Origin of the sequence: Vibrio sp. D417a, from assembly GCF_030248595.1 — a bacterium.
Classification (GTDB): domain Bacteria; phylum Pseudomonadota; class Gammaproteobacteria; order Enterobacterales; family Vibrionaceae; genus Vibrio; species Vibrio alginolyticus.
In genome coordinates this window covers 1-57,671 of the sequence record NZ_JAHGAM010000016.1, presented here as the reverse complement: position 1 = coordinate 57,671, position 57,671 = coordinate 1, and the positions used below count along the sequence as shown (strand labels likewise).

The window sequence follows — 57,671 nt, the reverse complement described above, 5'->3', positions numbered from 1 at the left end:
CGAGCTACAACATCAGTTGCAACTAGGATGTCAATAACACCTTGTTTGATGTGATCAACAGTACGTTCACGTAGAGACTGAGGAATGTCACCGTGCAGTGCAGCTGCTTTGAAGCCACGTGCAGATAGCCAGTCAGCCAGACGCTCAGTATCTTGACGAGTACGTACGAATACGATTGACGCGTCAGTTTCTTCAGTTTCAAGAAGACGAGACATCGCTTCATCTTTCTCTACACCTTTCACTACCCAGAACTGTTGTTGAACTTTGTCTACAGTGTGGTTTTTACCAGCAACGTCAACCGTTACAGGGTCACGAAGGAAGCGTTCAACGATCTTCTTCAGCATTGGAGGCATAGTTGCAGAAAACAGAACGCGTTGTGCTGACTCTGGAGCGTGCTCCATGATCGCAGTTACGTCATCTACGAAACCCATGTTTAGCATTTCGTCTGCTTCATCAAGAACGAAAGTACTAACTTCGTCTAGGTGTAGACGTTCGCGATTGATAAGATCTTGAACACGGCCTGGAGTACCGACAACTACATGAGCGCCACTTTTAAGAGCACGCATTTGGTCGACAATAGATGCGCCACCGTAAATCTCTAGAACTTTCAAACCTTTGATATTTTTACCAAGGTTTTTCATTTCCGCTGCAACCTGAATTGCCAGCTCACGAGTCGGAGCAAGTACAATCGCTTGCGGTTTGCGTTGGTTTAGATCGAGTTTGTTGAGAAGAGGCAGAGAGAACGCTGCTGTTTTACCTGTACCTGTTTGAGCTTTACCCAGCGCGTCAGCACCTTCCAATAGGTGTGGGATTGCCGCAGCCTGAATTGGAGTTGGTGACACGAAACCCATTCCGTCTAGAGCAGAAAGGATAGAATCATTCAGAGATAAATCACTGAATTGAATAACAGAATCTTGCATTGGGATCCTACTTAATTAAACAAAAAAACAGTCCCATATGCTCTTCCAATTCGATACTGATCCATCCAGATACTGATTCCATTCAGACGGGAACACAGCACAGTACACAACCGCGATAAGCCATTAGGGACGACTAAGGGAGGCGGATTATTCCTTAAAAGCATAAAAAAATCCAGAAAAAATTGAATTACATCACAATTTATTCTCAACAATGGTATTTTTAGCATATTTTTCCACCAGCCCTACCATTCCCCGTAGATTCGCGTAACTCACAGATGAGAATTTCATCAATATTTAAGCCAATTTCTCGTGGTTAAATTGGCAAAATTCACGGCGAAATTACGCTCCACAGGTAGTAATAATAGCTCGCAATGATTATAGTGTGCCCAACTCCATAGGTAATTTAAGAAAAGATGTTTCAAGATAACCCACTACTCGCTCAGCTTAAGCAGCAAATCCAAGAAAACCTGCCTAAAAAAGAAGGCTCAATAAAAGCCACAGATAAAGGCTTTGGCTTTTTGGAAGTGGACAGTAAGACTAGCTTCTTCATCCCGCCTGCGTACATGAAAAAGTGCATGCACGGTGACAAAGTCGTCGCCATTATCCGCACCGAAAATGAACGCGAAGTTGCAGAGCCACAAGAGCTGCTGGAACAAGCCGTGACTCGCTTTATTGGTCGAGTAAAAATGTTCAAAGGCAAGCTCAACGTAGCACCTGATCACCCACAGCTTAAAAAGCTGTCTCTTAAAGCGAAACTAAAGAAAGGTCTTAAACCTGACGAGTTCGCCGAAGGTGATTGGGTTGTCGCACATCTTATTCGCCACCCTCTAAAAGGCGATAACTCTTTCTTCGTAGAAATTTCTGAAAAAATCACTGACGCGAATGATAAAATTGCGCCTTGGTGGGTAACGCTTGCTCAAAACGATCTACCAAACTCTGAGCCAGCAGGCATCGATAACTGGGAACTGAAAGACGACGCGGAGCTAGAACGCGTAGACATGACTCATGTTCCATTCGTCACTATCGACGGTGAATCGACTAAAGATATGGACGATGCGCTGTACGCGAAGAAAACCGTATCTGGCGATTTCGAACTCACCATCGCTATTGCGGACCCAACCGCCTACATCACACCTGAAGATGAAATGGATAAAGTAGCGCGTGAGCGTGGCTATACTATTTATCTTCCAGGCCGCAACATCCCGATGTTACCTCGTGATTTAGCGGACAACCTATGTTCTCTGATTGAAGGTGAAACCCGCCCTGCTATTTGCTGTACCGTAACGGTAAGTAAAGATGGTGTGATTGGCGACGATATTAAATTCTTCGCGGCAAACATCAAATCACATGCACGCCTAGCATACGATCACGTGTCTGATTGGTTAGAAAACGGCAGCTCTGAAGCATGGCAGCCATCTGAAGAGATCGCGACCATCGTTCGTGATCTTTATGAGTTCTCTCTTGCTCGCGCTGAATGGCGTGAGAAAAACGCAGTGGTCTTCCCTGATCGTCCTGACTACCGTTTTGAGCTCAGTGAAGATAACGATGTAATTGCTATCCACGCAGACATGCGCCGCAGTGCAAACCGCCTTGTTGAAGAATCCATGATTACCGCAAACATCTGTGCAGGTCGTACATTACGCGATAAATTTGAAACAGGTGTTTTCAATACGCATGCTGGTATCAAGAACGAGAAGATTGAAGAAGTGGTTCAACTTGTCAATCCAGAAGGCCAGTTGGAGTTCACAGCGGAGTCTATTGCTACACTAGAAGGCTTTGCTGCATTGCGCCGCTGGTTGGCTGCTCAAGAAACGTCTTACCTAGATAACCGTATTCGTAAGTTCCAAGCATACAGTGAAGTGGGTAATCAGCCTCTGCCTCATTACGCAATGGGTTTAGACATCTATGCAACTTGGACATCACCAATTCGTAAATACGGTGATATGATCAACCACCGTATGTTGAAGGCCGTCATCCTTGGTAAAGAACCCGTACAAAAACCAGATGACCAAGTAGGCGAAGAGCTAGCTCTACATCGTAAACATCATAAAATCGCTGAGCGAAATGTCTCAGATTGGCTATATGCACGCACGCTTGCTGATGAGCCGAGCAAGAAAACTTGTTTCACAGGTGAGATTTTCGATATTAATCGTGCAGGCGCACGTGTCCGACTTCTCGAAAATGGCGCAGCAGCCTTTATTCCTGGTGCACTAATTCTTGATAATAAAGAAAGAATTGAGTGCAATGGCGACAACGGTACCATCTCTATCGATAAAGAGGTCGTATACAAACTTGGGGATACATTGGAAATTGTCCTTACGGACGTAAACCAAGAAAACCGCAGTTTAGTTGCAAAGCCAACCCAGGTATTCGCTGAACAACCAGCAGCACAAACAGAACAGACTGTAAGTGAATAATACCGAATGAAGTTAAAAGGCGCTCTATTGAGCGCCTTTTTTATTTGTTATGTAAAACGATAAGAACGAGTATGCCGAACATTGAGATCATTCGCTTTAATCACTTCACTGCGCGCAAAAGTGAGCGTTACACTGCAACACATAATGGGTTATATATTGTTGAAGAAGGTGCCCTATTAGTTCATCAACCTAATGGTGAGCAATTTGAACTTAAAGCCGGAGATTTCACACTCTATAACTCCGCAGATCTGAGCAGTGCAGAGGCCGTCTCTAGTGACGGTGGCTTTAAAGCACTGGCTTTGGTCTTCAACCCAAACATATTCTGTGACTTTAAGAAAGCGCACCCGATGCTACGTTCCAAAACGGAAGAAAGGCGCTTCTATCCTTTTTCGACGCAATCCGGTAGCGAAGTAGCACAATTGAAGGACATGTTGGTTAAGTTAGCGAGTCGCAACGCTCCAGACTACACACAAAGCCATATCGCAATGGCATTGCTGTCGTTGATGGTTGAGGTAGAGCCAAACATCCTATCTATCATAGATGATGCAAGTAGCCTGAGCGACTCTCAAAAAGCCATTAAGTACATTGAGGGTAATATTGAAAAAGACATCACGCTAGAAGGCTTAGCGGCTCATATGAGCATGTCCATCGCGACCTTGAAACGTCGCCTCGCCGCAGATGATCTTTCGTTTTCTCAGATATTAAAGGTGAAACGGATAAACTTCGCAGCAACCCAACTGCGCAAGTCAGAAAAATCAATAACAGAAATAGCGTTTGAGTCTGGTTTTAAAAGTGCAGCGCATTTCAGTACAGCATTTAAATCCGTTTACAACATGACCCCCAAAGACTTTAGAAACCAAGTCGTTAAGCCTAAAGTATAAATCATGTCGGCATTCGCATCCGTTGGGCTCGCCCTATTCCCAAAAACACGCTTGAGGATCACGCTCCAATTCGTTGAGTAAGTCCTCAAGCATTCGGCTAAATGGAAGTGGCTTATAAGGCACCCACCTTAACAGCTCGTTGTGATATGTGGGAACATAGAAATACCAAAGTTGGTTGTCCTCATCAAACATGATCTTCGCGACGGGAGAAGTATACTCGCTATGCTGGGAGTCGAGGAGAAAATGCGCCCGATGAAGCTCAACACCATTTTCTACTAGCTCATAGAGGCACTTGCCCTGTTCGACAGGCAAGTTAGCATTACGCACAGAGCAGAGCGATTGAACTGATTTGTATAAACGACTTGTCGCCATTTGGGACACTGACATCAACGTTCTCCCGATGGATGATAGTTAGAGCTGTCGATCCTAGTATATAACCTTTACATCATCACCGATGGTAGTTATCTACCTAACTCAAGTATAAGATAGCTATATTATCATTTGCCCAGATTATCATCTCAATCCACTTGGAAACGCTAGCTCCATCACCTCTTGACTAGAAACAATTCCCCTGTTTAGCGCTAACAGTTCACAAAAGTGTAACCTGAACGCAATATCATAAACTCTGCTTTATCCCGTATATGGAGTTTAATATGTTACGTTTTACTGTGGCGACGTTATTGGCCATAGCAGTCTCCCTCCCTACCATTGCAAAAGAAATCAACATCTCAGGGTCAACGTCGGTTGCTCGTGTGATGGATGTACTTGCTGAGGAATACAACAAAACACACCCAGACGATTACGTTGCTGTTCAGGGCATTGGTTCGAGTGCTGGTATCACCATGGTCAATAAAGGAGTAGCCGAAATAGGCATGAGCTCTCGCTATCTGACTGAAAGCGAAAAAGGTGAAGATCTCAATGTATACCCTATCGCTTATGATGGCCTCGCTGTTGTTGTAAACCGTACCAACTCTATAGAAAACCTTTCTCAGCAACAACTATTTGATATTTACAAAGGTAAAATTAAGAATTGGAAAGAGGTCGGGGGCGCAGATCAGCCTATCGCGGTGGTTACTAGAGAAGCGTCTTCAGGTTCACGTTACAGCTTCGAAAGCTTGCTGGGACTGACCAAAATCGTTAATGATCGCCTTGTCTCGGATATCAGCCCAAACAACTTGGTTGTAAACAGCAACAGCATGGTAAAAACCATTGTTAACCATAACACTCGCGCCATTGGTTTTATCTCTGTAGGGTCAGTAGATCGCTCGATCAAGGCGATTCAGTTAGATGGTATTGACCCAACCTCGACAAACATTAGCAATCATAAGTACAAGTTGGCGCGACCATTCCTAGTGCTATACAAAGTAGATAAGATTAGCGATGCAGGTAAAGGTTTTATCGCTTTCCTTCGTTCAGAGCAGGGACAAAAAGCGATTGCAGATTACGGTTATACGCCAGTAAAAAACTTTAATCAGTAAAAATAAAAAAGAGAGCACCTTGATGCTCTCTTTTCCTATGTAGTGTTCTCTCCGGTTTCGGAATTAGAAATGCAGTTGAATTACAGAGACCACAACCGCACCAGGTCGACGAATACCTTCAATTTCCACTTTAATTTCGCGCTCAATCTCCAAACCTTTTTTGATTGGCGTTACTTTTGTTAACGTGCTGACTGCACGAACATTATTGCCTGCTTTGACAGGGTAAGGGAAACGGACTTGGTTTAAACCCAAGTTAACTACCATTTTAGCTGTTGGGAACATTGGCTTGTCTGGATCGACTGAATCCGTCAGTTTAGGCAGCAATGCTAATGTTAAAAAGCCATGAGCGATAGTTGTCTTAAATGGAGATTCAGTTGAAGCACGCTCTGGATCAGTATGAATCCATTGCATGTCTTCCGTTACCGCACCAAATTGGTTAATACGTTCTTGAGACACATGAACCCAATCACCAGTGTGAATAACTTCGCCAATTTTTTCACTTAACTCGTCATAAAGCTTTTGAGCCTCAGGTGCCATTACGATCGGTGCAGGTTGAGGTGCAACTTCTTCGTTGACGGCTGGCTGCTGGTGATCACGAACTTTTGAGAAAAGAAAGCTATTTTGAGCTTTCCCCAAAAAGTCACTCCAATAATCGCGTAACGTTGGAGACATCCAATTCATAAACTCGGATTGATGAGCAGAAATCGCATCAACTTTGTCTTTAAATAGATTTGTGACCTTCATAAACACCCTTAAGAATTCTAAGCACAACTGGCTATACCAGTTAATTTTGAATTAGTTCACAAAGTCTTGCAAATACTTTCGGGCGAACACATGTACCCTAAAAGCATGTTATGTCTTATATATCAGCAAGATAACAATAAAACACCATTTTATTGACGTGCGCCAATATAAAGTAAAAACTCTATAAATTGGTACTTTTTGTCCCTTTTTCACTCCGCTTTCAAACTGTCCAACATCACATCAGTGATCATAAAACAAGCAAACAGTACTTCTATTATAATTCAGCACTTTACAAGTCGGACTATGCTCCTTATTATACCGCCCACAACGGAGAGATGGCTGAGTGGTTGAAAGCACCGGTCTTGAAAACCGGCATACGTTAATAGCGTATCTAGGGTTCAAATCCCTATCTCTCCGCCACTTATTTAGAAAGCTCGCATTTATTGCGAGCTTTCGTCGTTTTAGCTCTTACAAAAACGAGATTTAGAAATCCTCGATCGTAAACGAATCCGGCACTTCACTATATTCCAGTTAAAAGCCCGCTAATGTTTAGCGGGCTTTTAACTCCGATTTTCTAAAGTTTAAGCAAACTTCTTAATCATTTCAGACAGGTCATTGGTGCAATTTTGCACTTTGGTGTTCATATGATTCGTTTCAGTCATCAGTTCATACGATTCACTGTACTTTAAATTAAGCGACTGGATGTTTTCATTTATTTCATCCGTTACATAAACCTGCTCTTCTATCGCGACCGCAATTTGTTGGTTTCGTTCGACGACGTCCTGAACAAGGGACTCCAGTTGTTGAATGCTATCCAAAGCAGTACCCAGCAATGTTACCGTTCCGGTCGACATTTCGTTACCTTTCTCTAACGCAGAAACCGCTGATTTGCTCCCATTTTGAATCCCTTCAATGGCCGATTTAATCTCTGTTGTCGATTCCTGAGTTCTTTTAGCTAAGGTTCTCACTTCATCTGCTACAACGGCAAACCCTCTGCCTTGTTCGCCTGCCCTCGCGGCTTCAATTGCAGCGTTCAACGCTAATAAATTAGTTTGTTCGGCAATACCATTGATGACTTCAACAACGGTTCCAATTTGCTCGGTTTGTTGGTTCAAACGTATGACCACTTTAGATATTTCGCCGAGCTCATCAACCAACTCTAAAACCGATTGGTTAACATTATCGATAACGCTACGGCTGTCTATCATCGTATTTTGCGCTTCTAACGTAGCCTCGGCGGTCGCTTGAGCATTATTTGATATCTCAGATGAAGAGGCTTGCATCTCGTTGACCGCTGTTGCGACCGAGTCAATCTCCACTTTCTGTGCGCTTAAGTTCTCCGTCACTTGCTGGCTATTTGTCGCAGCACTGTTAGCACTTGCGCGCGTTTCTTCACAAGAGTCTTTTACAGACACGCCAACGCGCCCCAGTAGCGCATTGGCAAATTGCTTACGCATCTTCATACCCAGCTCAATCTCAGCCAGATCGTTGATTCTTCCGCAATAAATATATTCCATGAGTGGATTGTTGAAGTCTTGCCTAGCCTGTTTAGCGAGCTTCTCAACTGGTCTGGTTAATACATAAATAGAGAAAACGGAAAGTAACGCAACAACGCCAAACGCTATCACTGGTGATTGATTCATTTGTAGAATGAGTAAGCCAAGAAGGTTTGAAATTAAAAGGAAGAAGGCCGATCTCATCCACAAACGTGTACGAGGAAGATACATTTTCCACGGCTTACGATTATTTCGAAGCTTCGAATACGCTTTTTCCGCTCGCTGGATGTGTATACGCTCAGGTTTAAATCTCACTGATTGGTATTCCACAACTTCACCATTAGATTTTATAGGAGAAGCAAACGCGTCAACCCAATAATAGCCGCCGTTTTTACGTCGATTTTTGACCATTCCCATCCAGTGTTTGCCAGTTTTCAGGTGAGTCCATAAATCTTTAAAAGCCTGTTTTGGCATATCAGGATGACGCACAACATTGTGGGGTTTACCGATAAGCTCCCCTTCATCAAACCCCGCGACTTCATTAAAGTTTTCACTGGCATATTTGATGTAACTGGAGGTATCGGTAATGGAAACTAGGCTGTAACTCGAGGGGTAATCGTATTCCGTTTCACTCATAAACATGTGTCCTTACATTGATTAATTAACAAACGGCAAATATGAATTTATCAGCATAACATATACATGCATAATGATAGGTTGATTCAAAAATAAAACAAAATTATTGACAAGTTTACTTGTTACTTAATGACTCTAGTCGCATTTTTATCCTCTAATACAAGGCTTCGTTAATATGCACAAGACTGAGCACTGTTCAAAATTAATACACAAAAGCGCTTCCGTACTGAGTTCGTAAATTGTTATAAGTAATCCACTAAAACGAAAACAAGGAAGACAAACGCAATGACTATTCACTTTCGTCAGCTTGCAGCTAAGAGAAACACGACACACTTGTTTATTGACGATTGGAAAATTAACACTCAGCAGTCTTGGGGGATATTCAGCGCGGATGGAGATATTGGCTCTCTGCTTGGAGACCTTATTTGTGATGAAATGTCACCAGATAGTGGGGAAATTGAGCTAAATGGGCTGTCCGTTGCGCAAGTGTCGTTATCAGAGCAACAGCGATTACTGGAAAGAGAATTAGAAAAGGATGATACGGATTTTCTTGATCGTATCGACCAAGGGAGCACTGTTTATTCATTAATCCTAGAGCAGAGCCAAGACACCAACTTAACTGAACAGCTAATTAATGATCTCGACCTAAGTCATCTTAGAGATAGTGGCTTCCGTGTTCTCTCTACCGGAGAAACCAGAAGAGTAATGCTCGCCCGAGCTTTAGCCACACAACCTGACTTAGTATTACTCGATAATCCATTTACTGGCTTAGATATTGCGCACCGAGCTGCTCTCGCTCGCTATTTACACTCGCTTTCTCAAAATGTGCAACTACTCATAACCTTCTCTCGCGAATCTGACATGCCTGAGTGGATCAATAGCATCGCGCTTTTCAGTGCAGGAAAGCTTGATAGTACAATGGATAAGTCCAGTTGGGATAATCATCCAATCATTGGACAAATTAAATCTCAGTCAAAGCAACAGAGTGAAGAAATGATGAGCTTGATACGTCAGCATCAGCACTCGACACCATTCAACAACCCAATATTTGAACTAAAGAATGGGGCTGTTGAATACACCGATAAGAAGATTTTTACTGACTTGAACTGGCGCATAGACAAGGGCCAACATTGGCAGGTCAAAGGTCCAAATGGTTGTGGAAAGAGTACCTTACTTGGATTGATCTTTGGCGATCATCCGCAATGCTACAGCAATGACATTGATATTTTTGGTAAAAAGCGTGGTACTGGCGAGACAATCTGGGAAATTAAGCAGCATATCGGCATGGTGTCTTCAGCGCTACACCTCCAATATCGAGTCAATTGCAGCGCATTAGAAGTCATTTTGTCAGGATTTTACGATTCGATCGGGTTGTATAACCAGCCAACTCGCAAAGAGATGGATATTGCAAACGAGTGGCTCGATATCTTACATATGAGCCAGTACAAAAAAAACTCATTTAAGCAATTAGAGTACGGCCAGCAGCGACTGTTACTGATTGCAAGAGCCATCGTGAAACAACCCACATTATTGATTTTGGACGAGCCGTATCAAGGGTTAGATTTTTTGGGTAGACGGTTAGTTAAGAACACACTTGAACTCATCGCTAGAGAGAATTTAAGCCAACTATTGTATGTGTCTCACTACCAAGAAGACCGCTTAGATAGCATCAAAAATGAGTTAGAGTTTGTGTTTGATGAAAATGCTCAGTGTTACAGAGCTAACGTCTACCAATCATAATGACTTCGCTGCGCAAGCTGCTCATAGGGTAATGGTTTGGAGTACAGGTATCCCTGATGATATCTCACTCCCATCTGCTTTAAGTGTTCAGCTTGCGCTATGGTTTCCACGCCTTCAGCGATCAATTGTACTTGTAATTCTTCCGCGAAGTGAACCATCGCTTTTAAGACAGAAGCACTAAGGCTAGGAATACCAATGGTTTCGACAAAGCACTTATCGATTTTTAAGTAATCTATGCGCATGTGCTGTAGAAATGCTAACGAGGTTTGGCCAGTTCCAAAATCATCGATCAGCACATCAATACCATGCACTCGCAGCGCTGCAATGCATTTTCTCGCCTCTGAATCAATGAGCTGACGCTCTGTTATCTCAACCCCTAATGAGACTTTGTTTCGGCTCAACTGTCTGTCGAGCAATTGAATTTTTCTGATCGCGTTTGGTCCGACTAAATAACCAGGCGGCACGTTAATACCAAGGTGGACAGGCTGATCAAAGCCTAATTTACTGAAGTCCTCTGCCGCTTTATCCAGAACGAAATCAGTAAGTAAAAAAACCAATCCACTTTGCTCTGCCGCAGGGACAAACTCATCCGGAGAAATGAACCCCTTACTTTGATGCTCCCATCGCACTAGCGCTTCAAACCCGAATAACTGGCCGGTATCAACGTTAACTTGCGGTTGGTAATACAGGGTCAACTCTCCTCTTTTTATCGCTCTTTTAAGATCCAGTATCAAATTGCGATGAGGATCAATAAACTTATTCAACGCATACAAGCAAAGGTAGATCACGAAAATAATTGGAATTGAGTACAAAAAATAGGAAAGTGTTCTCTGTTTGACGAAAAGATCGCTGGCTTCACTCAAAGCTTCATACTCAAACATTTGCGACGATTTGATACCGATAGGATTACTTCCCGCTCTTAATGCTCCTTCTGGTGAAACTTGATCATGGATAAACAGCGCAGAGCGTTTTAGGCGTAAATCGTTGTTAAACCCTATTGTCGCATTAAAGTAGTCATGATCGATAATCGTTACGGCTTGATAACCCCGCTCTCCTTCCGTTACCACTAGCAAGAACTGATCGTACAAGCTATCAACACTACCAAGCGCTAGCGTTTGTCCCTTGGGAAAGGCGATGTGCTCAGCTAACGGTTTAGAGATACTTCCCAATTTCGAAGAACAAGTAATGACTCCCTCTTTCACAATGAGCATTTCTTCAATATCTCGTTCAAACATTAAGCTTTGCTGGAGCTCTTCACATCGTTCAGGGTGTAGCAACGCCGTGCGGTTTTCTGTCTCTATTTGGAATAAAATTTCATCTGCAATTTGCACATTTTTTTCTAATAAATGATTGAGATTGTTTTGCACGCTTTCACGAGCTAAATACAAAACCTCTCCAATAACCAAGGGAATAGGCAGAAGAAAAATGATGGCTTTTTTAAAAATCGCCTTATTCAGCATATAAAAGTAACCTTTTATAAAACCGATTTACTGAGATGGTACCTCGATTCCGATACCCGCTAGCAACTCACGTTTTTTAACATTATTTGTTTGGATTAACTCAGTATGCGAAACGCTGAGTAATACCGCAAACTAAACAATGTCTTATTCACTCCTGTTCCAATTTAGTATCAAGCGCCTCAAACCTGAGACTTTAATTCGACACCATGTTATGTCTATCGGTACTTGCGAAAGTCTTTACCTGTCTGTTTCTCATCATGTGAGAATTACCCATTAAAATTATTTTTCTTTTCTCAGTGATTAAGAATTATATTTGTCGTAACTCCTACAACACGTTACAACACTCTCATGACGACAAACAAAGCTAATGCTAACCAGGTAAACGAAAAATCACTGCAGTTGTTAATGCAAGTTGCAGTTAGTCCGTTCCCAGTTTCTGCGAAAACGCTAAGCGAGCAATTGAACGTTCCTTTAAGCAGCCTTTACCGACACTTAAAACTGCTTAAAGAGTGGAACTTGATCGAAGAAAGCGTTCACGACAAGACATTTGTCGTTGGTCCGGCGGCATTATTACTCATGCACAGCTATGAGACCGCGCAACATGGGCTCGACATGGTCGAAACCATACTGGCTAGGTTGGTACAACAAACCGGGGAAATGGCCGCTTATATGGTACCAGCGGGTTATCGTGCGCTTTGTGTCAGACAGAAAGAAAGTATGCAGGCGCTGCGTTGCAGCTTCGTCCAGGGTCAAAGTCAACCTCTGCTGCGCGGTGCCTCATCTAAAGTGATGCTTGCTTTTATGCCTCAAAGTCGATGCGAGAAAATCTTGAGATATTTTAATCAAGATCACCGACGTGACGAGTGGGAAAAAGAGCTCACAACCATCCGTAAACACGGATATGCCGTCAGTACTTCTGAGATTGACCCTGGTGTTTCAGGTATTAGCGCACCGGTAATGAAAGGAAGCAAACTGATTGGCGCAGTCTCGGTGATGGCTCCGGCCCACCGAGTCGAAAAGGATAAGCAGCGCATTATTTTACATGTACTGCAAGCGGCAAGGGCACTACCACCAGAAAGGTAATTCATCATGTTAAGCTTTTTCAAACGCTATAAACTCCACCACACCGTGAAACAGCCGCAGCATTACCCTTTTTCTTTTATGACAGTGTGTGAGTATTTGCCACCCATGTCTAAGGGCGCGTTTGAATTAGCTGATCAAAGTTTGGAAAATGCTAGCGATTGGCTATACCAACAGCATGATCATGAAACCGCTGAAAACTTTGGTCACTTCAACCACGACAAGCTGGAAAATGGCGAGTTTCAGGAAGCATTAAGCCTTTCGCTTTCTCGCCACTCAATTCCTGTTTTAGTAACTAACTGTACCGAGGCAATCTTGTCCATGTTACCTGTGGTCGTGTCCTATCGAGACGAAGTGGGTGTGGTAAATATTGGACATGACATGAACTTGAAACCAACACTTGAGCCACGCTTAGGCTCTGCATTCCATTTTGCTCTTTCTCGCTATCAAAACGTACGATTGTTTTTTGCTGGCGTCAGTGAGCAAGAGACGAAGCAGGAAACGTGGGAATACGCGGAAGATCAAGGTTGTGATTGGGTGACCGAGAAAGAGTTTTCTTTTCGTCATCGCAATAACGTTAAGCAACAGATCGGCAATTACCTAGACCACTGCGACCAAATAATCATTAGTATCGACCTTGGATCTCTAAAAACCAAAAACAGCCTTGATGGCGCGTCAGAAATTGATATCCAAATGGTTCTACGCACGATTAGGCAATGTTTGGTTGCAGGTAAAGTGAGAGCAATTCAGCTCGTTGGCGATCGAGATTGTCTGGTGTATTCGAGACAAACGAAAGCCATACTAGAAGAGTTATATCAGATGGCTCCACTCATCGTTCACGCTGCCTAGCGTTATAAACATTCAGAATCAGGATCGCTTCCTTCCTGATTCTGAACCAACATGCTTACTTATTATCCTTAACTAACAAATAGTTACACATATAAATCGACACACATCACACTTACCTCTTGAACTAACCTGACACTTACGTTGTAATAAGGCCGCTAAACTTTGGTATGACATACGAAATAAAAAATAACCAAAGTTCAATAACTAAGCGGCTTCAAAACAAAAAAGTACCGCAACTATTCCAATTTCAGTGAGCATTTGCTCACGCTCGCTTGATGCCATCTTGTTCCACTCATTAGGACATTTGATGATGCGTCTTTGCAGTATTTTCACTGCGGTTCTTTTTTTACCGCTAACCTCACACGCCACCACTTATGACGTAAAAGATCTATCTGAGTTAGGTCAACTTTGCTCACACAAGAGTTTTAGTATCGAAAGCGATGGCACGACTTATCGCTGTACAGGGAAACTAGTCCTACCCGCTGGTGATAAAATTGTCTCCTCATTACCGGAAAAAGAGATAACATTAAAAGCAGATTATGGCATTGTGTTAGAGGGGAATAATACAATTGGTGAACCCAATAAACGTATCTCTCTACACGCCCTCGCTACCGGATTAACGGTTAACAATGAGAAAGCATCAAACCTCGACGATTACCAAAACAAACACACTGTCATCTATGGTGATCTTCTATCGGCATACCCAACAAAGCTTCATAACATTCTCATAGACGGGAATATTAAGCTAACAGGTTCGACACTTAACATTGATGGAATGTACAACACCATTATTGGTGATATTTCGACACACAGCACGACCAATATATTTAATACAAACATCTGTGGTAAGGTCGAATCACAAGGCGAAACACTACACCTAAAAACAAACCATCCTTTACAAGACCATTTTGTCGTCGGTGATGTTTCTGCGCACAACTCTCTGATTATAAAAGATATGTCGATCTATGGTACGGCTGAATCTGTAGGATCGTCAGCTACATTAAATGGCTCATTCTATAGTTCCACCGCAGCAATTAAATACTTCCAAACATTGAACTTCAACAACGCTCCAAATCAGCCTAGTCAAGTTTGTGGTGAAATCCAACAAACGCCAGGAAGTGCACAAACGAAAGCACAAGACAACAAATACACGCAATACTGTGGATTGGGCGAGGCTGATTGTCACTACTCTTCCCAAGTCTGTCCAATCACCCCTCAAGATGTTCCGAATTGCAGCATGCAGCCTCCATCGGAGAACGACTTAAACCTCAGCGTCACACCATCGGACGACATGGCACTGATGTGCGGCGACGATCTTCCGCAATTTACAGCAACAACAACCAATAATGGAGAAGTTGTAAGCGCAGAAGTCAGTGCTGTCCTATCACACCCTGACTTGTTCACTTTAGAGGTGGTTAAAGGTCAGCAGACATTAGGAGCCAACCAATTTATATCTGACGAGAATGGTGAACTTGTTGTTCGAGTGGTTCCGAATAATATTGATACGATCTCGTTAGATACCAACTACACACTAACTTTCACTATGGCGAAAGACACGAGCAAGCATCAAACTGTTCGCTTTATGTTTACGCCATTTATGTTTGAGGCCTACTCAAAGACAAAAAGCACCACTTTAAATGAAATACGCGTTATTGCAGGTAAGCCAGAAAACGTGCATACGCGATTACTTGCTTGTGCCACCACCGGCGAACCTGTAGTAGCAAGCAACTACAATGGTACGCCTAAAGTTTTTCATCCATTGGTTCAACCATTAGGAGGAAGTGAAGGAAACTTTAGCTATTCAGCAGAATTTGAAGATGGCTTGTCTGAACATGGTCTTATCACGAACGAGTCCGGCATATTTGAAGTGACACTGTCCGATCATTTTGAATGTGAGGGATTTGAAGAGTGCCCTGAAGAAGGCAAAGTGGAAGTGAAAGGAACATTTAATGTGTACTCGCGACCATGGACACTGGCTATCTGTGACAACCAACGTGCTTTGCCTTCTGGCACCTCTGAACAAGGAGATGGGTTTATTGCCGCCGGAGAACTTTTCTCTCTAACAGTGAAGCCGATCATTTGGCAACCTGACGGCTCTGTAAGTGGTTCTGTTGAATCAGCACGCTATTGTGATGCCTCTATCACCCGTAATTTTATGCTTGATGACGCTCCAGCAGCATCCGTTGTCTTGTCGAGTGAGCAACATACGCCATCAGAGACAGCGAACCAAACCTCAAAATTGCTAAAAAGTAGTGACTCACTGGCTCAGGCGCATAATTCAGCCAAGAATGATCAATTCGTCTTTAATGGATTATATTGGGAAGAAGTCGGGAGCTTGAGAGTAAAAGCAAACCTAGAAAGTAAATATCTAGGTATGACTGTGAACGAAGGCTATCGTTACGTTGGTCGTTTTTACCCAAAATATTTTCAAGTGCAAGACCAAGAATGGCACTACCCACATGGCCAAACTTTTGCTTACATGAATCAACCTTTTGAGAAAGTCACTTACGATGTTGTCGCACTCAATGCGAATAAGGAAAACGTGAAGAATTACGTCCACTTTTCGTCTAACCTTCAACAACATTTCGATTTAGGCGAGCTAAGCTCATACTCCGATCGGTTTTTGCCGCCTAAGCCTAAGAAGGTAGACTGGAAACTACTGGGTAGCGCGAGTGTTGGAACGTTTGTTATAGAGAAGCCCTCGACCAATGCGACTTGTAACAATAGCCCATGCTGGAAAAAGAACACGACAGATAAGCAATATCCTGATGGTCCATTCAATACCGAGACTAATAGTGATATCAGCCAAATAGGTTTAGTCTCAGTAAAAGCCGTTGATGAGGTAAACTTCTTCGACGATAGCGAAGTGCTCACAAAACAACCAGACATTCGATTCGGTCGTTTGAACTTTCAAGATGTAGGTGGCAACCAAGGCATGGTGATCAAAGTGCCACTTGCTGTAGAAACTTGGCAAAACGGTCGATTTATGACTAACTTCGATGACAGCTCAACAACGGCGAATGGTGAATATTACTTCAGCACGCCAATTTGGTCGAATGCGCCTGCAAACAACGCCATGCTTTCTGGAGTTGGGACAATGCATGTTGGCAGGATGACCGATATCGTTGCAAGCCAAATTGACTCAGCACGCGAGCAAATACAATTCCACCTGGATTTAGACGGCTCAGGTAATCGCATCCCTTGGCTGAAATACGATTGGGATAACACGACAAGTGAAGAGGAAAATCCACCTGTTACAGTTACGTTTGGTATTCACCGAGGAAACGATCGCATTATTTATCGTGGTGAGCCAAATATGCTTGGCCTAAATTAACGCGAAACGACAAAACAAAAAAAGCCCCTCAATTGAGGGGCTCTTTTCACACAGACTGTGTAATTTACTTTGCGCCACGACGCGCTTTCAGGCGCTTCACCATAGCAAGACGACGCTCTGCCGACCCTTGGTCTGTTGCCGACTGGTTCGGATTATTACGACGACCTTGACGATTCTTGAATGCTGGTTTTGAGTGCAGCTTTTCAATGTAAGATTCACGCTGTTTTGGTTCATAGCCTGCAAGCTCAATACGGCGAATTCGCTGCTGGATTAGATTTTCAACCTGAACAACCGTGAGCTCTTCATCTCGGTTTACAAATGAAACAGCATGGCCTTGTTTACCTGCACGGCCTGTACGACCAATTCGGTGAACGTAATCTTCCGCTAGGAAAGGCATGTCATAGTTCACAACGTGAGGTAAATCTTCAATATCTAGACCTCGAGCAGCGACATCGGTAGCCACCATGACACGTGCTTTACCGGACTTGAACTCTTCTAACGCACGACGACGAGCACTTTGAGCTCTGTCACCATGACAAACCACCGCTTTGATACCATCAAGTTTCAGCTCTTTTACAACGTCGTTTGCGGTCTCTTTGTAGTTCACAAATACCAGCACTTGTTTCCAGTTCTTACGACCAATCAGCTCCGAAAGCAGTTCCGTTTTTCGCTCTTGATCAACTGGATATAACACGTGAGCAACTGTCTGTGCTGTCGTATTCGCTCGCTCAACTTCAATACGCTTAGGCTTACGCAGGATATCTTTTGCTAGCAGATTTAGTTGGCTCGAAGTCGTTGCAGAAAACATCATAATTTGCGGATCAGTATCCACATCCAGCATGATCTTACGTACTGCGTGAATAAAGCCCATGTCCAAGATACGGTCTGCTTCATCAAACACTAAAAACTCTAAGTGTGCGACCGAGACATTACCTTGTTCAATGTGCTCTTCCAATCGACCAGGTGTAGCCACTAGGATATCTACACCGTTTTCTAATGCCGTTACTTGAGAAGACATTTTACGGCCACCGAAAATCGCAGCCACCGACAGGTTCGTGTACTTCGTGTAAGCTTTGATGTTGTCAGCAATTTGTTCAGCAAGCTCACGAGTTGGAGCCAAGATAAGTGCGCGAGCAGTCTTACGAGAAGCGCTACGGTTACTGTCTAGCAACTGCTGAATCATAGGCAGAGAAAACGCAGCCGTTTTACCAGTACCTGTTTGTGCTGTAGCGAAAATATCATGGCCTTTGCGAGCCATTGGAATCGCCTTCTGTTGAATTGGCGTTAACTTTTCATAACCGCATTCTGCCAGTGCTTTAACCACTTCTGGCGCAAAACCTTGAGATGAAAATGACATTGAGCGTATTCCTTAAACAAACCACTAAAAATAGCTTTAAAAATTTAGCCGTGCACTATACCCGAATTTGAGTGATTTATCTCACTTTTCTCATTGAAATCCTACAAAAGAAAAAACGGTGAGCACAGATATATTAGTGGTTCACCGTTTTCGTTTAACCTTTGCGCGATTTAATGTTTGATGCCAGATAACTGAAGGAGAATTCGCTCAAGCTCATCCCATGGCAACAGCTGAGAATCTATCACTTCTAATCGTGATTCAAAGCCTTCTAAGCTGATTTCATTCACCGACACGACTCGGTTGGCAACATTAAACGCGTAACAACCTTGATCCGTATTGACCACTGCTTTAACACGCTCTGCGGTCAAGTCCGACAGCATAGAGAAAAGCTTTTCAAAATCAAACTTATACTCTGCCCCAAACAACCACCCACAACTAAAATAACCCTGCCCTTTGTTCTCTTTGCGCACAAAGGCTTCACCAGGCGCCAACTGGAATTGAGGCTCTTGGTGAGCGTGGTCATGATGATGTGACTCGATATGGGAAGAAGCGCTGCCGTAAACCCGCTCAATATCCAAGACTTCTATCGGCAACTCACCGTCATGAATAAGCTTACTGAATACTTTTGAAGGGGATTGGTCCGTCACCCAGTCATTAAACACATCAAGGTCGTGGCTGGAACATAGGTCAACCTTACTACCAATAACCACATCTGCACTGTTTAACTGGTCCACGAAGTTTTGGTTAGAAAGATACTTTTCATCACTTAAGTTACGCGGATCAACCAAGGCAATCGTCGCTTTAAGATCAACGTAAGGTTCATACTGCTGTGAGGTAAGCGTCGCGATAACCTGTTTTGGATGACCAAGGCCTGTCGGCTCAATCAATAAACGGTCCGGTTTTTGACGCAATAATGCGGTGATACCTACCGACATCGGCACACCCGCAGTGCAGCACATACAACCACCCGGCACTTCTTTAATCAACGCGCCTTGGTCGGTCATCAATGCACCGTCGATGCCAATCTCACCAAATTCATTGACCAAAACCGCCCAGTTTTCTTTTTCCGGTTTGTTCTTCAGTAGATTTAAAATCGTGGTCGTTTTACCGACACCCAAAAATCCGGTCAGTATGTTGGTTGGTACTCGATTTGACATGCTTATCTCCGACACGTTAGTGCATTAATGCTCCAGCAAAGTATACGGAGAATGTGACTCGCTTCAACGCTTTTTATCGCACGCATCAAGCTCATTGCGTGATGCGTTGGAACACATTTTTCGAGCTTGTTTGGGTTGACTTATCAACTCTGAACGCTTCATATCAGACAGGTATCTACTGGTATAAATAACGCAAGTAAAAAACGCGATAATAGCGACTACGATGGGAAGAACTCCGAGCGTGTTTTCGAATTTAAGCGCAGCAATAGCCAACGCGAAAACAACGACAGAGATAAGTGCGATTGACTTACTTTTGTTGCTTTTCATAATAACTCGCCTTTCGTAAAGTTAGCCCCCTAACACCTCCTGTACTAGAGGAATGTCAGTTTGAACAACATCCAACCTGACTATTCAATGCTACTCCTTTCGCTACTTGTGAAATTTGACAAAGCTAACATTTACTACAACATCAAACGACGAGCTTATTATTATCTTTCAGATACTTACTGGGTTTTAAAACACTTACTAGCAAATCGTTCCACCGCTTACCAGGATATCGCTATCATTGGCAATACAAACTTGCGCCACCAGCCTCAGCCCTTCGACTATCATGTCCAAAGACATAGAAGGCTGACTGCCATTTGCTGCTTGTTCTGGCAATAATGGAATATGAACAAACCCGTGACGAATCGGATTGTCTATCAAGTAATGTTGGATCCCATAAAAGAGATGGTTACATACAAATGTTCCAGCACTGTTGGAAATCTGGCTAGGTATACCCTGCGTTTGCAACGTTTGCACAACACGCTTTATCGGTAGTGTCGAGAAGTAAGCATCAGGACCATCGGCCACCACGGGTTCATCAATCGGCTGATGACCAGCGTTATCTGGAATACGAAAATCATCGACATTAATTGCGACACGCTCTGGGGTTATCGCGCTACGCCCGGCCGCTTGCCCTACAGTAATCACACAGTCTGGCTGGTGCGCTTCTATTGCTTCAATAACGACTTTCACCGAGTCATATCGAACTACGGGGACTGGGCAAGTAACTATCACACCGCCTTTTATGGCCGCAGCCTCTAATTGCTTGACCGCTTCTAAGGCGGGGTTAATGGCGTCACCACCAAAAGGTTCAAAACCGGTAATCAGGACTTTCTTCATAACAGCCTTTAGGAAAAGAGTTTTACAAATTATTGCACTCCCCTTCACCCCATCCAATAGCAAAAGTATTGTTGACATAAGCCAGACAACATTGTGTGACTCATGTCTAACCAGAGAGTGTTTTCTGCCTCATTGAATCTAGGCAAGTTCCGGACTATCGAGACTAACTATCGATGATTAGTGGCAGGACGAGGCTCTATCATTACATGACTCGCGCAGAAACTTGGTTTCCACGCTTAACTTAGGTAGAGTACGCGACCGCAATGCAATTCGAAGAGATTGAATACAATGAATATTGATAACCATGTAATCGAAACGATTGAAGAGTTAGAGGCATTTCTGCATTTAGTAGAAAGCGGCGCTCTTGGCCTTGAAGGTGTCACTGGCGTTGCGCTAGCCACCTCTAATACCGATGGTCGTCCATTTGTTGCCGTATTAGGAGAAAAGCACCAATTGCTCCTTGGCCGCTGGGTTTCGCAGCACGTATATGACAATGGTAAAGACATCGTTCGTAACGGCCCAACCAGAAAACACTAAGCGCTCGACGCCACCTATAACATCACGCCGTCTTATACACCAAGCGTATGCTTTGAAAGCAATGCGCTTGGCGTACTCAAAAAATAAAAAAGAAAAGGCTAGCCTTTATTAATTTTGTCGGTATACTGCACATCAGCTCTTACGGAAAGAGCTATTAATGTAATTAAAGATCAAAGTTTCTCTCAGTTCCACATCGAATTCCTCGTTTACGTTCCTGCGACAAAATAGTTATCTCTAAAATCATATAGTAGCACTTGATATTAGCTAAAAATTCAATATTTAAAACAATCAAATATAGAGGTATCTATGTCTAATAAATTAACTGGTTCAGTAAAATGGTTCAACGAAACTAAAGGTTTTGGTTTTATTTCTCAAGACAATGGCGGTGATGACGTATTCGTTCACTTCCGTTCTATTGTTTCTGAAGGCTTCAAAACTCTTACTGAAGGCCAAAAAGTATCGTTCGTTGTTGAACAAGGTAACAAAGGTTTACAAGCAGCTGAAGTAACTGCACTGTAATTCTTTGTGTGGCATCAATGTTGTTGGTGCCACAACCCCCTTCCACTTGTTACTGCCCTTACTATTCTCTATCTAAGTTTATATAGCCAAATCACTTACCTCTCCCACACCATCATTAATCACTTTCAATAAAGTCACTTTGGTATACATCTTTAGGTAATCACACAACCTACCTTGCAATTCCAGTTTGGAATTAAATTAATCTCATTCATATCTGAATCACTTCGCCTCATGCTTTGCTCATAAAAATAAAGTTTATAAAATAAAAGCGATTGGCGAATATAAGAGAAAAAATGAAATTAAATATATCTGCTCAATCAATAAATTCTAATAACTACGAGCACATAATCCCTAGCTGAGAGATTGAGTTTGCACTGAAATGTCATTACATGAAGCCATTTATCGGACAACACTTCATAGGGACAGCGTCTGGATTCACACACTTCGGAGCATTTGTTGAGTTAGAGGAAAACCGAATCGAAGGTCTCATTCCTTTATCAAATTTCCAAAATGGTGAGTTCGAATTTGATGCAGTCAAACAAAAAATTTCCAGCCAGAGCGCCACGTTTACTTTAGGGAGCAAAGTGCACGTGTTGGTTAAAGACACCGATTCGAAAAAAAGAAAGATCATGTTCAACTTAAAAGATGCGGAACACGCGGTAGGTTAACCTGTTTTAGGTTACTTTCTAATCCATTAATCAAAAATAAAAAATAAGCTTTTAATACCGCAATTAACTTGTGACATTTCGCTGACATCGACTCATTCTAAAACCCTAATATCTGACAAAGGAAACGAATCTAATTTTTGTTTCCAGACACCATCGCAGAGTGTATTTCCAGCACTCTGTTTGCCTCGAGAGGTTCTTATGACAGCCTAGGATCTCTCGAGGCTTTTTTGCACCTATTCAAACCACCTGATTCTACATCCCAACTATTATCCCCTACCCAAGCTGTACTTTTTAACTAGTTCACTAGATCGACAATTGTTATTTAAGCAACTGATCACACAACCTCTTCCAAATTTTGGGTATAAAAGTATCAATACTTTCGTTAACTAGGATGTAAATAATGAAAAACTCGTTTGATCTCACTATGCCCAACGAAGAAGGATACTTTGGTGAATACGGTGGTAGCTTTGTTCCACTTGAGCTTGAACAAATCATGCATGACATCAACGCAGCTTATGAGGAATGCAGCAAAGATCCTGAATTTAAAGCGGAACTCGTTCGCCTGTATAAGCACTTTGTTGGACGACCTAGCCCAATCTTCCATGCGGAAAACTTGTCTAAAAAATACGGAGCAGACATCTACCTAAAGCGCGAAGACTTAAACCATACAGGCGCACATAAAATTAACCACTGCTTAGGGGAAGCCATTCTCGCTAAAAAGATGGGTAAGAAGAAACTGATTGCTGAAACTGGCGCAGGGCAACACGGTGTTGCGCTTGCTACAGCCGCGGCATTGGTTGGCTTGAAATGCGATATTTACATGGGTGAAGTTGATATCGCCAAAGAGCATCCGAATGTCGTCCGCATGAGAATCCTTGGTGCTAATGTCATTCCTGCCACTCATGGGCGCAAGACTCTCAAAGAAGCGGTAGATTCTGCATTCGAAGCTTATCTGAAAGATCCTGATACACAACTTTATGCGATAGGCTCTGTCGTTGGCCCTCACCCATTCCCTAAAATGGTGAGAGATTTCCAATCAATTATCGGTAACGAAGCACGAGTTCAATTCAAAGAAATGACCGGCAAGTTACCCAATAATCTCGTCGCATGCGTTGGAGGTGGTTCTAACGCGATGGGGCTATTTACTGCTTTCTTAGAGGATGAACAAGTCGCCATTCACGGCGTTGAACCTGCGGGCCGCTCTTTGCAAAAGGTTGGCGAGCATGCTGCAACACTCACACTCGGTGAGCCAGGTATCATGCACGGATTTAAGTCTTACATGCTTAAAGATGCACAAGGTGAACCTCAGGAAGTGTACTCTGTAGCAAGTGGCTTGGATTACCCATCGGTTGGACCTCAGCATAGTTACTTAAAAGACATTGGCCGTGTCAATTACAGCTCAATCACCGATGACGAAGCGATTGATGCATTCTTTGAGCTGTCTCGTGAAGAGGGAATAATTCCTGCTATTGAATCCTCACACGCTGTCGCTTACGCAATTAAACTCGCGCAGCAAGGAGAAACCGGCTCGATTTTGATCAACTTATCAGGCCGTGGTGACAAAGACATTGATTTTGTCGTTGAACACTACGGCGCAAAATACGGCATTGAATCACTCATATAGCCTAACTCCGTAGCCTAACCCTACATGCAAAAAGCTACCAGGTACTAGGTAGCTTTTTGTTTTTGTCTACTATTTTAAGAAGCAAGTCCCTTTACTCACTGTTCTCACTATACCTTTAGAGCATAATTCGATTAACCGATAAGAGCTGGAATGCCTGGAAGCTGACCAACAATAGCAAGGGAGCCTGCACAAACGATAAACGCAGTGCCAGGAATCAGATATTTATCTTTGCGCGATAGTTCGTTAGCACGCTCATGGTCGCCGATAAGCCCGAGGTTATCCAACAGCATCGTGATTGCCCAACCGAAGACTGGATTAACGAATGCACAGGCAAAAATACAGATACCTGCACTGAGTGAATCTTTATGCTTATGGATCATCTGCATACCCGCTTCTAAAAGTGGTAAGAATACACCGACAATCAAAGCAACACGCAGAACAGGCTCCCACATTGCTAGATCCATTGGGTAGCCAATTACCGCCGCCGCAATACACATGAAACCCGTTAACAGTGCGCCACCTGGAATAGGACGTTTGGCAATTGCGGCAGGAATCATGTACGTTCCCCAAGAAGAAGCTAGGTTTCCGCCCCCTAAGAGTGAACCAACCCCCTGACGAACAGATGCTCCGACCATCGTGTCATCGACATCCATGAGTACACCTTTCGCTTCTTTTGGGTAGTTAAGTTCTTGAAACACACGATGGCCGAGATAATCAGGGGACCACATAGCGACTGCCAGTAGAGCAAATGGAGTCACGGCAATAAAGTGCTCTAGGGTTGGCCAGCCTAGCTGCCAGCCTGTATCTTCCCCCCACCAGTAGAATGGACTGAAATTAGGCAGGCCCGGCTCTGTGGTAAAAGCAAACTCAGCGCCCATCAAATAAGCAACAATACCCGCGAGTGCAGAGCACAATGGGATAGCGAGCCAACGTTTATTGATCTTGGCTAAGTAAGCGTAAACCATAACGGTTAGGCCTATGACCACAAACGAAATGTAACCTTGGTCCGTACTTGCAGCCCACGCTTCCGTCTTATTAATTTGCCCGAGCAACCCAACAGCACCAAGGTAGATCAACAACCCTCCTCGAACCCCGATACCAGTCAGAGTCATGAGTTTAGAGCCACCTTTGGTTAAAGCGAGAATTAAACCAAAAACACATACCATCAAACCTAGCGCGAGAGGGTGCCCTCCTGCAGCTGCGATCATAGGAATCAGCGGTATCATTGGGCCATGGGTTCCCGCTAAGTTTGCATTCGGGTTTAGGATGGCAGAAAACAAGATGACGAACAGGGCTCCAGCGATAAGTAATTCGTAACGCACGTTTTCTGCAATGAATTCCGGAGATAAACCAAACTGAGCAGCAAAAGCGGAAACCATGGCAGTGACCATAACCACTTTACCAATGGTTGCTGCTAATGCAGGTACCCAGTCTTCGATTTCAATACTGTAATCACGTGAGGGCAAATGAATTCCCCAGCGACGGAAACTCATGACGGTTAAATCATGATTTAGAAAGTCTTCTCGGTTTTCAAATTCATGCGGTTTTTTGCGCACATCCCTGTAAAAAGTCTTACTTTTGTCAGACATTGAGTCATCCTTTTATGTTTCAACGTTGAACTACGTCAACTAGAGTTTCGCTTGGTAGACAGACCAATACGAGACAACACCCACATCAAACATCGAGGCCACACCAAGAAAGTGGTATGGCTAATTTTTGATTTGAACCTATTAAGCATGTATTGCTATCGGTAGGAATATTAGACATTAGTAAAAGAACAACAAAAATCTCAATTATTACACAATAATTCAACATCGAACTGGGACGCTTGAACTTTTAAGAGTCATTTTTGAGCAGAGAGCCAAGTAGAGCGGCCAATTCCGATTTATACTTTCAAGGTAGAGAGCACTGTGCTCGCATCCATCGCAAAGTAACTATAGATATCTCTGCATTGTATACTTTGTTAAACTCCGCCCTTTAATGAGTAAGGCCCTTAAAAATGATGACTGACGAAGAGAGAATCGAGCTGCAACAGAACAATCCACTGCACGGGTTAAAGCTAGAGACTATGTTGCAAGAGTTAGTAGATTTTTACGGCTGGGACATTCTAGATACAGCAATGCGTTTTAATTGCTTTAACACTAAGCCTTCGATTGCAAGTAGCGTGAAGTATTTAAAGAAAACCGAATGGGCGAGAGAAAAATTAGAAAACTTTTACCTTTATCGCTTTAAGCGTATGCCACGCGCGAGCGAAGAAGAATACAACTTACCACCAAGAGCTCGTACCTTCCCTCATGGCCTTGAACCTAAAGAGCCAATGCCGCTAACCGTTGACTCTATTCTTAAGTCACAAGCTAAAGCAGCGTCTGCATTTAAAAAGCGTTCACCTCGCGGACGCCCTGCTCGTCGCCAATAACACTATCTTGAAAAGCAATAGAGCCCTACTGGTAGCTCCAGCAGGGCTCTATTGTTCTTTAAAGGAATGGCTAGAAGCGAAGACTCAAGCTAGTGAGCATTCCCTTTCTCCAGCAACTCCCGTAAGTAAACTCACATGTAGTTTACGTTTTCTATTGATTACGCTTTTTCTTCTTTTTACCCGTACCTGCTGGCTTCGCTCGCGGCTTCATTGGTAAAAAGTAGGCTTCACTCTGATCGTCTTCCACTTCAAAACCGACTACGTGCTCGCGTTCAAGTTGGAACTTATTTTTCTTTTCTATCACTTTGAAATGGTGGTAGTCGTCGTAATCGATAAGAGATAATCCTAAACCTACTTCACCAGCACGACCACTACGACCGATTCGATGCATATAATCAGCAGGGCTACGCGGAAGATCGAAGTTAATCACCACTGGAAGTTTTTCAATATCAAGGCCGCGTGCTGCGATATCGGTGGCAATAAGAACTTGAATCTCGCCAGACTTAAAACCGTCAAGGACACGAGTACGAGCGCCCTGCCCTTTATCACCATGGAAAACTTCAGCGGTAATACCGCGTTTTGACAGCTTTTGAGCTAAATGGTTACAGGCATTCTTAGCATTCACAAAAATCAAAGTCTGTCGCCACTGATGCTGTTTGATTAAGTGCGCGAGTACCGCCGTCTTCTCACCTTTATTTACACTAAACACGCGCTGCACCAAAGTGCTGGCTTCTGCGCTCTGCAACTGAACTTCAACAGGGTCGCGGAGCAACTGCTGAGCCAGCGTCGTGACTTTATCAGGGAAAGTAGCAGAAAATAACAGCGTCTGTTTCTTCTCTGGTAGTAACGCAAGAATCTTATTCAGTTCTTCGGTAAATCCGAGGCTCAACATTCGGTCGGCTTCGTCAAGAACAAGCGTTTTTACTTGGTCCAACTTAATCGCGTTACTGGATACCAGATCAAGTAATCGACCCGGCGTTGCAACAATGATGTCACAGCCACCACGAAGCGCCAGCATTTGTGGGTTCACCGATACACCACCAAATACGGCAACCGTTTTGATCTTATCTCTGAGATGGTATGAGTAAGATTTGACGTTATATGCCACCTGTGATGCCAACTCACGAGTTGGTACTAAAATCAGGTGGGAAACGAAGTTGCCACGGCGATTGTTTGATTCGTCTTGCTGAACAATTTTTTGCAAGATTGGCAGCGAAAAAGCAGCGGTTTTACCAGACCCCGTATTGGCACCACCAATAATATCTTTCCCTTCAAGGATATCAGGAATAGAACGGGATTGAATGGGCGTCGGTTGGCTGTATTCCAACGCTTCTAGTCGCTCGACTAATGTTGGAATCAGGCCAAGATCGGCAAATGTCGCTTGCTGTGTTTTATCTGTCATTACGATGAGTGGCTCAGTGCTAGTAAAGGCCGTGTATCTTATGCTATTTCGCGTCTGGATGTTAGAAATAATGGCCCAAACAGAAGATTGGTGAAAGAAGCACTATAGGGTTCAGGAATTTCCTTTCACTAACATGAGTTAATGGTTTCCGTAACCAATACTCTACGACCAAGATGGTAGCGTTCGCGACGAATCTATTGTCCACTTCGAAATTGATTTCAGCTCATTCGGGCAGAAAGAAGCTAGAAGCACTTGCTTATGTTGCGTGAGTAAATGAATGTAAACCTCAGTACATAAAAACGAACCTAATTTAGGTAAGCTCTTGGCAACTATATGCCACGACTCGAAAAGTAACGCGTGGGTGAATCGCCATAGACCCGACGAAACATCGCAATAAAGTTACTGGGCGTCGAATAACCTAAAGCATGTGCAATATCTCCCACCGATTCCCCTCGAGCTATCATTTCTAATGAATGTATTAGCAGTACTTGTTGCCGCCATTCACTAAAACTCATGTTTAACTCACTTCGAATCAATCGTCTTAACGTCCGAGATGAGACTGCCCCGATATTGGCCCAATGCTCCACAGAATGCTTGCTGTTTGGGTCTATTAAAATTGCTTGAGTAACTTTTTGCAGTCTCGGATCTCTGGGCAGTGGGATGTGGAGTGACTCATGAGGGCTATTGACGATTTCATCGGATATTACGGCGAGAATACGTAAAGACTGTATGGATAGATCGTCTGTTTTGCTCCATATCGATGCTCTAACCGATAGGGCTTTCAACACATCGCTCATTTGGATAACACAAGGTCTCATTGGAAACCGCTCACAACTCTCTGGAGTAAACAGTAATGAACGACCTTTCAGAGAACCACAAAAATAAACACTGTGCATCGCACCCGGGGGGATCCAACCAGCTCGGTGAGGTGGTAGTATCCACGTTCCTTCATCGGTTTTTACCTGTATTAGCCCTTCATCTATACACAGTAACTGGCCTCGATGATGACTGTGCCAATTATGTGGCCGTTGATCCAAATGGTTGAAGTCGCTCCTTTCATGCTGCCACTCCTTAGCGATCAGTGCGGCGCCATTTTTCCATTCGCTGTAATCAGAGTTTGTCACTTTATTTACTCAATTCCATTTTGGCCATTATTCATTATTTTCTGTCCTCTTAACGTTACCATAGCAAGTTAGCGTTCGAGTAACATTTTAGCAACGATCATTTTATCGAAGGCAGAACCATCATGAACGAACCTATCTTTATTATCTATTACATTACAGCAGGCTTGGGCATTGGCTTTCTCGCTGGACTCGTTGGTGTGGGTGGTGGTGGAATGGCCGTCCCTATTTTTGCGTTTCTATTTTCACTACAGGGAATAGCTGATACGGAAGTAGTGCATCTTGCGTTAGGGACATCAATGGCTTCGATGATTATTACAACATTGGGCAGCATGCGCGCTCACTACAAAAAAGAGAATGTAGACTCGACAATGGTAGGAAAAATGTTGAGCGGAGTTCTAGTCGGAACATTTTGCGCCACATTCGTAGCATCGTATCTACAAGGAGTCTATCTGGCAGGCTTTTTCAGCGTATTCATGTTGTATGTTGCTTATAAGATGTTTCTCAACACTGAAAATGAGTACAATCCGAACCCACATGGGGCTATCGGTAATATCACTGTAGGCTCGGTGATTGGCTCTGTATCAGCACTTGTCTCTATAAGCGGTGCGGGGTTGATCATCCCCTATCTTGTCCAGCAAAATTTTGAGGTAAAACGTGCTATTGGTACCTCTGCTGCGATAGGTTTCCCTATCGCGCTGTCAGGAAGCCTCGGTTACATGTTAAACGGATGGGGAAATACAGATTGGAACAACTTAGTATTAGGATACATATACCTTCCTGCAATGCTCAGCTTCTCCATTAGTAGCTACTTAACTACTAGCCTCGGCGTGCGTTGTGCAGAGTATTTCCCAAATAAAGTTCTTAAGAAAATCGTTGGTATTTTGTGTGTTCTTCTAAGTTTCAAAATGTTGGTACAAGTACTTAGTTAGAGCAAATAACACGGTCACTAGTAGGCCTTGCACTATGGTGAAAGGATAAGCCTGCAAAAACTTACTTCTCGCTTTGCTGGTCCAAGCACACAATGTGTAAGAAAGCTCCTCATTGTTGCACTCTTATGACTTTGTTAACCTGGCCAGAATTACATCCAAAATGTGCTGATGATTGTCTTTTCTGGAAACCTCGTCATGCTCCTGGCAAAGTGCTTCCTCCCCTTCTGATGCGAGAATTTTAATGCCACGCTCAGTACATTCTGCGAACGCACTAAACTGACTCACACTAGGAATCTCTTGAAACGTCACATTGGGAAGATCAACAAGTGATTCGGCTGGTGTCAGTGCGGGATGTAGCCGATCAGAAAGCGTCACCACGGTGATAGCATTGTTCATCAAGGCCAGAGTTTCAGGGACAAAAGTTTTCGTTAGCTCAGGGTTGATAACGACGACCGATTTCAGTTTGTTTTCAGACTGAAATCGGGGGGAATTTTTGATCCGGGATGCTGGTAATATCAACGTTATTTTTACGTAACCAATGACAGTCTACATTGGTGGCGTTGTGACACGATGTTCGATATTTCTCCGGGCTTATTTGCGCTCCGGAGAGCATCAGCATAGATGTGCCGCCCAGAAAAAAGCCGACCCCCTGCACTGCATCAGTATCTACGCCTCCGGACAGTATCCCGACCGAACTTAATTCGTTCAGCCCAAGCACCAAATCACTGGTTCTGAATGTGATTTCATCAACAGCCATTTCTGCATTGATTTCGTTCGGTGCAGGAGGCTTTGGTACCACAACGACATAACCTTGTTGCGCCAGGCTCGAGGCTATCCAACCACTGTGGGAAAACGCTGACCGTGTTCCGCCCTGCGACAAAAGCACAACGGGAAATTTTCCACTTGCTAAAGGGGCATCTAACTGCGTTTCGACTGATTTAAAAATGTTCCCCCTACCAAACGTGAAATTGTTTTTTTCGTTCGTTGTGGGATACCAATAATAGACTTCTACTGGCTTATCTCTGTCTTCACTGAATCCCGTTTTGATTGTTAGCGCAGAATGGTATTTCGGCTCATTCGTACTGGCGCTGGCACTGACACACAATGTAGCGAGTAGAAAAGACATTATTATTTTGGTTTTCATTTTTCCCTCAGCCGGTAAACACATTATTCTGCACGGCATCTAGAAAAATAACGCGCAGGAGATTCTCCATATATTTTGCGAAACATAGCAATAAAGTTACTTGGAGTCGAGTAACCCAAAGCAAGTGCCTACTTTGAACTGCGCCAGCACTCTCTTGGACAGAAATGATTTAGAGCATTTACTTAAATTAGCAAAATACGAATAACTTCTGGTATGGAAAATCTGTGTCCAATCTGGCAGGAGCAGTTTAGTTATTGGAAATGCAGCTTTATCGAGACGTTCTATATGTATTGGCTTAACAGAGGTGTTGCGAGCTTCAATGCAATACCAAACATGATGCATGAAATCGCAGAATCTAAAATTCTCCATGTTCTTGGCTTACTAAAAAGTGGGATCAACTTGTTAGCCAAATACACTAATCCATAAAACCAGATCCCTGATGCAATCAGTGCCCCTTTAACAAACAATAGTTTTTCATCAGGTTCCATTTGAGCAGTCACACCACCAAGGATCACCACCGTATCCAGATAGACATGTGGATTTAAAAAAGTGATAGCCATCGCCATTAAAACGACTTTTAACCAACTCTGGGCAATGTCCGAATTTTCCAACTCTAGGTGACTTGAACCATTCCATGCTGATTTTGCAGATTGGTAGCCATACCAGAAAAGAAATACTACGCCGCCAAGAGTCAAAAGGTCTTTCCATAATGGTGCTTTATAGAGCAGTGTCCCTATACCAAGTACACCAGTACTGATCAGTAGAATGTCTCCAAGAAAGCAGATAGTGGCAACGGACAGTGCGTATTGCTTTTTTAATCCGCACTTTAATAGAAACGCATTTTGGCTACCGATTGCGACAATCAAACTTCCAGAAACAACGGCACCCGTTAACAAAGTATTTATCACATCAAACCTCAATGGATTTTGAAGCAAACACCAACGATTGCTCTATCACTGAATCAGACATGATCACTTGCAAGTGTTTAATCATTTCTTGCCCCGCCTCCTGCAAGCGTTCGAGTGGCATTTCAGGCAAGCTTTCTAGAATAAACCACATGTTACGTGTGTCAGATTCAATTCGGGTTCTGACACCCTGCCTCCAGTTCCAACGACGACAAGTAACGCCTACTTCATCGCGCCAAATTACTTCCCCAACATCAGGGTTTTCAATTGAAGCCTCACCATTTTTCATGGTGTCAAAGGATTCAGAGCCATCTGCGATAGTGAGTGTTGGCGTTCCTTGATAACTGTCCATATCTTCACCACCTACGGGTATGGCGTATCGAATACTGATGGCATTATAAATATCCACAATAGGGTCAATGCTCTGCATTCCTCCATCTTTCAATACTCGTTTTCGCAGTGCAGCAGCCGAGCAAGGGGTTCGATTTGGTTTAGCGCCAAATAGACGAAAAACGTCTCCCCACGCATTGATGTGTGATTCTGCCCATGGATAGTCGTTCTCAATGACGGAAGTACATGCTTCTTGCAGAACCCGTTTTGCATACTCTTGGCTCTGAACTTCCGTTCCTTTAACGGATATGCTCAATGCTTTGAACTCTGGTGCAATCTGGGAAATTCGAGCATCGATTGACGGCACTACAACAACCATTAGATAATTCCTTCAGTGATTCATTTTCATGCAAGATACATTACAATGACCAAAAAAGTCAATATATCGACCAATAGTGGCACTGATGCTGATTTCATTAATCAAGCGGTAGCCGCAAGGATCAAGGAACATCGAAAAAGGCTCAAGTTGTCACTGGATGCCCTGTCAAAAAGAGCAGGGATAAGTAAAGGCATGTTAGTAGAAGTAGAGAAAGGGGCAGCTAACCCTAGCATTTCGACGTTGTGTAAACTGTCTGCTGCCCTTGGGATTTCGGTTGCCGATATTGTGAATGTTGCGAGTAATCCAACAGTCAACATCATTGATAAAGAGGACATTCCAACGCTTTGGACTGGCGAGCACGGTGGTAGCGCAAAACTTCTGGCGGGAACAAGCGGCCCAGATATGATTGAGTTGTGGCGCTGGAATATGAAACCATCAGAAGTTTTTGAATCAGCAGGTCATCCACAAGGCACGTTTGAACTTTTTCATGTTGAGTCTGGAATACTCACTTTGAATATTGATGGGAAAGCCATAGAACTGCATGAAGGTCAGTCCGCTATAGCTAAAACGGATGTCCCTCACAGCTACTCAAACCAAGCAGATTCGGATTTAGTTTTCACTATGAGCGTTGCTGAGTTACATCGATAAGCCCACTCATTTAGAGGCGAGTTCAAATAAGATTTATTAAGGCAAAGCCATACTCACAATAGATGGATTAGTACTAGCCCCAAGTAACAATGGGGCACTTTTGCGTTGGAAAGTACTCAACATAAAGGTTCTCGACAAAGATGAATCAACTCGATGCTGCCCAAAAGACGTCCAAGCGAGTTTCAGATTTCAAGTAACTTTTGAGACTTTGAGCACAACTTCGAGCACTTTATGTATATCGGTGTGTTCAATCCTAATAGAGCATTGAATAGTTATATATTGAGCAATCCATGTGAACTATGAAACTTAAGTTAACCGCTTGATTTGCTCTCTTACGATATCTAAAGCTGATTGCAATTGTAATCGGCTTAATGGACCTGCAAGTGATATCCTCACTGCTGCCGGCACTTCATACCGACCCACAGCAAACATTTCCGCTTCCCTCACTCTGACACCATGTTTCAACAACGACTGGTTAAAGTGATACCCTGTTAATGGCTCAGGCAAAGGTAGCCACACATTGTAACCAGGAACACCAATCTGGATTTCGGGAAATACTGCCTTCCAGATCCGATGACGTGCACTGAGTTCCATCGCTATCTCTCTGTCCACGGCTTGCATAGCTCCGCTAGTTAACCAACGACAAACAAGGTCGATTATCAAAGGGCTAACATACATACAACTGACTCGTAGCGCACGTTGCAGTAAATCTTTGAACGACAAAGGCAGAATGATGAAACCCAGCCGCAATCCACCTGCAAAGTACTTAGAAAAACTGCCCACGTATAAGGTAATATCTGGAGCGATAGCAACTAAGGGACTCTTTCGATGAGACGGTGGGCAGTAGAGAACATCGTCCTCAATAATCAACACATTGTAACGACGACATATCTCTATGATTTTTAGTCTTCGGCTATCCGTTAACTGAGCTCCGGTCGGGTTCTGTATTCCCGGCGTAAGATAAAGCAGCTTTGGGCGATGCCTCTTACAGTGTAAAGCCAGATCTTCTGGATCTAATCCATGTTCATCGACTTTTACTGGCACTAGCTTTCGTTCGGATTGCTGACATGCATAGATGAACTCTGGATAACACAGCCCTTCAGCAAGAATTGTATCTTTAGGGCGGCTTAGAGATTGAATAATCAACGATATCCCGTGTTGCCCTCCATGAGTCCACACTAGACGCCGTGCATCAATATCGATATTGAATTTGGTCATCAGCCATTGTCGAAGAGTCTCGTTATGACCCCGAATGCCATCAGCGGAGTAGTAATCCAGCACGGCTGCCTGCGCAATTTCCTCGTGTGATAGCTCTTTCAACGCATTCGCAAGAAATTTCGGCTGCGATAATAGCAAAGGTCGGCAACGTGCCAGATCAATGCCTTTTTCTTCCAATACCGGATGATAAAAGTGGTTCAGTTCAGTTTCTCTGTTACGTACATAAGTACCGCTTCCTACTTTTGGTTCCGTTAAGCCCCTCCGCTCTAGCTCCCTATATGCCCTCGTCACCGTTCCAACCGTCACACCTAAGCGATAAGATAAAATACGCTGAGGAGGTAATTTAGTGTCTGGTTCGAGTTCACCACTCTCTATCACCTCAGCAATCGCATCAGCCAGTGCCATAAACTTAGGTCCGGAACGACCCGATATATCAGGGACTAACATTGTCTCTCTCCGAAGGGGTACAATTAATTCTTGTATTCAGGATAAATAAGGCCTGACGAAAATGAAATCAAAGAATTGTCACCATGACGCATTAACTGTAGGTCTCTCTCACTTCATCCCTTTATTCTTGGCTTATCAGCACTAGTTTGAGAAGAAAAGAAATGACAACATTATGGGACCTAACTCCAGCGATGAGTTTATTTGCGTTTGTCACCGCCATAACACCCGGCCCAAATAACTTATTGCTCGCCAACTCAGGGGCACAATTTGGTATAAGGAAATCATGGCGACACCTAATTGGTATCCGTATTGGCGTAATAGGGTTAATTCTGCTTTGTGCATGTGGTGTCGGTGTTGCCCTACAGACTCATCCAAGTTGGTATCTCGCTATAAAATACATCGGTCTGGTTTACATGTTCTGGCTGATGATTAAGCTGCTATGTACCAACCCTTTCGCAGGCAAACCCACTAAAAGCAAACCAATCAACGTAACTCAGGCTACGTTGTTTCAACTGGGTAATATGAAGGCTTGGATGGCATCACTTGCTTTGGTCACAAGTTATAGTCTCCCTTCTAACTATTGGTTCTCTGTTACATTGATTACTTTCGTGTTTACGACATTCGGACTGTTTGCAAATATTACTTGGGTCTGGGTTGGTAAAAAAATTCGTATTTATCTCAATACCGTATTAAGACAGCGCGTATTCAACATCAGCCTAGCGACGATAACATTCATATCATTGTTACCAGTTTTGGGGCACTCTGCCTGAATGACAAAGAGCAGAGTTTTGTATGTATAAAATTGCCAATTATCTAAATTCGCATTTCGAGGCGTAACACACTTTGGGACAAAAAAGAGTCAGCCTAACGGTCTGGCTCTTTTGAATAAAAAAATAGTCTGGTGGGAGAACTTGTAAGGCTGTGGCAGGTTACACTCACTTACTCCTTAGGCAGGTGACCAGTTTCCTTCGCAAGCTTTTGCATCGCCTCGGCAAACGTTGTTGTCCCGCCTTTAGCTTTAACCTGTATTACCTTATATCCCAACTTTTCCAACGCTTGGCGCTCTGCCAAAACAGCTTTGTCATCTTGCTGGCTACCTTGAGCTGGCTGATGAATGTAACATCCCTCTAATTTACCATCTTCGACCAATTGGTGGTGTTTCAGTGCATCGATATCAAAATTCATAATAAGTCTTTTCATCAAGAGTGGGCGTTTCTGTAGCTAATTACATGCGCTTCAAAGGCTTCACGACACTATCTAAGCCTTCAATTTTGAGCGCTAAACATAGCTTGAGCAAATCCCCTAGCTCGCCGCTTGGCCAGCCCTTTTTATCAAACCACAGTAAGTATTCTTCAGGCAGGTCGATTAACACTCGCCCTGCATATTTCCCAAATGGCATTTGCATTCTAGCGAGTTTAATGAGGTTTTCTTTTTCTAACATAAGTGACAGAGAGTTAAGGTAACTCGCCCAAGGGTAACACTGGTTCTCCCTCCTCACCAGCAAATCGCAGTCACGTTTATTTTGGCGGCCTTGACTCGCTTTGTGCTAGAGTACGCGGCATAAAAAATGAGAACGAGAAAGCAATGAAGTCACCTTGTCGAGCAGCATGTAAAAATAACGCCGGAATATGCTCTGGTTGTCACCGGACGATGGATGAAATCATCCAATGGAAAGACAAAACCGATCTCCAACGAGATGCGATTATCGAACAAATCGCAGGAGAAGATTCAACGCACAGTTGTCCTGAGTGCGGGACTCAAGCCCATTGTGATATCGCCGCAGGCAAAGAGACATGCTGGTGCTTTACTATAGAAACCCGTGATTTACCCAAGCCAAGCGCCAACCAGCTGTGTTTGTGCCGAAAATGTCTAGAAAAAAAGCCAGTTGCGTAATACGACTGGCTTACTGATCATCGTTTTCTGACTGGTGTTTATTTAGCGGTTAAAGCGGACGCTTCAAACTTAATGCCTTCCCACCCTGTCACCATAAAATTACGAATATTCTGGTGATCGCTGTTCTCTGGATGCTGCAATACATCTTCACGATAAAAACGGCCAAAGCAGGCTAGCGTCGCTTCTTTGTCTAGGTTGTTTAGCAAACCGAAAGCGAAGATCTTACACGAACCGTTGTTCTCGCCTGCATTGTTTTGTGTCTCACCATTTACAAAAGCGGTTGGCTCAAACGTATAGTTATCTTCGATCACCGCCATCGTTGCTTCAAATTCGACCTGCTCTGGTGACGCTGCCAATAAATCTAAAAACGATTTTAATTCCATTATTCCTCTATCCCTACTTCATCATATTGATGACACATTAGTTTCATAAAAAGCCAATATAAGAGTCATCAATCATACATATATTCAGAGCCTTACCAAATCACACGTCATTCAGCGCTCTATCATTCCAGTTGCGGAAATGGACAGCAGCATAAAACCCATGCTGATTGACAACCTATCGGATTGATAAGGAGATATCATGATCACCCCTTTAAAGGCAATCGGTGCACTCGCGTTGTCATCACTTGCCATCGCGTGTTCATCACAACCCGAAGATACCGTGGCTTCATTCGCTACACAATGCAAACCTACCACTGCACCCGTTACTGGGGAAACGTCAATTCAAGGTTTAACTTTTATCGGAACATCCGTTGCTGATGCACCATTCGACACATCGGCAGCTGAAATCGTCAGTTATGACGCCTGTACAGATAAGCTCTATGTGGTTAATGCTCAAGCAAAACGTGTCGATGTAATGTCTATGGATGACAACGGCGTACCAACGCAAAGCGCATTCATTGATCTCAACAGCGCTGGCGAAGCAGCGGGCATTGAAATTGGCGCAGCAAACAGTGTCGCTGTATTCTATGGTTTGGTAGCAGTTGCGATTGAAAACAGTAATAAACAAGCGAATGGTATTGTTGGCTTGTACCGCTCCGACGATTTGTCATTAGTCACGACTTTCCCAACAGGCGCATTGCCAGACATGGTTGGCTTCTCAAAAGATGGCCGATACATCGCAACCGCTAATGAAGGAGAACCAAACAGCGATTACAGCATTGACCCTGAAGGTAGTATCACTTTGATCGATCTGAGCCTTGGTGTTACTCAAGCAGAAGTGACACAAATTGGCTTTAACGAATTTGATGGTTCACGAAAAGCAGAGCTCCCAATGAATGTGCGTATTTCGGGGCCAAACGCCACCGTCGCACAAGATCTAGAGCCTGAATACCTCACTTTTGCAGATAACGGTAAAATCTATGTCGCGCTACAAGAAAATAACGCCATGGCAATCGTCAATCCAGAGAGCAAATCGGTAGAAAAAATTGTTGGCTTAGGTGAGAAGTCTTGGTCGGGCGCTAAACTCGATGCATCCAACAAAGACAAAATCATTGGGAACTTGAAAAGCTACCCACAACTGGTTGGCTTATTTATGCCTGACGCTATCGACAGCTACTCAGTGAATGGGAGTACTTACATCGTATCTGCAAATGAAGGCGACGGGCGTGAGTACGGATTCAAAACCACTCAAGAACTGTGCGACAAAGCTGGCTTTATGTGGGATGAAGACGATTACCTCGGTACAGATGAATATACATCTGAGCAAGGAACCTGTTTAAGCCATATTGATGAAGTGCGCGGTAAGAAGCTGAAAGTAGCAGCAGAACACCCATTGGCAGAGGCACTAAAAGACAACAAACAACTCGCGCGTTTAAAAGTGATTAAGCCGGAACAAACGCTTTCTGCACAAGAGAATGTTCAATCATTTGGCGCGCGTTCATTCTCGATTTGGGATGAAAACGGCAAGTTGGTCTTCGATAGTGGTGACGATTTCGCGACTATCGCGCTGCTGAATGAAGGCAAGAACTTCAACAGCACCAACGATAACAATAATAGTGGCAATGACCGAAGTGATGATAAAGGTATTGAGCCAGAGGCGATTGAAGTAGCACAAATTAACGGTCGTCATTACGCGTTTATCGGCTTGGAGCGTCAAGGCGGTATCATGATTTATGACATCACAGACCCGAAACAAGCGCAGTTTATGCATTACGTCAACCGCCGTGATTACAATCAGCCAGTATGTACAAAAGTCGAAGATGGCGAATGCATGAACGACACATACAATCCAAAAGCAGGCGATTTAGGCCCAGAATCCATTAATTACTTTACCCGTAATGGTGGTCATTTTATCGCCGTTGGCAATGAGGTATCGGGCACGACATCCGTCTTCCGAATCAATCTATAAAGTAATGTAAAAGTCATTTAGAACCAAAACGCCCGACGTAAGCCGGGCGTTTTTTTGTATGAGGTAATGTCCTACTCTGCCGATACTAGCGCGTCACACTTTGATGCGCAGATAAAATCGTTTTTATGCAGACCTTTGATAGAGTGACTCCACCACGTTACGGTAACCTTACCCCATTCCAACAAAATAGAAGGATGGTGGAACTCATCTTCTGCCAGTTCCGCGATTTTGTTACTGAAAGCCCATGCTTGTTTGAAGTTCTTAAATTTATACACCTTTTCTAGTTGAGGTATATCTTCTCTTTCAATGATCTGCCAATCAGACAATTGCAGCAGCAGAGATTGTTGTTCTTCTTTGCTTAGTGCAATGGCATCGATACTACAAGCTTCGCATTTTTGTTCATTCAACATGAGCAGGTTCCTTTGGTTCAAAAAGTGGAGGAAGCAGTCCAGCTTCAATCGCTAGATCGGCTTGTTTCAATAAATTTAACTGACTAATTTTAAAGAGCTGAGAAAAGTCATCAATCACGTAATACTTCGGTTGCATGATGTCGATACGATAAGGCGTTCTCAGCACTGTTTGTAATTCAAATGGGTCGCGAATTGCTACATCACTCTCTAATGCGTAGAGGGTTTCGCCAGGAGATGAAAGAATACCACCACCGTAAATTTTGGTTTTGTCCCCTTCTTTCACCAAGCCAAACTCTACGGTAAACCAGTAGAGGCGAGCGAGATAGGCTCTTTGTTTTGGGGTAGCGGCTTGCCCTAGTTGACCATAATGCTCGGTAAATGCAGCAAAGTCTGGGTTGGTTAACATCGCGCAATGACCAAATATTTCGTGGAAGAAATCTGGCTCCTGTAAGTAATCGAACTCATCTCTTGTACGCAAGAATGTGGCGACTGGAAAGCGCTTATTACCGAGTAGATTAAAAAATCGGTCGAAATCAATAAGCGCGGGAACGGGCTCCACTTGCCAACCTGTTGTCTCCATCAAGACACGATTAATTTCTGGTAACTGAGGAACGCGGTCTTGAGGTAAATCAAGCAGCGTCAAACCGTGTAAATAAGCCTCACAAGCTCTGTTTTGGATCACACCCATTTGTCGTGTTACCAAATCTCGCCAAATGGCGTCTTCTTCACGGCTCCATTCAACCCTGCCTTCCTGGTTTACGGGTTTAGAACGATACTGGGTCATGGCTCATCTCCATTAACAAATCCTTTACATTAAGCCTATCTGTAGTCTTAAGAGCTTCCAATCCCTGCGCGATTTTCTCAGCATCATCCCGATGTAACATATTGTTTACAACTCATCGTAACTGCATGATTTTTATGACACGATATAATATCTGGCTTGTTTGACTTTATCGTGTATTCCTCTCAAACTAAAACCTGTTATCACTTTGTTATAGAGGGACCTATGCGCGAGAGCAGCAAAGTATGGCAACCGAGCGAAAGTCGTATCGAAGAAGCCAACATTACACAGTTTATTGAACACATTAATCGACAAGGAAATACCCTTGAAAGCTTCGCTGATCTGCATCAATGGTCACTCGATCATGCAGAAAAATTTTGGCAGGAAGTTTGGCTATTCTGCGACGTCATTGGTACTCAGGGAGAGACCATAAAAGAGCGAGCAGAAAGTCGCTGGCAGCAACCTGTTGAAAATAGGGATATAAAATGGTTCCCAAACGCGCAAATTAACTACGCCGAAAATTTGCTAACCTACGCGTGTCACCAACCCGATGATCTCGCGATTTGGTTTGAAAATGAACGTGAAGAAAAACAGACCTACACCTGGAAACAATTGTGCGAAGAAGTTTCGAGTGTGCAGCAATGGTTGAAAGAATGTGGAATTAAGCAAGGTGATGTCGTCGCTGGTTATTTACCTCACCTACCTCAAACGGTGATAGCTATGCTAGCAACCACCAGTTTAGGGGCGACCTGGACTTCCACCTCACCTGATTTTGGCGTCGAAAGCGTTTTGGAGCGCTTTGGTCAAGTGAAACCCAAAATCCTGTTTACTTGTGATGGCTATACATTCAATGGCAAAACTTTCGATATGTCTGAGAAAAACCAGCATATTACGGATCATCTTGATGGTCTTAAACAAGTTTGCCAAATTAGCTACCTTAAACCACACATTTTTGAATGCGATGTCTGCACCCAAGATTGGCAAAACGTCCTGAATCAATACACACCCGAAGCGCTGACTTTTACTCGTGTGAATTTTAACGATCCGCTATTTGTGCTCTATTCTTCAGGCACAACAGGCAAACCGAAATGCATCGTTCATTCCGTCGGCGGAACGGTGCTTAATCACTTGAAAGAGCATCAACTGCATTGCGATATTCAACCGAACGACCGAGTGTTTTACTACACAACCTGCGGTTGGATGATGTGGAACTGGCACGTTTCTTCACTCGCGAGCGGTGCATGTTTGGTGATTTTTGATGGTAGCCCTGTTTACCCTACTCATAATGTGCTCTGGGACCTCGCAGAACAAGCCGAAGTGACGCTATTTGGAACCTCAGCAAAATACCTAGAGGCGCTGGAAAAAGCATCTTTTTCTCCGCAGAAAAGTGATGCATTTTCAAGTCTGAAAACCATTTGTTCGACTGGCTCTGTTCTGTATCCAGAACAGTTTGATTATGTCTATCAGCACATTAAAGAAGATGTACACCTCGCCTCGATTTCTGGCGGAACAGACATTTGTGGCTGCTTTGTATTAGGCAACCCTATTTCTCCCGTTTATCGGGGAGAGTGCCAATCAGCAGGGTTAGGGGTCGATGTCCGAGTCTTTAACCCACAAGGTAATAGCGTAATGGGAGAGCGCGGTGAGTTGGTTTGTGCCAATTCATTACCCAACTTCCCCGCTGGCTTTTGGAACGACACCGGGGAGAGATATCATCGTGCTTATTGGGATAAGTTCGACAATATTTGGCACCACGGCGACGATGTTGAACAAACCAGCGTTGGTGGATACGTGTTTTATGGTCGAAGTGATACCACGTTGAATCCCGGTGGCGTAAGAATCGGCACGGCCGAAATCTATCAGCAGGTGAACAGTATAGACGGTATTCTAGATTCCATCGCAGTAGGAAAAGAAGTCGATCGCAACGAACAAATATGGCTGTTTGTCCAATTAATGAAAGGGATAGAGCTCAACGACGAGATGATCGCCTCCATCAAAGCACAGCTAAAGTCTGCATGTTCTCCAAGACATGTACCTAGTGCGATTTACGCAATAAGCGATATACCTAAGACACGCTCAGGAAAGCTGGTCGAGTTAGCCGTTAAGCAAGTCGTTAACAACCGAAGCGTCGAAAATTTAGGCGCAATAGCCAACCCTGAAGTGCTGGAGGAGATACGCAGGATAGTCGTCTCAAAATAACCTCCGAAGACTAAGTTGTTCGAGTATGTCCTTGCCTGCACCACGACGACTTGTTTAGAGCAAGTGAGAAGTTACATATACCCTCAGCAGATAAGAAAAAAGCGAGCTTGTTAGCTCGCTTTTGTCATTTTGTGTTCTTTATTCAGCAGTATTAGCGGCGACCAAGCCCCATTAATACCGACATTGTTTTACCGTCAGATACAATGTCAAAAACGTGTTGCGATTCAACTTCAGTAAAGCCTGCTTCTTTCAGTGCACGCTCAGACTTCGCAAGGGTAAAACCGTCTTGTTCACATTCTGCAATCCAATCAAAATGAACAAAATAGCCGCCGTGGTTAAGTAGAGAATGCGAGATCGTTAATGACGCGTCTAAGTCTTCCACGAACGCTAAAACTGATGATGCAACCACCAAGTCGAACTGTCCACGAAACGCAGGGTGCTGAGCGACCAAGCCGCGAGATAATGCATCTACCACAGGTTCTACGTTGACGAGCTCTTTTTTATCGAGTTCCTCAATCATGGCTTCCGATGCGTCTAATGCTACGATGTCTTTAACCATCGGTGACAATCGTTGACTTAACTGCCCTGTTCCGCATCCAAAATCTAGTACTTTAATGCCATCAAGCTGAGTTAGCTGTTGTAACTGCTCAAACACCGACTGCGCAAATTGCTCTGTTGCTGGATTTGATTCCCAGTTTTTTGCTAAGCCGTCCCAATCTTGTGCCATCGTGGCCTCCATGTTCACTTTTTGTAACCCACATAGATTACCGCAAAACCGTTAAAAGACCATAGACTTATCTGGCGGATTCGCGTTTTTTTCGATAATCTTTCATGGCTTTGGGAGCGCATCTGCATAATACCCAAATTCTTTGAATTCATTTATTGGTTGTGTCAAATCATGAACTTAACTCAAGTAGAAGCCTTCTGCACCATCGCTGAGTGTGGTTCTGTTTCTGAAGCGGCAAGGCAACTCGACTGCAATCGCACCAAACTCAGTATGTCGATTAAGGCATTAGAGAAAGATCTCGACGTTGAATTGTTTAACCGAACTGGCAACCAGCTCACCCTCTCTGAAGCTGGGAAAGCCATTTACAAAGATTGCGAACACCTACTTATCATCGCACAACGGGTCAGAAAGACCTGCGCTCAAATCTCGGAAGGGTTTAACGCGGAAGTTTGGGTAGCACGTGACGACTCCTTACCTGATGATCTCTGGCAAGAATTATCTCATACATTGAATAACCGCTTTCCTTCAACAACCTTCAACTTAATCTTGGCATCCAGTGGCGACTTAGCCAACTTGGTCAGTACCCACCAAGTAGATTTTGCTTTCGGCGTTGATTATGAGCGAGTAGACGATCCTCGTATCGTATATAACCCATTAGGCAAGATACGTATGATGTCAGTATGCAGTGTAGAACACCGCCTAAGTAAGATGCGCCGTGTCTCAGACGAGGATCTACGTAGTCAGATGCAAGCACTAATGGTGTACCTAAATGAGAAAGACAACCCTGAACTGCAACCTTTCTCGACTCGATATATTGGTTTTTCGAGTTTTGACTACATGCTGAACACCATCTTAGAAGAAGACGCTTGGGGCGTGCTTCCAGAACCATTAATCCGCCATTACCTTCGTCAGCAGAAGCTCGCCGTTATCAAACACACATACGGATTGACGCAAGAAGACTACTGTATGTTTTCACCTAACGGCCATACTGAGCATCCAGCAATGACGTGGTTAGCAGATAAATTGAGCGAGTATTTATTTGACTTCTAAACATTTTATCAGTGAGCGTCAATTTTACTGACACCAAAAAATTACAGTAAGCCATTGTTTTATAATAACATAAATAAAAACGCAATTTTTTAGATTAGTTACTGGTCACTTTGTGGTTGCCTAAATTACCTTATGAGCGAAGAATAGTAAGGTATTAAAATTCAAAGGCATCTTTTATGTGTGACAGGACAAGCAAAAACGAAAACCGTATTCTAACCATTTCAGCCCTTTTGGCATCTGGGTTCGCTGCTGGTGGTATGGTACTTGGCTTGCTTGTAGGCTCAATTGTCATCGTTTTTGACGGTGTTTACTCTTTGGTCAGCTTACTGTTAACTTTATTGTCACTGGCCGCTTCTTACTACATTAACAAGCCTTCAAAATCTGTATTCCCATTTGGAAAAGCGGTCTTAGAACCAATCGTTATTGCGATAAAAGCAGCCGTCATTTTAGTGGTTGTAAGCTTCTCTCTCTACTCTGCGATATCAGCATTGATGTCTGGAGGTCGCGAGGTCGATGCTTCTATTGCGACCTTATTCGGCATCGTGAATGTTATCGGCTGTGGTTACGCTTGGTGGTTTATGGCGAAACGCAGCCGCCGCTTCTCATCAGGCTTGATTGAAGCGGAGAAAAAACAGTGGCAAATGGATACTCTGCTAAGTGTGGCGGTGACCGTAGGATTTATCTCGGCTTGGGCTGTTTCACTAACGCCATTCTCTGAGTATGCGGTATATGCCGACCCCATGATGATGGTTTTAATGGGCTTTTACTTCCTCAAAGTACCGTTCGATATGCTAGTAGGTGCCTTACGTGAACTACTAATGATGACACCAAGCAAAGAGCTGTGTCAGAGCGTTGGCAAAGATGTTCTTGAGATTGAAAAAGTGACTGAGCATCAATTGAAACTGGCTGGCGTAACGAAGGTAGGTCAAGAGCTACGAGTAAATGTGGACGTACATATTGATGACGACACATTGGAGCTTGATACACTAGAGCACACTCGTAAGCAGCTTATCAAGCGACTGTCGAAGCACAGATTCAAGCTTCAACTACACTTGAACGTCGCTTATTAGAGTGCCACCAAAGAGCCGTTAAAATTCAATAAAAAGCTCCCAATCTCGGGAGCTTTTTTAATTTTTTCGATTTAGTTGCTTCGTATTCGAATACAGCTCGCAAGGGAGATCTGTTCGTTGCTCACTTAAATTCTCTGATCTCGTTGGTAACTTACCCAGCCGCTTCGCGCTTCTCTTTGGTGACTAACCAACACATCAGCGAGCCCACCGTTACCATCACAACGCCCTGCCAAAAGCTATGGCTCAGAGTTACGCCAAGAATAATGGAAGAAAATAAAGCGGAAAAAATGGGCGTGAAGTAAGACAAGGTGGCGAGAAAAACCATATTGCCGCCAACGATCGCGATGTTCCATAAACCATAACCACCAGCCATTAAAGCCGCAGAAGCCACTAAGTACCCCACCGCTTCCCAACTGAATGTCATTGGTGGCTCATCCGTAAACGCATATTTGACCCAAAGCGAAGCAGCTGTTGCAATGAAAAACAGGGTAATCGCATTATGTTTAGATTGCTGCCTTTGGGTTAAGTTGCAATAAAAGGCCCATATAACCGCCCCAGCGAAAGCCATAAAATACACCAGAGGGTTACTACTAACATTGGACATGATCTGAGTTATGGATAAGCCATTCTCACCGCACACAGTCCAAGCAACCCCAATAAACGCCAGCGTAACTGCTGGATAAAGCAACCAGTTTGTTTTTTTATTGCTGCCAAGGACCGCAAATAAAACCGTCAGTGCGGGCCAAAGGTAGTTGACAATCGACACCTCAATTGCCTGCGCGCGCGAGTTGGAATATCCCAAAGATAGAGCGAGAAATATTTCATAGCAGACGAACATCGCACCACCAAGCACAAGATACTTGGGAGAAAAGTAAGACAACTTTGGAATACCGACCACGATAAGAAGGAAAACAGAGCTAAGAGAGTACAACATGGCTGCCCCGCCTACAGGACCTAAACTCTCCGTAACCAACCTCGCGATGCCAAGCAGACAACTCCAAGAGAGAATCGCGATACAACCATAAAGTGTGAAACGAAATTGCACTGATTTCATGTGACCTACCACTCACGAATGCCAAAGGAAACGTCAGCTTAACTCAAAAATGATCAGGTTCAACGTACTGTTTTATAAAAATCAGTATAAAAATCATTCTATTAAGCCGTTGGAGTTGATATGAAACATTTTCTGCCCTCTAGTGTTATGCTTACACCCTTTGTTGTGCGCTACTATGATGAAGATGACAACGAGAGTGAAAACGTTAAAACACACTCGGAAACGCATGGTCTAGATAGCGAAGAGCAATCTAAGGAACGTTCAGAGTAAAGGAATCCAAACATGAAAAAAGTCGCAGTCATTTTAAGTGGTTCAGGCGTTTACGACGGTTCTGAGATCCACGAAGCAGTGTTGGCGCTCTACGCCATCGAGAAAGCAGGGGCAACTTGGCACTGCTTTGCACCTAACATTGACCAACTCCATGTCATCAATCACCTAACTGGTGACGAAATGGATGAAACCCGTAACGTCTTGATCGAATCAGCTCGTATCGCACGCGGAAACATTGACGATGTTGCCAAACTTAACGTTGATGAATACGATGCCCTACTGCTTCCAGGTGGATTTGGTGCTGCGAAAAACTTAACCGACTTCGCCGTTTCAGGTGCAGAGTGCTCCATTAACACACACGTAGCTCAAGCTTGTCGCGCGTTTGCTAATGCGAAAAAACCAGCTGGCTATCTGTGTATTTCTCCTGTCATTATTCCGATGATTTATGAGCAAGGCGTGAAAGGAACGGTAGGCAACGATGAGGCAGTCTCAATAGCATTTAATCAAATGGGCGGTGAACACACCACGTGCCCTGTCGAAGACATCGTTTTTGATGAAAAACACCTCGTACTTTCAACCCCTGCTTACATGTTGGCAGAAAATATCTCTCAAGCGGCCTCAGGTATCGAAAAGTTAGTATCAAAGCTGATTAAAATAGCTTAATTATTAGTAGTTAGCTTATAAAACACTTCCCTATCCCCATTGATAATTAAGTTATTAATGGGGATTTTTTATACTTTAGTCGAATTTAGAGATATATCCGCGTCAGAAGTCAATTTTTGCCAATCGTTTGCGTCCATAGTTTCATATTTGTTCTACTTTATATCAGTGTTGCACTTATACGCAGTGCAACAAGATCACTGTCACAGTTTTTCTCTTGCAAGTACCTCTAAGTAGGTAAACTTGCTTCAGATCAACTTCAATCTGGAAACGAATGTGCGACAGTAAACGGCAAATTAAGAAAGATTATTAAAAATAACGACGGAGCTATCCAATATGACAAGTGCATTTTTTATCCCTACGGTAAACCTAATGGGCGCTGGTTGTTTGAAAGACGCAGCAGACAGCATCCAATCTCAAGGCTTTAAAAAAGGTTTGATCGTTACGGATAAGATCCTTAACCAAATCGGTGTAGTCAAACAAGTTCAAGACCTTCTCACTGAGCGCGATGTAGCAACCGTTGTGTTTGATGGCACTCAACCAAATCCAACTATCAGCAACGTTAACGACGGCTTAGCACTTCTTACTGATAACGAATGTGACTTCGTTATCTCTCTAGGCGGCGGTTCACCACACGACTGTGCGAAAGGTATCGCGCTTGTTGCTTCTAACGGCGGCAAAATCGCAGATTACGAAGGCGTAGACCAATCTGCAAAACCAATGATGCCACTTATCGCGATCAACACGACGGCGGGTACTGCATCTGAAATGACGCGTTTCTGCATCATCACTGACGAAGAGCGTCACATTAAGATGGCTATCGTTGATAAGCACACAACACCGCTTATCTCGGTAAACGATCCAGAGCTAATGCTAGCTAAACCTGCTTCGCTAACTGCGGCAACAGGTATGGATGCCCTAACTCACGCGATTGAAGCTTACGTATCTATCGCAGCAACACCAATCACTGATGCGGTAGCAATTAAAGCGATTGAGCTTATCCAGGCTTATCTACGCACAGCAGTGAAAAACGGTGAAGATCTAGAAGCTCGTGAACAAATGGCATACGCGCAGTTCATGGCGGGTATGGCATTCAACAACGCGTCTCTAGGTTACGTACACGCAATGGCACACCAGCTAGGTGGTTTCTATGACCTTCCACACGGTGTTTGTAACGCGATTCTTCTACCTCACGTACAGCGTTACAACGCGCAAGTATGTCCTGAGCGTCTACGTGACGTAGCAAAAGCAATGGGCGTAAACGTAGAAGGCATGTCTGCTGAAGCAGGTGCAGCGGCAGCAATCGACGCTATCGTTACTCTAGCGAAAGATGTGGGTATCCCAGCAGGTATCAAAGAGCTTGGTGCGAAACTAGAAGACATCCCAACACTAGCAGACAACGCACTGAAAGACGCTTGTGGTTTCACTAACCCTAAACAAGCAACTCACGAAGAAATTTCTAAGATCTTCGAAGAAGCGATGTAATCTCGCTAACTAAACAATTCTCTAGCCTTAATTCAATCCCCGATCTCGTATCGGGGATTTTTTACATTCATATACAAGTGAATCTCTGCCAAACATAGTCTTTTAGTGTTAGCTTTTAAGTATTAACACGATTCATATTGGAAGGAACCATGAGAACGATTGCTGCTGCCCTACTCACTTGTTTATCCTTTTCTGCCAACGCTGCCGAATACCGCGCGAACGAGGTGGCGAATGGATTTCAGATCCCTTGGGGCATCGAGTTTTTAGATAACCAACGCGTTATTGTCAATGAAAAGAACGGTACGGTTTCGTTGCTGGATATCACCACAGGCAAACCTCAAAAGCTGTTTAACGTCCCCAATGTGAACACCAGTGGACAAGCCGGCTTATTGGATGTCGCGCGCGCACCGAATGCCGATACGCAAAACCCGCAACTCTTCTTTACCTACAGCAAGCGCACGAGCAAAGGCAATACGGTGGCGTTAGCGACGGCGCAATTGCAAAACAATCAGCTTGTAGGTTGGAACGATCTCTTTGTTGCTGATGCCATCACCGACACGGGTCGCCACTACGGCAGTCGAATTTCATTTATTGACGACAAAGTTTACTTCTCAATCGGTGACCGTGGCGAACGTGATAATGGCCAAGACACTCAAACCCATGCTGGCAGTATTGTGCGCCTTAACCTTGATGGTTCGGTTCCGCAAGACAACCCATTCAAACCTTCCCAAGCTCGTCCTGAGATATGGAGTTACGGGCACCGCAACCCACAAGGTATGTTTTACGACGAAGCAACAAAACAGCTGTGGTCGATTGAACATGGACCACGCGGTGGCGATGAAATTAATCTAATCAAGAAAGGCGCGAACTACGGCTGGGCAAAAGTCTCTCATGGTAAAGAATATTGGGGACCGTTGGACGTTGGGGAAGCTAAGTCGTTACCGGGAATGGAAGATCCCAAGCTGGTATACGTCCCTTCTATCGCGCCCAGTAATATGATTTTGTACCGTGGTGATAAATACCCAGAATTGGACGGGAAAATCCTCGCAGGCGCATTGAAACTGGCGCACATCAACGTGGTTTCTATTGATAATGGCAACCTTACCGAATCAAAAAGATTAATGGAGAATCTTGGTGAGCGAATAAGAGATATAACCATCAGCCCCGATGGTTATATCTACTTTTCTACCGACAGCGGCAAAATCTTTCGTCTTGAGGAAAGGTAATCAAACACTAAAATCGTTAAGACTATTTAATTTGTGACGTACTAGTGATTTATTTTCGTACAATCCAAGCAGAAGAATCTAAACTTAACAATAACCTTTTGTTTTTTAAAACGATAGTTCGGTTAAGTTGTACGAGGTCATTATGATTCCATTCCCTTTACAGCTCGATAAAATTAAAGCCGTGGTGTTTGATTTAGACAACACCTTGGTGAGTTCTGATATGAACTTCGGCGAATTGCGACAACAGCTTGGCTGTCCGCAGAGTGAAGATCTATTGGATTTTGTCGACGCACTTGAGCACCCTCATCATCGAGAGCACGCTCATAACGTGATATTTGATTACGAGATTTCTGATGCTGAGCAGTCTGCTCCAATGATTGGCTGCCATGAATTACTCGCCCACTTGCATCAAAATGAAATCAAAACCGCTATCGTGACGCGCAACTGCCAAATCGCCACGCAGCGCAAACTAGAGCACAACCAAATCTCTGTGGAGCGAGTCATCACTCGTGAATGCTTCCCGCCCAAGCCAGACCCATTGTCTTTACAGGTGTTGGCGAAAGAGTGGCGTTTGATGCCTGATGAAGTGCTTTATGTCGGCGATTACCTTTACGACTTACAGGCAGCGTATAACGCGCAGATGCCCTCTTGCCTTGTGCACCATGGGAATCAAGAAACCTTCAATGAATCAGCCTCGTTGGCGCTTAATGAACTCAGTGATTTATTGAGCCGTTTCGAATCCTTACCACGCAAATAAAGCACACACAAAAAATACGCAAACAAAAAAAGGGGCACCAACGTGCCCCTTATGACTTATTCCCGATTGTTTCATGCGTTCCCAAGGATTGCTTGGGTGATGCACTGCTTAGCCTTGTAGGTAAGCGTTAAGCATCCACATTAATTTTTCTTGCTCACGGATGTAGTCACCCATCAATGCCGCTGTACCTTCGTCATCTGCTTCACCCGCGTTTTGTAGAATCTCACGCTGTTTTAGAAGTAGAACGCTAAAGCCTTGAACCAGACCTTGTACACACTCCTCACCAGAAGTCGCGTTTTGATGTTCTTTAATTTCACTTGCTTCCAAGTAGTTGCTGAATGCGTGCGCTGGCGTATGACCCAAAGTTAGAATACGCTCTGCAAGCTCATCGATTTTTGTTTGTAGATCAGTGTAGATCTCTTCAAATTTTACGTGCAGTTCGAAGAATTGCGCACCTTTAATGTTCCAGTGGTAACCGCGAGAGTTCATGTACAACACTTGGTAATGCGCTAGCAGTTGATTTAGTTGTTGAGCTAGTTGTGCTGATTGTTCGCTGTCTAGACCAATTAGGCTTACTTGTTTGTTCATAATCTTGCTCCTAGAAGGACGATACCAATCGTAGTAACGAACGATTCTCTTACCGGGATTGGTATAAAGTTTAAAAATTCTTTTGCAGTATTTGCTGCCGATGGAGTTATATTACGACTCCGGCTCGGCGAAGAGAATTTGGTTTTAGCTATGATTTAAATAGCCAAATCCAATGAGCAAGTAGACGAATATCGGCGTATCATCCAACAAAAAGCCCCAACCCTTTTTGTGTAAAAAGGATTGGGGCTTTTTTACTATTTGGTTAACGTTCAAAAGTAGATGAACAGACGTAAATCTTATCTACGCCGTTTTAAAAGTTGCCATCTGTTGATTCAGCTCGGTAACTTGCTCTTTTACTTGCAATGATGTCTCTGATGCGCGTTGGCTGTTATTCGAAACCTCATCCACTGATTGAGTAATACCGGACATCAATCCAGTGATCGAATTGGTCGCATGAGATTGCTGCTCTGCCGCTGCCGCAAGCTCTGCCATTTGTTCATTCAAGGAACCTATTTGCTCAGTAGTAACAAGCAAACGAGTTACCGCTTTTTCAATGTGCTCAGCGCCCTGCTCCGCAAGTGATTGACTGTGTTCAATCTCCTCAACCACAGAATTGGTCGAGCGTTGAATCGCATTGATGATGCCGTTGATTTCTGTCGTCGATTGAGTAGTGCGCGTCGCTAACATGCGTACTTCGTCCGCCACAACCGCAAAGCCTCGTCCTTGGTCACCCGCACGCGCTGCTTCTATCGCGGCATTCAATGCCAGTAAGTTAGTTTGTTCTGCTAAGCCTTCAATCACCTCTGTAACTCGGCCAATGGCTTCGCTCTCTTTGCTTAACTGTGTTACTTGCGTACTCGCGGTTTCAATGCTGCCGTGCAAGCTTTCCATGGTGACTTTGTTTTGCTCTAAAGCATCACGACCTTGTTCAATCTCGCCTTTTGAGTCAGAAAGCTTCTGCACCGATTGATTGGCTTGATCTAGGGTGTTACGCGCGGCTAAAGCGATTTCATCCAATTGGCTTCCCATTTCAACAATGCTGGTCTGTTGCTGTTCAACATTCGATGAAGTGACTTGCGCCGATTCCAATAAAGCCCCCATGCTGGTATCCACTTGGTGCGCTTTCTCACTCACCCCTGCCACGATGCTCGCTAACGATTGGTTCATGCGGTTAATCGAATCGGTAAGGTCTGCCAATTCATCTTTCCCAACAACGGTGAGCGGAGGCTGAGAAACATCTCCTGAAGCGATCGTCTTTGCACGCTCCGATAAGTTTTTCACTCGGCGACCAATGGTGTTGCCCATGTATTTTGAAATCGCTACTGCGGCAAACAAAACCAATGCCGCTGCAATCAGCATGGTGGTGAGTACGTTTTTGATCGACTGATTAATACCCTGTCCGCTTTGATCAGCACGACTTTGCTGAGCCAATACGATCGTTTCTAAACTTTGGTCTAGGGCATCCGCTGCTGGCAACAGTTCGTTCGCCATCAACAAGTTTGATTCGTTCCATTCTGGTGACTGACGTAATGCAATCACCTGCTCTGCTAAAGGAAAGTACAGTTGCTGCATTTCTTTAAACAGTGACCACAATGATTGGTCGTTATCAGTGAGCCTGTCGAGTTTACTGTCGATTTCCGCCACAGACTGATTGTGGTACTTAATCAAGTCATGGTATTTGTCTAAGTGATCTTGCTGCCCGTACAACAGGAAATCTCGCAGAGCAGACAGTGCATTGGCGAGCGAGGTATAGCTATCCGCGTAAACTTTAAACAAACGCTTTCTGTCTCCACCAAATGGGTTTCCTGACTCTTCATTGATTAAGCTTTGAAGCTGATCAAGTGCCACTTCTGCAATGGGTGCCGCTTCGTTAATAAAGAGGTTGTGCGCGGGTAAGTTCTCATCACTATGGCTGAGCTCAATCAACTTGTTTAGAGAGACTTTTACCGCGTCCCACTGACTTTGAATCGCTTGAAAATCCTGTTCAGAGATCAAAGCCTGCAAAGTCGGAAGCGACTCGTCTGTTGAAGCCATGATATTGCGTACGTCCTCACTGAGACGTGCGCTAGCCTCTTCATCGCCACCTAGCAACATGTAGGCTCGAATAGAAGACAGCGACGCTTGAACGGACTGTTGTATACCGCGACTGGTGTCGACGGTCGGTAAATCGGATTTAAGTAACGAAGAGGCGTATTGCTCTACGGTGGTGACGTTGCGATACGTGAATACCGCTGATGCCATAAAAAGTACGGCTAGCAGCACAAAACTGAGCTGCAACTTCCCTGATATCGTAAGGTTCATCCATAAACTCCTGACAACGATGAGCCTTAAATATAACGATGTTTACAAAAATGTTAAATACAAGTATCAAAAGTTACTAAGAAAACCATGTAAACCACTATTTTAAGCCGATAAATGGGACTTATTCGAAGTATGGTATGCGCTCACTACGTAAAATCAGATAATTAACGTAAGTCGTTTCTAAGCAGTCTTGCTCCCACAACGAGAGAATCCGCTTGGTGGCGAAGTAGTAATCTTTATTACGCAGTAGCACGCCCACCGTACGGCTGAGCTGCTCAAAGCGCTGTTGCTCATTAGCAGAAATGTAATTGTCTTCATTCTGAATGATGGGCGCCAATCCATCGGCAAACCAATTGTTCAGAATTTCACGCATCTCTAGTTCTGACTCCGGCACATCGATACTCGACAACTCACGATGCTGTGGTGGTGGCACTATGTACTTCGATGCTTTTGGCGAACTGACATAACGGTACATGTCGCTCCTCCTTGTAAATGACTCTTATACCCAAGTGACTTCAAGATGCAGGATTCAGAGCGTTGTCATTGATTCGGGGTCAAGGAAAACAACGCAGCGTAATAGTCAGCTCTTTCCAAGTTGTTTGACACAGAAGCCGAGTCAATGACACGCTCCCGAAGGGCGAGCTGTCTTGGTTTGTATACTTTGTTGTCGATTCTTGATTTAGACCCACTAGACCTTTAAATCGCCGCCGCGTCTACAAACCAAGCCATTCTCGCTGAACCTAACATCTCGAGGTTACTTGGGTATAAACTAGCTAAGAATACTTTTTTCAATTTCCAAGTTTTTTTTCTACAGCTCATAGAAAGAAACCCAACAAAAAAGCCATGCAAAGTAGGCCCTGCATGGCTTGGGTTTGGGCAGCAATGACACTGCCCTCGTCTAGGACTGGTTACATTGAGCTTTGATCGAAATCGTTGCCTTGGTCAGTACCTGTTTGAGTATCCGAGTCGAAGCTGCCAGAGTCATCCGTGAAGTCAACACCTTGATCTTGACCTCCTGCACTTGTCCAGTCGCTGCCGCCAGATTCCATACCCGCCATATCTGGTTGCTGATCTTGAGCAGAACCTTGCATGGTGTATTGATCATCGACTTCAACTTCAACTGTGCCACTCGCACCTTCTACTGCGCTGCCCAATTCGTCGTAACCTTGGAATTGGATTTCGCTCGTACCTTCGTAACCTTCTGGTAGGTCAACCGATACTGGTTGGTTCAGGTTGCCACTTAATGTGAAGCTGCCATCGCCATTATCCAGTGCGTTGCTTACCGATGCGCCATCAGGTAGACCGGACATTTCTGCATAATCCACCGATTCGTTACCGCTGACCTCATCTGGAACCGAGATAGAAATGGTATCGCCTGGTGCTGCAGTCACATCAGCTGCGCTCTCCTCTTCACTGTCTGCACCGTTTGCTGCTTGCTCTTCAGGCTGTTGCGCTTCGCCAACTTGCTGCTCTGATGATGCTTGAGCAGTTTGGATTTGTGGCTCGTCGCTTTGCGCTGAATCGTCCGCAACTTGGATGCTCAGATTCTGAGTCGATACTTCACCATTGTCGTTGACCTGAACATCCATAGCCAAATTGCCATCGAAGTCATCGTTCGGCCAGTATGTCCACTCTTCATCACCTGATTTCGCAAAGAAACCAGCATCGTTTGCATCGGCGACATCCAACACTTCTGCAGAAGGGATAATGCCAAGCTCATCAATCAACTGCGCTTCCGTTAGGGTTAGTGAACCATCATCAGCCAGTGCGTAGCCTTCACTGGTTGTGGTTTCACCTTCACCTTGGATGTCGACATTGAAGAAGCTCTCAATGCGGTTTTCACCGTCAGTTGCAATGAAGCCAACTTGAACATCTCCGGTGTAGCCTTCTGCTGGTGTGAATTGGTAGTTACCTTGGTTATCGGTCTCTATCACACCTTGACCTTCCATTAGGCTCACTGACTCAATGCTCAAGCTGTCGCCTTCTGCATCGCTCAAGGTCGATAGCATGTCATCATTGGTGAACGACAAGGTGCCATCCGCTGCCATTTCTGTGGTAGAAATACTGTCGATTTCTGGAGAAGCATTCTCTTGTGGCGCATCTTCTTTCACGACCACACCTGTTTGCTCATCATGAAGCACACCGTCTTTATCAATCACATAAGCGATGTCCGCTTCACCAGTAAAGCCTGGTGCTGGATTGAATGTCCATGTGCCATCACCGTTATCGACAATCTCACCTTGGCTGCGATCAGCTAGGTGAACGAATTTCACTTCATCACCCGCGTCAGCGTCCACATTCTCTGCCAATCCGATTAGGTCATCTGCGGTTAGTATAACTGGCTCACCCGCTAGGGTTTCGAAGTCACCTGAATCGATGCCATCTTCGAATTCTTCTGGCTCGTCACCATAATCCACCGTTGTTGCGGTCACGGTTACGAAGAACTCGCCATTAAAGTCAGCCGGAGGCGTCATTTGCAGGTCTGAGATATCCCACTCGTTCAAGTCGATGTATTGACCCGGTTCCGTGATGGTAACGGTGTTCACACCATCCGTAACTTCGAAGCCAACAGGGAAACCAGTCATCACTAGGTTACTTAGCGTTTCTGAATCGTCGATTAGACCGACATTCAAGCCTAGGTGACCTGTTTCGTCCTCACCGAAGACTAACGGACCATCATGGTCGGTTGTGATGACTACGCCATCGGCAACAGGGCGAACAAACACTGGTACATCAAGTACCGTCTCAAACTCACCGTCACTTACCACAACTTGCAAGTCAGAAACCCCTGCAAAATCGCCAGTCGGTGTGAATGTCCAAGTACCGTCACCGTTGTCCGTTACCTCACCACCATCTTCACCTTCTGCGGTGATAATGCGTGATACGACTAGGTTTTCAGTGTCGATATCGCCGAACAAGTTCATCAAGTCGCCAGCGTCGAAGGTGAATGCGCCATCCTCGTCGGTTGCCATAAAGGCATTACCCACATTGAATGGAGCATCGTTGACTGGGATGACATCCACATTCAACGAGCCTTCAACCACTTCTTCACCATCCGTCGCGGTGTAGCCCAGTTCCACCAAACCATTGAAGTCTTGAGTGGTCACCAAGTGGTACATACCATCTGGCTGCTGGGTTAATGTCGCGTTTGCAGGAGCACGAACCGTGATGCTTTCTACGCTGATTTCGTCACCATCAAGATCCGTAACTTGATCAGCGATGTAAGCTGGGTCAATCACCATGACCACATCTTCTTCGCCTTGCATCTGGATGGTTGGCGCTTCTGGTGCATCGTTAACCGCTTCGACGTTTAGATTGCCTTCAACCGGTGTAACTAAATCACCATCGCTGACGCCGAACGACATTGGCACATCACCATTGAAGTTCTCAGCCGGAGTGAATGACCAAGTACCATCACCGTTGTCTAGCAAGTCACCGTATTGCTCATCAATCACTAGGTCGACAGCAGACAGTTCATCGTAGGTGTTGTCGATGTCTGTCGCGTTAGCAAGCAACATGTCCTGCGTAATAAGAATGGTGGTATCTTCGGTGCCAGCAATATTCACTGGCGTTGATTGCGGCGCATCGTTAATTGGGTTCACCGTTAGGTCGACGCCCACTTCCACGCTCGCACCATCGTTATCAATCAAGTCGAAACTTAGGTCGATATCGCCATTGAAGTTCGCGTCAGGCGTAATCGTAAAGCTACCATCTTGGTTCTCAACAACGGTTGCATTGGCTACCGCGGTTAAGTTCACCGCTTCTAGATTATCGCTGTCGACGTCACCCGCTTGAGCCAGTAACTGCTCTTGACTCAATGTGATTGAACCGTCTTCATCCACGCT

General features: G+C 44.2%; 51 protein-coding genes, 1 tRNA gene and 1 pseudogene (1 of these 53 running past the window's edge). 26 read left to right on the top strand and 27 right to left on the bottom strand.

Annotation, left to right across the window (positions count from 1 at the left end; all coding sequences use genetic code 11):
• Positions 1 to 920 carry the 5' portion of a DEAD/DEAH box helicase gene (locus tag KI742_RS15960; RefSeq protein WP_005375680.1) on the bottom strand. It extends 1,012 nt beyond the left edge of the window, so only the first 920 of its 1,932 coding nucleotides appear in the window; its start codon is at positions 918 to 920; its stop codon lies off the left edge, out of view.
• A gap of 413 nt (positions 921 to 1,333) precedes the next feature.
• Here KI742_RS15960 and rnb point away from each other — a divergent pair, with 413 nt between their 5' ends.
• The gene (rnb, locus tag KI742_RS15955; protein ID WP_151515455.1) at positions 1,334 to 3,337 is read left to right on the top strand and encodes an exoribonuclease II; all 2,004 of its coding nucleotides are present in this window, start codon (positions 1,334 to 1,336) and stop codon (positions 3,335 to 3,337) included.
• Positions 3,338 to 3,408: 71 nt separating this feature from the next.
• Positions 3,409 to 4,218 (top strand): helix-turn-helix transcriptional regulator, encoded by an 810-nt coding sequence (locus KI742_RS15950; RefSeq protein WP_151515454.1) that lies wholly within the window; start codon positions 3,409 to 3,411, stop codon positions 4,216 to 4,218.
• 33 nt (positions 4,219 to 4,251) lie between these two features.
• Here KI742_RS15950 and KI742_RS15945 read toward each other — a convergent pair whose 3' ends face one another.
• Positions 4,252 to 4,605, bottom strand: a complete 354-nt coding sequence (locus tag KI742_RS15945) for a DUF3024 domain-containing protein (RefSeq protein WP_285386071.1) — start codon at positions 4,603 to 4,605, stop codon at positions 4,252 to 4,254.
• Between the two features lie 266 nt (positions 4,606 to 4,871).
• On the opposite strand from KI742_RS15945, the gene KI742_RS15940 reads away from it, so the two are divergent.
• Positions 4,872 to 5,696 (top strand): phosphate ABC transporter substrate-binding protein, encoded by an 825-nt coding sequence (locus tag KI742_RS15940; protein WP_285386069.1) that lies wholly within the window; start codon positions 4,872 to 4,874, stop codon positions 5,694 to 5,696.
• A 63-nt stretch (positions 5,697 to 5,759) separates the two neighbouring features.
• Here the strand turns inward: KI742_RS15940 and KI742_RS15935 are convergent, their stop codons facing one another.
• Complete coding sequence (locus tag KI742_RS15935; RefSeq protein WP_005375670.1) at positions 5,760 to 6,440, bottom strand: MaoC family dehydratase; 681 nt, start codon at positions 6,438 to 6,440, stop codon at positions 5,760 to 5,762.
• 329 nt (positions 6,441 to 6,769) lie between these two features.
• On the opposite strand from KI742_RS15935, the gene KI742_RS15930 reads away from it, so the two are divergent.
• A tRNA-Ser gene (locus KI742_RS15930) sits at positions 6,770 to 6,860 on the top strand.
• 161 nt (positions 6,861 to 7,021) lie between these two features.
• Here the strand turns inward: KI742_RS15930 and KI742_RS15925 are convergent.
• Positions 7,022 to 8,572, bottom strand: a complete 1,551-nt coding sequence (locus KI742_RS15925) for a PAS domain-containing methyl-accepting chemotaxis protein (RefSeq protein ID WP_198556859.1) — start codon at positions 8,570 to 8,572, stop codon at positions 7,022 to 7,024.
• Positions 8,573 to 8,857: 285 nt separating this feature from the next.
• Between KI742_RS15925 and modF the strand changes: the two genes are divergently transcribed.
• Positions 8,858 to 10,312, top strand: coding sequence for a molybdate ABC transporter ATP-binding protein ModF (gene modF, locus KI742_RS15920; protein ID WP_285386066.1), 1,455 nt, complete (start codon positions 8,858 to 8,860; stop codon positions 10,310 to 10,312).
• Here modF and KI742_RS15915 read toward each other — a convergent pair.
• Positions 10,300 to 11,772 (bottom strand): EAL domain-containing protein, encoded by a 1,473-nt coding sequence (locus KI742_RS15915; RefSeq protein WP_005386194.1) that lies wholly within the window; start codon positions 11,770 to 11,772, stop codon positions 10,300 to 10,302. The two genes, modF and KI742_RS15915, sit on opposite strands and share 13 nt — an antisense overlap.
• Positions 11,773 to 12,120: 348 nt before the next feature.
• Between KI742_RS15915 and KI742_RS15910 the strand changes: the two genes are divergently transcribed.
• The 3 genes from KI742_RS15910 to KI742_RS15900 all read left to right on the top strand — a co-directional run bounded on the left by KI742_RS15910 (position 12,121) and on the right by KI742_RS15900 (position 17,035).
• On the top strand, positions 12,121 to 12,855 hold the full coding sequence (locus KI742_RS15910; RefSeq protein WP_005386192.1) for an IclR family transcriptional regulator: 735 nt from the start codon (positions 12,121 to 12,123) through the stop codon (positions 12,853 to 12,855).
• A 6-nt stretch (positions 12,856 to 12,861) separates the two neighbouring features.
• The gene (locus tag KI742_RS15905; protein ID WP_053307815.1) at positions 12,862 to 13,701 is read left to right on the top strand and encodes an arginase family protein; all 840 of its coding nucleotides are present in this window, start codon (positions 12,862 to 12,864) and stop codon (positions 13,699 to 13,701) included.
• Between the two features lie 307 nt (positions 13,702 to 14,008).
• Positions 14,009 to 17,035 carry a DUF6701 domain-containing protein gene (locus KI742_RS15900; protein WP_285386064.1) on the top strand — a complete coding sequence of 1,009 codons (3,027 nt, stop codon included), beginning with the start codon at positions 14,009 to 14,011 and terminating at the stop codon, positions 17,033 to 17,035.
• A gap of 64 nt (positions 17,036 to 17,099) precedes the next feature.
• On the opposite strand, the gene KI742_RS15895 is transcribed toward KI742_RS15900, so the two are convergent.
• The 4 genes from KI742_RS15895 to pcp form a co-directional block, all read right to left on the bottom strand.
• Positions 17,100 to 18,392, bottom strand: coding sequence for a DEAD/DEAH box helicase (locus KI742_RS15895; protein ID WP_025768979.1), 1,293 nt, complete (start codon positions 18,390 to 18,392; stop codon positions 17,100 to 17,102).
• 170 nt (positions 18,393 to 18,562) lie between these two features.
• Entirely contained in the window at positions 18,563 to 19,549 is a 987-nt protein-coding gene (locus KI742_RS15890; protein WP_104980800.1) for a GTP-binding protein, read from the bottom strand.
• A 63-nt stretch (positions 19,550 to 19,612) separates the two neighbouring features.
• Positions 19,613 to 19,876, bottom strand: coding sequence for a hypothetical protein (locus KI742_RS15885; protein WP_005375648.1), 264 nt, complete (start codon positions 19,874 to 19,876; stop codon positions 19,613 to 19,615).
• Positions 19,877 to 20,074: 198 nt separating this feature from the next.
• A complete protein-coding gene (pcp, locus tag KI742_RS15880) occupies positions 20,075 to 20,713 on the bottom strand; it encodes a pyroglutamyl-peptidase I (RefSeq protein ID WP_053350641.1) in 639 nt (212 codons plus the stop codon).
• Between the two features lie 288 nt (positions 20,714 to 21,001).
• On the opposite strand from pcp, the gene KI742_RS15875 reads away from it, so the two are divergent.
• From KI742_RS15875 to trpB, 4 genes and pseudogenes are all read left to right on the top strand, one after another.
• Positions 21,002 to 21,250 carry a hypothetical protein gene (locus KI742_RS15875; protein ID WP_005375646.1) on the top strand — a complete coding sequence of 83 codons (249 nt, stop codon included), beginning with the start codon at positions 21,002 to 21,004 and terminating at the stop codon, positions 21,248 to 21,250.
• Between the two features lie 306 nt (positions 21,251 to 21,556).
• Complete coding sequence (locus tag KI742_RS15870) at positions 21,557 to 21,769, top strand: cold-shock protein (RefSeq protein ID WP_005375644.1); 213 nt, start codon at positions 21,557 to 21,559, stop codon at positions 21,767 to 21,769.
• A 359-nt stretch (positions 21,770 to 22,128) separates the two neighbouring features.
• Positions 22,129 to 22,437, top strand: a pseudogene (locus KI742_RS15865) (S1 RNA-binding domain-containing protein); the annotation flags it as partial.
• A gap of 400 nt (positions 22,438 to 22,837) precedes the next feature.
• Complete coding sequence (gene trpB, locus KI742_RS15860) at positions 22,838 to 24,061, top strand: tryptophan synthase subunit beta (protein WP_258480921.1); 1,224 nt, start codon at positions 22,838 to 22,840, stop codon at positions 24,059 to 24,061.
• Positions 24,062 to 24,192: 131 nt separating this feature from the next.
• Here trpB and KI742_RS15855 read toward each other — a convergent pair whose 3' ends face one another.
• Positions 24,193 to 25,650, bottom strand: coding sequence for a DUF3360 domain-containing protein (locus tag KI742_RS15855; RefSeq protein WP_005375642.1), 1,458 nt, complete (start codon positions 25,648 to 25,650; stop codon positions 24,193 to 24,195).
• Positions 25,651 to 26,060: 410 nt separating this feature from the next.
• Here KI742_RS15855 and KI742_RS15850 point away from each other — a divergent pair, with 410 nt between their 5' ends.
• Positions 26,061 to 26,477, top strand: coding sequence for a VF530 family DNA-binding protein (locus tag KI742_RS15850; RefSeq protein ID WP_005375544.1), 417 nt, complete (start codon positions 26,061 to 26,063; stop codon positions 26,475 to 26,477).
• Between the two features lie 151 nt (positions 26,478 to 26,628).
• Here the strand turns inward: KI742_RS15850 and KI742_RS15845 are convergent, their stop codons facing one another.
• Positions 26,629 to 27,879: a DEAD/DEAH box helicase gene (locus KI742_RS15845; protein ID WP_213903698.1), complete on the bottom strand. Its 1,251-nt coding sequence runs from the start codon at positions 27,877 to 27,879 to the stop codon at positions 26,629 to 26,631.
• Positions 27,880 to 28,208: 329 nt separating this feature from the next.
• Positions 28,209 to 29,003 carry a helix-turn-helix transcriptional regulator gene (locus KI742_RS15840; RefSeq protein WP_005389423.1) on the bottom strand — a complete coding sequence of 265 codons (795 nt, stop codon included), beginning with the start codon at positions 29,001 to 29,003 and terminating at the stop codon, positions 28,209 to 28,211.
• A gap of 122 nt (positions 29,004 to 29,125) precedes the next feature.
• Here KI742_RS15840 and KI742_RS15835 point away from each other — a divergent pair, with 122 nt between their 5' ends.
• Complete coding sequence (locus KI742_RS15835) at positions 29,126 to 29,932, top strand: sulfite exporter TauE/SafE family protein (protein WP_017635743.1); 807 nt, start codon at positions 29,126 to 29,128, stop codon at positions 29,930 to 29,932.
• Positions 29,933 to 30,401: 469 nt separating this feature from the next.
• Here KI742_RS15835 and KI742_RS15830 read toward each other — a convergent pair whose 3' ends face one another.
• The 3 genes from KI742_RS15830 to KI742_RS15820 all read right to left on the bottom strand — a co-directional run bounded on the left by KI742_RS15830 (position 30,402) and on the right by KI742_RS15820 (position 32,690).
• Positions 30,402 to 31,076, bottom strand: a complete 675-nt coding sequence (locus tag KI742_RS15830; protein ID WP_285386062.1) for a hypothetical protein — start codon at positions 31,074 to 31,076, stop codon at positions 30,402 to 30,404.
• 281 nt (positions 31,077 to 31,357) lie between these two features.
• The gene (locus KI742_RS15825) at positions 31,358 to 31,984 is read right to left on the bottom strand and encodes a LysE/ArgO family amino acid transporter (RefSeq protein ID WP_285386061.1); all 627 of its coding nucleotides are present in this window, start codon (positions 31,982 to 31,984) and stop codon (positions 31,358 to 31,360) included.
• Between the two features lies 1 nt (position 31,985).
• Positions 31,986 to 32,690 (bottom strand): B3/4 domain-containing protein, encoded by a 705-nt coding sequence (locus tag KI742_RS15820; RefSeq protein ID WP_285386060.1) that lies wholly within the window; start codon positions 32,688 to 32,690, stop codon positions 31,986 to 31,988.
• A 45-nt stretch (positions 32,691 to 32,735) separates the two neighbouring features.
• Between KI742_RS15820 and KI742_RS15815 the strand changes: the two genes are divergently transcribed.
• Positions 32,736 to 33,338 carry a helix-turn-helix transcriptional regulator gene (locus tag KI742_RS15815; protein WP_262652963.1) on the top strand — a complete coding sequence of 201 codons (603 nt, stop codon included), beginning with the start codon at positions 32,736 to 32,738 and terminating at the stop codon, positions 33,336 to 33,338.
• Between the two features lie 306 nt (positions 33,339 to 33,644).
• Here the strand turns inward: KI742_RS15815 and KI742_RS15810 are convergent, their stop codons facing one another.
• Positions 33,645 to 35,003 (bottom strand): PLP-dependent aminotransferase family protein, encoded by a 1,359-nt coding sequence (locus KI742_RS15810; protein WP_285386058.1) that lies wholly within the window; start codon positions 35,001 to 35,003, stop codon positions 33,645 to 33,647.
• A gap of 161 nt (positions 35,004 to 35,164) precedes the next feature.
• Here KI742_RS15810 and KI742_RS15805 point away from each other — a divergent pair, with 161 nt between their 5' ends.
• A complete protein-coding gene (locus tag KI742_RS15805; protein WP_005389411.1) occupies positions 35,165 to 35,773 on the top strand; it encodes a LysE family translocator in 609 nt (202 codons plus the stop codon).
• Positions 35,774 to 35,942: 169 nt separating this feature from the next.
• Here the strand turns inward: KI742_RS15805 and KI742_RS15800 are convergent, their stop codons facing one another.
• On the bottom strand, positions 35,943 to 36,188 hold the full coding sequence (locus tag KI742_RS15800) for a hypothetical protein (protein ID WP_017821096.1): 246 nt from the start codon (positions 36,186 to 36,188) through the stop codon (positions 35,943 to 35,945).
• A 40-nt stretch (positions 36,189 to 36,228) separates the two neighbouring features.
• Positions 36,229 to 36,444, bottom strand: a complete 216-nt coding sequence (locus KI742_RS15795; RefSeq protein ID WP_005375557.1) for a DUF3820 family protein — start codon at positions 36,442 to 36,444, stop codon at positions 36,229 to 36,231.
• Between the two features lie 143 nt (positions 36,445 to 36,587).
• Here KI742_RS15795 and KI742_RS15790 point away from each other — a divergent pair, with 143 nt between their 5' ends.
• Complete coding sequence (locus tag KI742_RS15790) at positions 36,588 to 36,896, top strand: cysteine-rich CWC family protein (RefSeq protein ID WP_080276966.1); 309 nt, start codon at positions 36,588 to 36,590, stop codon at positions 36,894 to 36,896.
• Positions 36,897 to 36,934: 38 nt separating this feature from the next.
• Here the strand turns inward: KI742_RS15790 and KI742_RS15785 are convergent, their stop codons facing one another.
• A complete protein-coding gene (locus tag KI742_RS15785; RefSeq protein WP_005375560.1) occupies positions 36,935 to 37,279 on the bottom strand; it encodes a HopJ type III effector protein in 345 nt (114 codons plus the stop codon).
• Positions 37,280 to 37,478: 199 nt separating this feature from the next.
• On the opposite strand from KI742_RS15785, the gene KI742_RS15780 reads away from it, so the two are divergent.
• A complete protein-coding gene (locus tag KI742_RS15780) occupies positions 37,479 to 39,248 on the top strand; it encodes a choice-of-anchor I family protein (protein WP_285386056.1) in 1,770 nt (589 codons plus the stop codon).
• A 71-nt stretch (positions 39,249 to 39,319) separates the two neighbouring features.
• On the opposite strand, the gene KI742_RS15775 is transcribed toward KI742_RS15780, so the two are convergent.
• On the bottom strand, positions 39,320 to 39,658 hold the full coding sequence (locus KI742_RS15775; protein WP_104976512.1) for a 4a-hydroxytetrahydrobiopterin dehydratase: 339 nt from the start codon (positions 39,656 to 39,658) through the stop codon (positions 39,320 to 39,322).
• On the bottom strand, positions 39,648 to 40,442 hold the full coding sequence (phhA, locus tag KI742_RS15770) for a phenylalanine 4-monooxygenase (RefSeq protein WP_053350625.1): 795 nt from the start codon (positions 40,440 to 40,442) through the stop codon (positions 39,648 to 39,650). Before phhA ends, KI742_RS15775 begins: the two co-directional genes overlap by 11 nt.
• 222 nt (positions 40,443 to 40,664) lie before the next feature.
• On the opposite strand from phhA, the gene KI742_RS15765 reads away from it, so the two are divergent.
• Positions 40,665 to 42,638, top strand: coding sequence for an acetoacetate--CoA ligase (locus KI742_RS15765; RefSeq protein WP_285386055.1), 1,974 nt, complete (start codon positions 40,665 to 40,667; stop codon positions 42,636 to 42,638).
• Between the two features lie 151 nt (positions 42,639 to 42,789).
• Here KI742_RS15765 and KI742_RS15760 read toward each other — a convergent pair whose 3' ends face one another.
• Positions 42,790 to 43,365 carry a class I SAM-dependent methyltransferase gene (locus tag KI742_RS15760; RefSeq protein WP_005375567.1) on the bottom strand — a complete coding sequence of 192 codons (576 nt, stop codon included), beginning with the start codon at positions 43,363 to 43,365 and terminating at the stop codon, positions 42,790 to 42,792.
• Between the two features lie 171 nt (positions 43,366 to 43,536).
• Between KI742_RS15760 and KI742_RS15755 the strand changes: the two genes are divergently transcribed.
• Together KI742_RS15755 and KI742_RS15750 are read left to right on the top strand one after the other, a co-directional pair.
• Positions 43,537 to 44,415 (top strand): LysR family transcriptional regulator, encoded by an 879-nt coding sequence (locus KI742_RS15755; protein ID WP_005375568.1) that lies wholly within the window; start codon positions 43,537 to 43,539, stop codon positions 44,413 to 44,415.
• A gap of 176 nt (positions 44,416 to 44,591) precedes the next feature.
• The gene (locus KI742_RS15750; protein WP_005389400.1) at positions 44,592 to 45,485 is read left to right on the top strand and encodes a cation diffusion facilitator family transporter; all 894 of its coding nucleotides are present in this window, start codon (positions 44,592 to 44,594) and stop codon (positions 45,483 to 45,485) included.
• A gap of 151 nt (positions 45,486 to 45,636) precedes the next feature.
• On the opposite strand, the gene yddG is transcribed toward KI742_RS15750, so the two are convergent.
• Positions 45,637 to 46,539, bottom strand: a complete 903-nt coding sequence (gene yddG / locus KI742_RS15745) for an aromatic amino acid DMT transporter YddG (RefSeq protein WP_285386053.1) — start codon at positions 46,537 to 46,539, stop codon at positions 45,637 to 45,639.
• A 120-nt stretch (positions 46,540 to 46,659) separates the two neighbouring features.
• Here yddG and KI742_RS15740 point away from each other — a divergent pair, with 120 nt between their 5' ends.
• From KI742_RS15740 to KI742_RS15720, 5 genes are all read left to right on the top strand, one after another.
• A complete protein-coding gene (locus KI742_RS15740; protein WP_017634379.1) occupies positions 46,660 to 46,809 on the top strand; it encodes a hypothetical protein in 150 nt (49 codons plus the stop codon).
• Positions 46,810 to 46,821: 12 nt separating this feature from the next.
• Entirely contained in the window at positions 46,822 to 47,472 is a 651-nt protein-coding gene (gene elbB / locus KI742_RS15735; RefSeq protein ID WP_017634378.1) for an isoprenoid biosynthesis glyoxalase ElbB, read from the top strand.
• A gap of 333 nt (positions 47,473 to 47,805) precedes the next feature.
• Complete coding sequence (yiaY, locus tag KI742_RS15730) at positions 47,806 to 48,954, top strand: L-threonine dehydrogenase (RefSeq protein WP_005442614.1); 1,149 nt, start codon at positions 47,806 to 47,808, stop codon at positions 48,952 to 48,954.
• Between the two features lie 149 nt (positions 48,955 to 49,103).
• Positions 49,104 to 50,180 (top strand): PQQ-dependent sugar dehydrogenase, encoded by a 1,077-nt coding sequence (locus tag KI742_RS15725; protein WP_053303757.1) that lies wholly within the window; start codon positions 49,104 to 49,106, stop codon positions 50,178 to 50,180.
• 142 nt (positions 50,181 to 50,322) lie between these two features.
• Positions 50,323 to 50,937 carry an HAD family hydrolase gene (locus tag KI742_RS15720; RefSeq protein ID WP_213891186.1) on the top strand — a complete coding sequence of 205 codons (615 nt, stop codon included), beginning with the start codon at positions 50,323 to 50,325 and terminating at the stop codon, positions 50,935 to 50,937.
• A 108-nt stretch (positions 50,938 to 51,045) separates the two neighbouring features.
• Here KI742_RS15720 and KI742_RS15715 read toward each other — a convergent pair whose 3' ends face one another.
• The 4 genes from KI742_RS15715 to KI742_RS15700 all read right to left on the bottom strand — a co-directional run.
• The gene (locus KI742_RS15715; RefSeq protein ID WP_005388254.1) at positions 51,046 to 51,525 is read right to left on the bottom strand and encodes a Dps family protein; all 480 of its coding nucleotides are present in this window, start codon (positions 51,523 to 51,525) and stop codon (positions 51,046 to 51,048) included.
• 300 nt (positions 51,526 to 51,825) lie between these two features.
• The gene (locus KI742_RS15710; protein ID WP_053303759.1) at positions 51,826 to 53,826 is read right to left on the bottom strand and encodes a methyl-accepting chemotaxis protein; all 2,001 of its coding nucleotides are present in this window, start codon (positions 53,824 to 53,826) and stop codon (positions 51,826 to 51,828) included.
• Positions 53,827 to 53,947: 121 nt separating this feature from the next.
• Positions 53,948 to 54,301 carry a hypothetical protein gene (locus KI742_RS15705; protein ID WP_005375589.1) on the bottom strand — a complete coding sequence of 118 codons (354 nt, stop codon included), beginning with the start codon at positions 54,299 to 54,301 and terminating at the stop codon, positions 53,948 to 53,950.
• Positions 54,302 to 54,734: 433 nt separating this feature from the next.
• The coding region (locus tag KI742_RS15700; protein ID WP_285445300.1) for a tandem-95 repeat protein at positions 54,735 to 57,671 on the bottom strand (2,937 nt) is incomplete at its 5' end.

What these genes read in the sequence shown, in the direction of transcription:
- KI742_RS15870 (WP_005375644.1), top strand. Translation starts at nt 21,557, where the DNA reads ATGTCTAATAAATTAACTGGTTCAGTAAAATGGTTCAACGAAACTAAA.
- KI742_RS15785 (WP_005375560.1), bottom strand. Translation starts at nt 37,279, where the DNA reads ATGGAATTAAAATCGTTTTTAGATTTATTGGCAGCGTCACCAGAGCAG.
- KI742_RS15950 (WP_151515454.1), top strand. Translation starts at nt 3,409, where the DNA reads ATGCCGAACATTGAGATCATTCGCTTTAATCACTTCACTGCGCGCAAA.
- KI742_RS15725 (WP_053303757.1), top strand. Translation starts at nt 49,104, where the DNA reads ATGAGAACGATTGCTGCTGCCCTACTCACTTGTTTATCCTTTTCTGCC.
- KI742_RS15710 (WP_053303759.1), bottom strand. Translation starts at nt 53,826, where the DNA reads ATGAACCTTACGATATCAGGGAAGTTGCAGCTCAGTTTTGTGCTGCTA.
- KI742_RS15705 (WP_005375589.1), bottom strand. Translation starts at nt 54,301, where the DNA reads ATGTACCGTTATGTCAGTTCGCCAAAAGCATCGAAGTACATAGTGCCA.
- KI742_RS15940 (WP_285386069.1), top strand. Translation starts at nt 4,872, where the DNA reads ATGTTACGTTTTACTGTGGCGACGTTATTGGCCATAGCAGTCTCCCTC.
- KI742_RS15800 (WP_017821096.1), bottom strand. Translation starts at nt 36,188, where the DNA reads ATGAATTTTGATATCGATGCACTGAAACACCACCAATTGGTCGAAGAT.
- yiaY (WP_005442614.1), top strand. Translation starts at nt 47,806, where the DNA reads ATGACAAGTGCATTTTTTATCCCTACGGTAAACCTAATGGGCGCTGGT.
- KI742_RS15910 (WP_005386192.1), top strand. Translation starts at nt 12,121, where the DNA reads ATGACGACAAACAAAGCTAATGCTAACCAGGTAAACGAAAAATCACTG.
- KI742_RS15720 (WP_213891186.1), top strand. Translation starts at nt 50,323, where the DNA reads ATGATTCCATTCCCTTTACAGCTCGATAAAATTAAAGCCGTGGTGTTT.
- KI742_RS15780 (WP_285386056.1), top strand. Translation starts at nt 37,479, where the DNA reads ATGATCACCCCTTTAAAGGCAATCGGTGCACTCGCGTTGTCATCACTT.
- rnb (WP_151515455.1), top strand. Translation starts at nt 1,334, where the DNA reads ATGTTTCAAGATAACCCACTACTCGCTCAGCTTAAGCAGCAAATCCAA.
- KI742_RS15885 (WP_005375648.1), bottom strand. Translation starts at nt 19,876, where the DNA reads ATGAAAAGCAACAAAAGTAAGTCAATCGCACTTATCTCTGTCGTTGTT.
- trpB (WP_258480921.1), top strand. Translation starts at nt 22,838, where the DNA reads ATGAAAAACTCGTTTGATCTCACTATGCCCAACGAAGAAGGATACTTT.
- KI742_RS15925 (WP_198556859.1), bottom strand. Translation starts at nt 8,572, where the DNA reads ATGAGTGAAACGGAATACGATTACCCCTCGAGTTACAGCCTAGTTTCC.
- KI742_RS15875 (WP_005375646.1), top strand. Translation starts at nt 21,002, where the DNA reads ATGAATATTGATAACCATGTAATCGAAACGATTGAAGAGTTAGAGGCA.
- KI742_RS15890 (WP_104980800.1), bottom strand. Translation starts at nt 19,549, where the DNA reads ATGTCAAATCGAGTACCAACCAACATACTGACCGGATTTTTGGGTGTC.
- KI742_RS15765 (WP_285386055.1), top strand. Translation starts at nt 40,665, where the DNA reads ATGCGCGAGAGCAGCAAAGTATGGCAACCGAGCGAAAGTCGTATCGAA.
- KI742_RS15905 (WP_053307815.1), top strand. Translation starts at nt 12,862, where the DNA reads ATGTTAAGCTTTTTCAAACGCTATAAACTCCACCACACCGTGAAACAG.
- KI742_RS15935 (WP_005375670.1), bottom strand. Translation starts at nt 6,440, where the DNA reads ATGAAGGTCACAAATCTATTTAAAGACAAAGTTGATGCGATTTCTGCT.
- KI742_RS15805 (WP_005389411.1), top strand. Translation starts at nt 35,165, where the DNA reads ATGACAACATTATGGGACCTAACTCCAGCGATGAGTTTATTTGCGTTT.
- KI742_RS15830 (WP_285386062.1), bottom strand. Translation starts at nt 31,076, where the DNA reads ATGAAAACCAAAATAATAATGTCTTTTCTACTCGCTACATTGTGTGTC.
- phhA (WP_053350625.1), bottom strand. Translation starts at nt 40,442, where the DNA reads ATGACCCAGTATCGTTCTAAACCCGTAAACCAGGAAGGCAGGGTTGAA.
- KI742_RS15790 (WP_080276966.1), top strand. Translation starts at nt 36,588, where the DNA reads ATGAAGTCACCTTGTCGAGCAGCATGTAAAAATAACGCCGGAATATGC.
- KI742_RS15900 (WP_285386064.1), top strand. Translation starts at nt 14,009, where the DNA reads ATGATGCGTCTTTGCAGTATTTTCACTGCGGTTCTTTTTTTACCGCTA.
- KI742_RS15795 (WP_005375557.1), bottom strand. Translation starts at nt 36,444, where the DNA reads ATGTTAGAAAAAGAAAACCTCATTAAACTCGCTAGAATGCAAATGCCA.
- KI742_RS15740 (WP_017634379.1), top strand. Translation starts at nt 46,660, where the DNA reads ATGAAACATTTTCTGCCCTCTAGTGTTATGCTTACACCCTTTGTTGTG.
- KI742_RS15820 (WP_285386060.1), bottom strand. Translation starts at nt 32,690, where the DNA reads ATGGTTGTTGTAGTGCCGTCAATCGATGCTCGAATTTCCCAGATTGCA.
- KI742_RS15845 (WP_213903698.1), bottom strand. Translation starts at nt 27,879, where the DNA reads ATGACAGATAAAACACAGCAAGCGACATTTGCCGATCTTGGCCTGATT.
- KI742_RS15850 (WP_005375544.1), top strand. Translation starts at nt 26,061, where the DNA reads ATGATGACTGACGAAGAGAGAATCGAGCTGCAACAGAACAATCCACTG.
- KI742_RS15755 (WP_005375568.1), top strand. Translation starts at nt 43,537, where the DNA reads ATGAACTTAACTCAAGTAGAAGCCTTCTGCACCATCGCTGAGTGTGGT.
- KI742_RS15835 (WP_017635743.1), top strand. Translation starts at nt 29,126, where the DNA reads ATGAACGAACCTATCTTTATTATCTATTACATTACAGCAGGCTTGGGC.
- KI742_RS15775 (WP_104976512.1), bottom strand. Translation starts at nt 39,658, where the DNA reads ATGTTGAATGAACAAAAATGCGAAGCTTGTAGTATCGATGCCATTGCA.
- elbB (WP_017634378.1), top strand. Translation starts at nt 46,822, where the DNA reads ATGAAAAAAGTCGCAGTCATTTTAAGTGGTTCAGGCGTTTACGACGGT.
- KI742_RS15750 (WP_005389400.1), top strand. Translation starts at nt 44,592, where the DNA reads ATGTGTGACAGGACAAGCAAAAACGAAAACCGTATTCTAACCATTTCA.
- KI742_RS15915 (WP_005386194.1), bottom strand. Translation starts at nt 11,772, where the DNA reads ATGCTGAATAAGGCGATTTTTAAAAAAGCCATCATTTTTCTTCTGCCT.
- yddG (WP_285386053.1), bottom strand. Translation starts at nt 46,539, where the DNA reads ATGAAATCAGTGCAATTTCGTTTCACACTTTATGGTTGTATCGCGATT.
- modF (WP_285386066.1), top strand. Translation starts at nt 8,858, where the DNA reads ATGACTATTCACTTTCGTCAGCTTGCAGCTAAGAGAAACACGACACAC.
- pcp (WP_053350641.1), bottom strand. Translation starts at nt 20,713, where the DNA reads ATGAAGAAAGTCCTGATTACCGGTTTTGAACCTTTTGGTGGTGACGCC.
- KI742_RS15895 (WP_025768979.1), bottom strand. Translation starts at nt 18,392, where the DNA reads ATGTCATTTTCATCTCAAGGTTTTGCGCCAGAAGTGGTTAAAGCACTG.
- KI742_RS15945 (WP_285386071.1), bottom strand. Translation starts at nt 4,605, where the DNA reads ATGTCAGTGTCCCAAATGGCGACAAGTCGTTTATACAAATCAGTTCAA.
- KI742_RS15760 (WP_005375567.1), bottom strand. Translation starts at nt 43,365, where the DNA reads ATGGCACAAGATTGGGACGGCTTAGCAAAAAACTGGGAATCAAATCCA.
- KI742_RS15715 (WP_005388254.1), bottom strand. Translation starts at nt 51,525, where the DNA reads ATGAACAAACAAGTAAGCCTAATTGGTCTAGACAGCGAACAATCAGCA.
- KI742_RS15810 (WP_285386058.1), bottom strand. Translation starts at nt 35,003, where the DNA reads ATGTTAGTCCCTGATATATCGGGTCGTTCCGGACCTAAGTTTATGGCA.
- KI742_RS15815 (WP_262652963.1), top strand. Translation starts at nt 32,736, where the DNA reads ATGACCAAAAAAGTCAATATATCGACCAATAGTGGCACTGATGCTGAT.
- KI742_RS15855 (WP_005375642.1), bottom strand. Translation starts at nt 25,650, where the DNA reads ATGTCTGACAAAAGTAAGACTTTTTACAGGGATGTGCGCAAAAAACCG.